Origin of the sequence: Rhizobium sp. UGM030330-04 (assembly GCF_003208455.1) — a bacterium.
GTDB classification, from domain to species: Bacteria; Pseudomonadota; Alphaproteobacteria; order Rhizobiales; family Rhizobiaceae; genus Agrobacterium; species Agrobacterium rhizogenes_A.
In genome coordinates this window covers 1-57,364 of record NZ_QKML01000002.1, presented here as the reverse complement: position 1 = coordinate 57,364, position 57,364 = coordinate 1, and the positions used below count along the sequence as shown (strand labels likewise).

Here is a 57,364-nt window from a genome sequence, read left to right as displayed (position 1 = left end):
GCCGGTTTTCCTGCACCCGTTCCGGTTCGTCATGTGAGCCGAGGCCGACATTCAGGCCTTGATAAAGCCCCTCCGACACGCCGCCCTGCCGGGTGAAAAAGCCGTGGCGGACGCGGTTTTCGCCGAAGGCGGCGAGCAGGGGGCTCTGGATGGGGAGCGGCAGCGTTGGGTTCTGCATGGTGCGGGAGTTCCTTGGAGAATATCGCTGTTGGCCTGTGTTGTGCCAGAATTGTCGTAAGCGAGATGTTTCCTGTTGCCGCGGCGTTGCGCGGCGCTTGTCTGATGCAGTTTGCCTGCTTCGCGTTGCGGCGATGTTGGCCCAGAGGTGATTGCGCTGTCAATCCACCGCGCGAAACGGCATGAGATGAAGCGCGGGACTTGAAACGGCGACGACCTTGAAAAGTTCCCCCATCTTGCCGGCGCCTTCACCGGCGAGACGGTTGACCGCTTCCGCAATCGCAAGCGTCTGATCGGGGGTTGCCTTGGCGGCGAGTGCGCTCGCCCTCTCCTTGAGGCCGAGGCCGTAAAGAAAGTCACCCTGTCTCAGGGCGCCGTTGACGTGAACACCGGTCGCTTCGGCCGTTCTGACGAGGCTTTCGAAATCGACATGGCTGGTCAGATCGGCTTCGCCGGGATTCGCGAGCGGCGGATCGAAAGCGTGGTTGCGCATGGCCTGCAGGGTGTCGCCAAAACCGGCGACGAGGTGACCGTAATCGATCGCAAGCGCCGTGCCGCCATGGGTCGACAGGCGCTGGCAGATCGCCGTCATCACGGCTTCGCGGGCAGGGGAAATCTCGAATATGGTGCCAGGCGGCTGCCGTTCAGGCTGCGGTGGCAACAGGACCGGGTCGATGCTGGCAAGCCCGGTCGAGAACACGAGTTCGTCTTCCGCATTAAGGCTCACCACCCTTTCGCGGAAACCCTGTGGCGTCTTGACGAATTGCCGGATCGGAATGGCGTCGAAAAGCTCATTGGCGACGAGAAGCAGGAAGCCTTCCGGCACATCGTCGAAACTTTCATGCCATGTCAGCCGGTCGGCATGGTCGGCCAGCGTTTCTCTCTGGATCGTGGAAAGGCGAGGGCTGGTTTCCACCAGATGCACCCGCATCGTCTCGTAAAGCGGCGGCGCGATGCGGCGGATGACACGCAGCATATCCGACATCATGGTGCCACGACCGGGGCCGATTTCCACCAGCCGGGTTTCAGCGGGTGCGCCGTGCCGCTGCCAGGCATGGACCACGAAGACACCGAGCATCTCGCCGAAAAGCTGGCTCACCTCAGGCGCGGTGATGAAGTCACCCGAACGGCCGAAGGGTTCGCGGCTTTTGTAATAACCATGCTCAGGGTCAGCGAGGCAAAGCGAGAAATAATCGGTGACGCTGAGCGGACCGTTGAGCCGGATAAGGGATTTGATGCGTCGCGCAAGCGGTGTCGTCATGGCAGGCCATACCGCTTAGGCGCTTTTTGCCGCGCCGCGCGCGCGCAGGACCGCCCACAGACCCAGAAGGAACATCGGTGTGGAAAGCACCATGCCCATGGTCAGCCAGTTGCCGGCGAGATAACCGATCTGCGCGTCCGGCTCGCGGAAGAATTCCACGAAGATGCGTGACAGCGCATAACCGCAAACGAAGATGCCGGTGATGAGGCCGGGTGTTTTCAGCGCCCTGAGGGCATAGATGGCGATGGCCAGAATGACGACGAGCACGAGGCCTTCGAGGCCTGCCTCATAAAGCTGGCTTGGATGCCGTGCGAAAGGGCCGCCGGTGGGGAATACGACCGCCCACGGAACGTCGGCGATACGCCCCCACAATTCACCGTTGATGAAATTGGCGATGCGGCCGAACAGCAGGCCGATGGGCGCGACGGCGGCGATGATGTCGAACATGCTCCAGACCGGGATGCCGTTCTTGCGGGCGAAGAGGATCATGGCGATGGTGGTGCCGATCAGTCCGCCATGGAACGACATGCCGCCGTTCCATATCTCGATTGCCCTGATGGGATTGGCGGCGACGGCGGCAAGGTCGTAAAACAGGATATAGCCGATGCGCCCGCCGAGCACGATGCCGCCGGCGGCCCAGAGGATGAAATCGTCAAGATGCTGGGCCGAGATCGGCGACGTATCGTTTGGCCACAGGCGATCGGTGCGGGCGAGACGGCGGGCATAAAACCAGCCGAGCATGATGCCGGCAACATAGGCAATGCCATACCAGTGGATCGCCAGAGGCCCTATGGAGAGCGCAACCGGGTCAATATTGGGAAATGGCATGATGGCGAGTTGGGTGGGAGCGGCTAACAATCCGTATATTCCGTCATCGTTGCTGGGCGACAACAGAATCATCCATTGCCTTATGGGGCCGGGCGATGATGCTCACCGGTCTCCCTGACGCCAAGGAAAATGGCGATTGCCGAGGCAGCGGTCAAGGTGATTTTTCGTGATGGGATGGCGATGGCGGGCGCCACAGTGAGAGGCCGCATTTTTCGATTTCGCTTGCAAGGCGGCTGTCGAGTGCCTACCTGAAAGGCATCAACAGCAGGGAACGGGATGCTCCCTGAACCGACGAAGGAACAGCGCCATGAGCACGACAGGCACCAATCGTTTTCTGGATGAATTCGCCAAGCTGATGACCGATGCGGCCGGCGCGGCGCAGGGCGTGCGCAAGGAAGCGGAGGCGGCCTTTCACGCGCAGGCCGACCGCTGGCTGAACAGCCTGGACGTGGTGCGGCGCGAAGAATTCGACGCGGTGCGCGAAATGGCCATTCAGGCGCGTGACGAAAACGACGCGCTGCGTGCCCGCATCGAGGCCCTGGAAGCAAAGCTCTCCGCCACCAAGGACTGATTTTTTCGCGCTTTTTCCTGATGGTCCCGGATCGCCTGCGATTCCGGGACTTTTTGTTTTCAGGCGGTGCAACCTGAAATTATCTCGGGTTGCCGCCGGCCGGTCTCCAGCGCGATTTTTTTGAGGCCTGTGGACACTTCCAAAAAACACAATTGCCAGAGTCGCTTATGTATCTCGCCTGAGGTGATGGGGGAGGAGATATCCACTGCTCAAAAAGCAAAAATGGCAGCCGAGGGGTGGCAGCGGGACTCGGCCATTATACACTGATTTTAAATGATGATTCGAAACGACCTGGTAAGCTCCAGACAGGGTGAATGCGTAATTCTGTCGGTGTCGGGCAATCGTCTCAAATATTGAATCCGGTTTGTGTGTGCGTTTTGTGCCCGGCGTTCAAAACAGAACATTCCATACCGGCTGAGAAGGTGCCGCATGAGTCTGATAGAATTTGAAATCGAGCGTCAGTCCAATCCCGTGGACATGATCGAGATTGTCGCTGCGTCGAACGACTGGTCTTTCGAGCGTTCCGGCGAAGACGAGATCGCCATGACGGTGGCTGGCCACTGGGCCGATTATCACGTTTCCTTTTCGTGGATGGAAGAGTTCGAGGCGCTGCATCTGGCCTGCGCCTTCGATATCAAGGTGCCTGACCAGCGGGTCAACGAGGTCATTCGCCTGCTCTCGCAGGTCAACGGCCAGGTGCTGATGGGGCATTTCGATCTTTGGCGGCAGGAGGATGTGGTGATCTTTCGGCAGTCCCTGCTTCTGGCGGGTGGCGCGGAGCCGAACAACCAGCAGGTGGAAGTGCTGCTTTCCAGCGCGCTGGAGGCCTGCGAGCAATATTATCAGGCATTCCAGTTCGTCGTCTGGTCGGGGCTGGATGCAAAAAGTGCAATCGAAGCGGTCATGTTCGAGACCGTCGGAGAAGCGTGAAGATGGTATACAAGGCTTCCGGCCCGCTCGTCCTCGTCGGTGCCGGCAATATGGGCGGCGCCCTGCTTTCGGGCTGGCTGAAAAAGGGCGTCGCGGGATCGCAGGTGATTGTTATCGACCCGCGCCCTTCCGACGCGATGCGCATGACGATTGCCGAAGCCGGTGCGGTCCATCATGAAAGCGTGCCGGATGGTATCAAGGCCGGCATTCTTTTCGTGGCGGTGAAGCCGCAGATGATGGAAGCCGTGTTGCCGTCCCTCAAGCCGCTCCTGGGAGCGGATACCGTCGTCGTCTCGATTGCGGCCGGCACCACCATCGCTACGTTCGTTTCCTGTTTCGGCGCGGTTGCCGCCGTGCGGGCCATGCCCAACACGCCGGCCATGGTAGGGCGCGGTGTGACGGGAGCCTATGCCAATGAACTGGTCACCCCGGAACTTAGAGCCGTGGTGGACGGGCTGCTGAAGGTCAGTGGTCCGGTCGAATGGGTGGAAACCGAAAACGATATCGATGCCGTGACCGCGGTTTCGGGCAGTGGCCCGGCCTATGTCTTTTATCTCGTGGAATGCATGGCGGAAGCGGGCCGCAAGGCTGGTCTGCCGGCGGATGTGGCCATGCGCCTGGCGCGCGAGACAGTGGCGGGGGCGGGCGAGCTGCTGCACCAGTCCTCCGATGAGGCGGCGCGGCTGCGCCAGAACGTGACCTCGCCGGGCGGCACGACGGCGGCGGCGCTTTCGGTGCTGATGGCTGACGACGGTATGCAGCCGCTGTTCGACAAGGCGGTTGCGGCGGCAAAAAAACGCGCCGAAGAGCTTGCCGGTTGAAGGGTGGGCAGGGTTGAAGCATTGCGGGTAAGCGGGAGCAGGGCATGAGCGGTGAAATTTCCTACGCCGATTTCGAGAAGGTCGATATTCGCGTTGGCACGATCGTCGAGGCGGAACCCTTTCCCGAAGCCCGCAAGCCGGCAATCAAGGTGAAGATCGATTTCGGGCCTGACATCGGCATCAAGAAATCTTCGGCACAGATTACGGTGCATTATACGCCGGAAAGCCTTGTCGGCCGGCAGGTGCTGGGTGTGGTGAATTTTCCGCCGCGCCAGATCGGCCCGTTCCGCTCGGAGGTCCTGACGCTGGGTTTTGCCGACAGCAACGGCGATATCGTGCTTGCCGCCGTCGAACGACCGGTGCCGAACGGCGAGAAAATGTGCTGATACAGCACCATGGCCGCTCGATCTCTCAGGTTGAGCACGAGACCCCGAACTCTTCACTACAGTTTTCTGCCCGGTGTTTTACGCCGGAATTTTGACGATTACCCTCAAACCGCCTAACGGGCTGTCATCCAGAGACACGTCGCCACCGTGGCCGCGGGCAATGTCGCGGACGATGGAGAGCCCGAGACCTGTGCCCGAGGCGTTGAGGTTGCGCGCCTCGTCCAGCCGGAAGAATGGTTTGAAGACATCCTCGCGGGAGGTTTCCGGAATACCCGGGCCGTCATCATCGAATGTCATGATGATGGAGCGCGGCGCCTTGCGGATATCGACATGCAGATTGCTGGCGTAACGCCTGGCATTCTCCGCCAGATTGGCGACGAGGCGTGAAAGGGCATTTGGTCGTGCGATGATCCTGTCGACATTATAGAGTTCGTAGCTGAATTTTTTGCCGTGAAGCTCGAAATCATGGCCGATCTTTTCCAGAAGTACCGGAAGCTCCAGCGTACCGACATCCTCCTCGACATCGGTGCGGGCAAAGGTCAGATAGGCCTCAAGCATCGACTGCATGTCCTCGACATCCTTGTCCAGTCCTTCGAGGTCCGGATTGTCGCCTGCCAGAGCCAGTTGCAGCTTGAAACGGGTGAGGATGGTGCGCAGGTCGTGGCTGACGCCGTTCAGCATGGCGGTGCGCTGTTCCATCTGCCGTTCAATGCGTTCGCGCATCAGGATGAAGGCAAGGCCCGCCCGCCGGACTTCATCGGCGCCACGTGGGGAATAGGCGCTGATCTTCTGACCCTTGCCGAAATTTTCAGCCGCCTTGGCAAGCGCTTCGATGGGCTTGATCTGTCCGCGCAGGAAGAGGATGGAAATGGCAATCAGCACCAGCGATGCGCCGACCATCCAGACAAGGAAGATATGCGTGTTGGAGGCATAGGCGGCGCTGCGGCGGGTAAAGACGCGCAGCGTCTTGTCTTCCAGCTGGATACGGATTTCGACCAGCGAACCGTTACCGTAGGTGTCGATCCAGAACGGTCTGCCGATCTGCTGCGTCAACTGGTCGGCCAGAATCCGGTCGAGGATTGAAAACAGCGGTTCCGGCCTGGGGGCGGGCAGGTCCGTTTTGGGCTCGATATAGACGCTGAGATCCAGCTTGTCGCGGGCAATGCGAATGACACGCTGGTAATCGTCTTCTTCGGGGTCGGTTTGCAGCAGTTCGATGATGGCGGCGATATCGCGGGTCACCGCGGCGGAAAGGCGTTCCGTCACCAGCTGCCAGTGGCGCTCCATGAAGACGGCGGCAACCACGGCCTGAAGCAGGATCATCGGCAAGATGATGATCAGCAGGGAGCGGGTATAAAGGCCGGTGGGCAGCCAGTGGCGCAGCCATCTGCCGGATGTGCGCCAGGCTCTCACTATGGCGCTTTTTCTGACCGTGCTGAGAAAATCGAGGCTCGCCATGCCGTCAGCCCGCCTTTCGTTTGGTGCCTGTCAGTCCACGCTCAGCCGGTAGCCGATGCCGCGCACGGTTTGCAGATAGACCGGATTGGCAGGGTCGTCCTCGATCTTGCGGCGAAGACGGTTGATCTGCACGTCGATGGTTCTTTCGCCCACTTCCGATTCCGCCTCGACCAGCTCGTGCCGCGGAATGGTGTCGCCGGCGCGGAGCGCAAACAGCAGCATGATCTCCTGTTCGCGGTCCGTCAGGCGGATCGTTTCGGGGCCGCGCCGCAATTCCTTCTTGGGAATGGAGAAGCTGTAGGGGCCGAACATGATCTGTTCGATCTTGGGCGTATCCGGCGAGGTGTTGCGCCGCAGGATATTGTTGATGCGCAGGACAAGTTCGCGCGGATCAAAGGGCTTGGCGAGATAGTCATCCGCGCCGGCCTCCAGACCTGCAATGCGGGAATCCGCTTCCGAGCGGGCGGTCAGAAGAATGACCGGCACGGATTTGTCCTCGTTCAGCGACCGTGTGAGAGAAAGTCCGTTTTCCCCCGGCATCATCACGTCGAGAATGAGGAGGTCGAACCGGATACCGACCATCTTGCGGCGCGCTTCGGCCGCATCGGCGGCAACGGAGATGCGATAACCCTTGTCGCCCAGGAAGCGCTGCAGAAGATCGCGGATGCGTGCATCGTCGTCGACGATCAGGAGATGTGCGGCGTCGTCATCCGCTGGGGGGCGCTTTGTCGTTGCTGTCGCCATGTCAGTCACCTTCGCCGGTTGCCGGGCTGCGCATCTGCGCCAGGAATTTGCGCACGCAGGCGCGGGCGTCGGGTCCTAGCCCTTCCAGCGCCCGGTCGATACGGCGCGATTGCGGCTCGCTCAGTGCGAGCGCCAGTTCGCGGCCCGTCAGTGTCGGATAGAGCCTGCGCTGGCGGCGGTCTTCTGGGCCGGCCATCTGGCGGATATAACCGTCGTCGATCAGCTGCTTGAGCACGCGGGCAAGGCTCTGTTTGGTGATTTGCAGCGTGTCGAGCAGATCCGCCACCGTCATTCCGGGCTGCCGGCTGACGAAATAGACCACCCGGTGATGCGCGCGGCCATATTCCAGCTTCGACAGGATAACGTCGGGATCGGAGACGAAATCGCGATAGGCGAAAAACAGCGCCTCGATCGTATCGAAGTCGATCTTGCCGTCGTCAACCTTCGGGAGTGCCGGTATCTGTCGGGCGGCGGCGGTTTTGAGCGATTGCGGTGGCACTGCGGTTCCTTCATATTCTGCGGCTGACATGCGTCGATGCGCCAATATTCTGTAAACATAGCCGAAAATGCGTCCGCTCGGGAGAATGCCGCCGATCATTTTCTGTTGCGGTGGATAATATGCTGCGGGGGCGGGTGCAACTGGAATCCTGAGCGGCATTTACCGGAAATAGAAAAGAGCGCGGGGAAGCCCGCGCTCTTTTCTCTTTTCATGCTGTCGGTCCCGGTCAGTCGGATGACCGCCGGATGTTTACTGATAGACGTAGACGATCCGGTGGGTTGACGGTTCGACCAGAACCGGCACGTCGTTCACCCTTGTATAACGATACTGATAATCGGGGATTTCCACGAGGCGGGTATCGCGCGGCAAAGTGCTGCCTACGGCAATATCGCCGTCATAGGTAATGGTTTCGGCCGGATGTTCATCCATATAGGTAATGACAGCGTCCGGCGGGGTGATGTCGACATCACCGACGCGGCCGAGGTTCTGGTCACCGGGATTTGGTTCCGCCTGCACGCTTGCCGTCTTTTCATAGGTCACGACCGGCACGCTGAGTTCCGTGCGGCGCTCTTCCAGAATGACCGGCGAACCTTCGTACATGACATTCAGATAATCGGCATGGGCCCAGCCGCGCATGCCGTTGACCTCGATGCGGCACCAGCTGCTGCCTTCCATGCAGCCATCCAGCACGGCATTGCTGCCCCGCGTTGCCAGACCCAGCTCGGGATAGTCTTCACCGGGGCCCGAGCGAACGGAAATGTCCGATGCGGTGGTGGCGACCATGGCGGCGTTTGCGTAACCGGCCATCAAGGCGAAGGCGCCGCCAGCCATGAGCATTTTAAGCGTCTTGTCCATGTGTCTCACTCCTTTCAAGACTGGAGCTACAACGCCACAGGCACGGGGGCGTTCCACATTTTTTCGGCGGCGATGCCCGTCCGCCATGGTGCTTTCCCAAATATCCAATTGAATTTTATCGTTATTTTTTGAGGTGGCCGCAGGGCTGAAAAGCGCGGATGGTCCTCCGCCATTGTGCGGAAACCGGCTGCAGGCTATAGGAGGCGGAATTTGTCAGACAGGGAGATACGGACATGGGAAAGTTGCAGGCGGGCATTATTCCGGTCACGCCGTTCGAGCAGAATTGCACCGTTCTCTTCGATCAGGATACCAAGGAAGGCGTCGTCGTTGATCCCGGCGGGGATGTCGATGTCATTCTCCAGGTGGTTGCCGAAAACGGCATAACGCTGAAAGAAATCTGGCTGACGCACGGGCATCTCGACCATGCCGGCGGCGCGGACGAACTGCGTGCGAAACTCTCCTTGCCGGTCATCGGGCCGCATGAGGATGACCGGCCTCTGCTGGAGAGGATCGAGGTGCAGGCGGAGAAATACGGCATCAGCGGCCTGAAGAATGTGGTGCCTGATACATGGTTGAAGGACGGCGACAAGGTTTCCTTTGGAGACCACGTCTTCGAGGTCTATCATTGCCCGGGCCATGCGCCCGGTCACGTCATATATTACAATCGTGACCAGAACTTCGCCCATGTCGGCGACGTTCTGTTTTCGGGATCGGTGGGGCGCACGGACCTGCCGGGCGGAAACCACGAGCAATTGATGGCGTCCATTCGCGACAAGCTCCTGCCGCTGGGTGACGATGTCGGTTTCATCTGCGGCCATGGCCCGGGTGGACGGCTGGGTGAGGAACGGCTCACCAACCCCTATCTCAAGGGGCTCTGAGTGTCGGCCCATTGAGGCCCGCAGGACGCACAAAAAAACCCGGCATTCCTGCCGGGCTTCAACTAGAAAAGAAAGCCGTTTTAGGGTCAGCCAGCAATCTGCAGATTGACTGCCTTCGGGCCCTTGCCGCGACGATCCGGTTCCGTGTCGAAGCTCACTTTCTGATTTTCTGAAAGTCCGGACAGGCCAGAAGCCTGTACAGCAGAGATGTGAACAAAGATATCAGCGCCACCATTGTCTGGCTTGATGAAGCCGAAGCCTTTGTCTGTATTGAAGAATTTTACGGTGCCAGTTTCGGCCATGCATCAGGTCCTTTTCGCTCTGCCCGCGTTCAGCTACAGGCAGCATTACAGTTTTGCCCCGCGAGGGCGTTGGCAGGCAGTTCTTGACTATTGAGAAAATGGACCTTCGCAGCAGGAAGTAATGGCGTTCTCATCCAACGTTTTTCGTCCCACCGCCCAGGGTTTATAGCGTCCCCGGTGCGCAAATTTATAGGCCTTCCCATGCTCGCAAATTGCCCGAACCGCGGTAGAGTGATGCGTTTATCGAAAATTGGCAAGCAAAAGTTTTCACGGGCTTTTTGTCAGATAAAAAACCTGCGGTAGAATTACGACGTGGGATCGCATATTTTTTCCGCATAAACGATAATTGATGAAATAATTGCCGGTTGCGGCGGGTGTTGCCGGCAAAATTTTGAACGCTAAACCGTGTTTTTCCGAAGATGGAGAAAAAACGGTTCTTTTCGCGTCACGCCGTTCCGGCCACGGTTTTTTGCCGCTTGCGGGTCAGTTCAGGCACGAGTTCCACAATCAATATGGCGACGAATATGATCAGGCAGCCGACATAGCCTGCGTTTGAAATGGTTTCCTGCAGAAAGATCGAGGCCAGCAATGCGCCGAAAAGCGCCTCCGAGGACAGGAATATCGCCGCCTGCGGCGCCGTGGTGTAGCGCTGGCCGATGACCTGCAGAACAAAGGCGAGGCCGGAGGAAACGAGGCCGACATAAAGGATTTCCGCCAGTGACGCCTCGATGGACGCCATGCTGATGGGTTCGAAGAAGACGCCGATCATGCAACTAAGAAGGGAGCAAACCGCAAACTGTGTGCAGGAAAGCGCGAGCGGCCGCCCGCTTTCGGAGACGAAACGCCCCGCCAGCGTGATCTGGATTGCCCAGAAGAAGGCGCAGATGATGCTGAGAATATCCCCCTGTGTCAGTGCTTCGAATGCGCCACCGGACAGGAGGAATATGCCACCCAGCATCATCAGGGCGCAGGGCCAGACGATCCAGTGCGGATGGCGACGATAAAGGACGACGGCGATGACAGGCACGAAGATGACGTAGAGCCCGGTCAGGAAGCTGGAATTGGTGACGGTGGTGGTCAAAAGCCCGACCTGCTGGGTGGTGGCGCCACCGAACAGGGCAAGCCCAACGAGGATGAAGCTGCCGATTTCCTTGCGGCGCGGCGGTGACTTTTTCGACCGGGTTTCGAGCATCGCGAAGGGCAGCACGGCGATTGCGGCGATGGCAAAACGCAGGCCGACGAACCAGAACGGGCCGATCGAGGCCATGGCGGAGGATTGCGCGACAAAGCCGCCGCCCCAGATTGCTGCGGCGAGAAGAAGCAGCATATTGGCCTGAATACGCGTCATGATAGGCACCAGCACAGCAGGGGCCGGAGGATCATTCGAGCACGGCCTTGGCAATTCGGGGATTTTTTGAAATGTCGATCCGACGTTTTCCCGGATGCTTTAGCAGCAAGCTGCTGGTGCCGCAAGTCGGCGAAAGACGGTGGCCGGCAGGCATCGGCTGTCGGGCAACGGCCTATTTGTAGCGGCGGGCCTCATCCTTGAGGCTTCGCCGGGTGAGCGTGAGGCCGCCTATGCCGAGACCGATGAAGGCCGCGGCCGAAAGGATGATGAGCAGCAGCATGTGGCCGCCCGCCCGCGATGTCGCTGCTTGCGGGATTGCGGCGGTGTGCAGCGTATCGACGGCCTGCGTTGCCGCGTTGGCGGATGTCGCGATACCAGCGGCCATGGTGACGATGACAAGAAAGGCAGCCACTGCCATCCAGAGGGAAAACAGCGTTCTCTGCGCCCTTAACCTTTCAACGGAAGTCCGGTCGTTGGTAAACATGGCGATCGCCTCTTGTCCCTGCTCCTGAAGGATAAAAGGCTTCGAAATGGACGGCTTGGCGACCGAATTCTGGCGTTCCGCGGTATTTATTGCGGCAATATTGTGGCAGTGGTTACTGCGGAGCCTGCTTCGCCGGGAATGGCCTCAAAGACCTCGTTTTCCGAAGGTCCGGGTCTGGCGCAGGGGGTGGGGGTCGGCGGGGCGCTCTTCCCGGAAAAATGGCGGTATCGTGCCTGGCCTGTCGGTTCGCGGTGGGGCGTTGAAATAGGCGCTGCCGAGTTCGGGAAAGCGCGCGTCGAAACTTGTGGGGGCGAGTTCGGGCTTGGCCAGAACGTAGCCCTGCATCAGCAGGACGCCGAGTTCTTCGCACAGATCGACCTGCCAGCCCGTCTCCAGCCCTTCGAATACCGGCTCTATTCCATCCTCGCGGAACTGGCGGACGATGACGCGCAGAAGGGCGGCACCTGCCGAATTCTGCATAAAATCGCGTACCCAGGCTGCTTCGAATTTCACATAATCCGGCTTGATGAGCTTTACCCGGTCGATGTCGGAATCACCGGCGCCATAATCGTCCAGCGCCACACGAAAGCCGATGTCGTGCATGTGGTAGGCGAAGTCGGCGACGATCTGCGTGTCGGATGCCTTTTTTTCCGAGATTTCGCAGACGATGCGCTCCGCCGTCATGCCGGCCTCGTGGGCGGCAAGCCGCATACGCTCCACTTCCTGCCGCATCTTGGCCGGTGTCTGGAACAGGCCCGGATGGAAGTTGACGAAGATGCGGGCGCGGGAACGGTTGAGCCTGCCGGTGTTGAGAATATGGATCGTGCGCAGGATGCTATCGATGTTTTCGATGTCTTCCGACGCCACCAGCGAGAAGAATTCACCGGGGGTCACCGGTTCGCCATTGCGATGGGGCCGCACCAGACCCTCGAAGGAATCGATATCGAGCGCGCCGCTTGCCGTTCGCCGGAAGATGGGTTGCAGGGCCGATTTCAGGTTGAAGGTTTGATAGGCCGTGGACCATGTGCCATCGACCTCGCGGACAAGACTGGAAAAGATGCTTTTGGGCGCCATTTTTCAACCAGCTATAGAGATACGACCCCTAGGCTCGCGAATGTAGCGTATCAAGCGTTACTTCCGGGTTAAGGAAGACTTAAATTCTCCGCTGCTGCACATAAGCCGGCTTTTGACCTTGAAAGAAGGCCTGTCTTTCGACATAGAAAGTGCCGCAGAAGACAAGTTTTCCAGCCTCTGCTGATGTCAACCCCAATAGGACCGATTAAAAATGGCCTTCCTTGCCGACATTCTCTCCCGCGTAAAGCCATCCGCCACCATCGCCGTTACCCAGAAAGCCCGTGAGCTGAAAGCGCAGGGCCGCGATGTGATCAGCCTTGGCGCCGGCGAGCCGGATTTCGATACGCCCGACAACATCAAGGAAGCGGCCATCGACGCGATCAAACGCGGCGAGACCAAATACACCCCCATTTCCGGCATTCCGGAACTGCGCAAGGCGATTGCCGACAAGTTCAAGCGTGAAAACGGCCTGGACTACAAGCCGGAACAGACGATCGTCGGCACCGGCGGCAAGCAGATCCTCTTCAACGCTTTCATGGCCACGCTGAACCCGGGTGATGAAGTCGTTATCCCGGCGCCTTACTGGGTCAGCTATCCGGAAATGGTGGCGATCTGCGGCGGCACGCCGGTTTTTGTCGACGCCACGCTGGAAGACAATTTCAAACTGAAGCCGGAAGCGCTGGAAAAGGCGATCACGCCGAAGACCAAGTGGTTCGTCTTCAACTCGCCGTCCAACCCCTCGGGTGCCGCCTATTCGCATGACGAGCTGAAGGCGCTGACGGACGTGCTGGTCAAGCACCCGCATGTCTGGGTGCTGACGGACGACATGTATGAGCACCTGACCTATGGCGATTTCAAATTCGTCACCCCGGTCGAAGTCGAGCCTGCGCTTTATGACCGCACGCTGACGATGAACGGCGTTTCCAAGGCCTATGCCATGACCGGCTGGCGTATCGGTTATGCTGCCGGCCCGCTGCCGCTGATCAAGGCCATGGACATGATTCAGGGCCAGCAGACGTCGGGTGCAAGCTCGATCGCGCAATGGGCCGCTGTCGAAGCCCTGAACGGCACGCAGGATTTCATTCCGACGAACAAGAAAATCTTCGAAGGCCGCCGCGACCTCGTCGTTTCCATGCTCAACCAGGCCAAGGGCATCAGCTGCCCGGCTCCGGAAGGTGCGTTCTACGTCTATCCGTCCTGCGCCGGCCTGATCGGCAAGACCGCGCCTTCGGGCAAGGTCATCGAAACGGATGCGGATTTCGTCTCCGAGCTTCTGGAAGCCGAAGGCGTTGCCGTCGTGCAGGGATCGGCTTTCGGCCTTGGCCCGAACTTCCGCATTTCCTACGCTACGTCGGAAGCGCTTCTGGAAGAAGCCTGCAAGCGCATTCAGCGTTTCTGCGCCGATTGCCGCTGATCGGCCTGCGATCTTGAACGAGGAAGCCCGGCAGCGATGCCGGGCTTTTTTCATTTCGGCTAAAGCCCCAGAAACAGCAGCATGATGAAGGTGGCGAAGAGAATGAAATGCGTCATTCCCTCGATTGCGTTGGTCTCACCGTCATTGAGGTTGATGGCTGCGGCAATGAGGGTGATGAAGACCATGACGGTCTGAACCGGCGTCATCGCCATGATGAAGGGCTGGCCGGTATAGAGCGCGATACCCTCCATGACAGGCACGGTCAGGATCACCGTCGAGAGCGATGCGCCCATGGCGATATTGACCACGGCCTGCATGCGGTTGCGCAAGGCGGACCGGAGCGCGGTGAGGATTTCCGGCGATGCCGAGATCGTCGCCACCACCACCGCCATCAGCGCCGGCGGTGCGCTCGTGCCCTCGAGGCTTCCGCTGAGGAAGGCCGACATGAATTCCGCCAGTACACCGATCAGCACCACACCGGCGATGATGAGGCCGATGGAGAGCGACACGCTGCCCTCGTCCTCCTCTTCCGCATGGCTGTCAGACGGCTGACCGGCCGGATGTGCCTTGCGGGGATAGGCGTAGCTGAAGAAATAGCTGTGCGGGCCGACCTGCATTTTGAGGAAAAGCGCATATAGCGCGATCATCGCGACGATGGTGAAGGCGGAATAGACGTGCCAGCTCTGTTGCGGAATGAATTCCGGCACGATCATCGATATGCCCATCGCCGTCAGGATCATCACGCCGTAGGTCTTGCCGGAATCGTCATTATAGGGCTGCTCGCCGTGGCGAAGGCCGCCGAGAAGCGCCGCAAGACCGAGAATGCCGTTGATGTCGATCATCACGGCGGAATAGATCGTATCGCGCACCAGCGTGGGCGAACTGGATTCACTCATGATGATGGCGAGGATCAGCACTTCCACGGCGACCGCCGAGAGCGTCAGGATCATGGTGCCATAGGGATCGCCGACCTTGGCGGCGAGAATCTCGGCATGATGGGCAACCCGCATCGAGACGAGAACGATAAGCCCGATGAGCACGACCGCGGCGACGAGTGCCGCCGTTTTTCCGGCTTCGAATATTGCATGCTCGGCCAAGTAGGCGACGATTGCCGCCGGTATCGCGAGCAGCAGCATCCGCTCCTGTTTCAGAATAGAACCCGCCATTGATTTCCCTTCCCCTGTCAGTCGCAGGCTGTGACGTATCGTCCTCCAGATCAAGCAGGATTTGCGCTTGAATGCTTTTGGTAGGATAGTGATGTCGCAGGACATGCTGCTCATGCCGCGGTGTCCCCGTCGGGTGCAATGCTTGAAGCGCGGTTGTGGTTGCCATGTCGCCTACCGAAACAGGAGGAACATGCATGACCAAAGTGGTGTATGAAATCGTCGAACATGACGGGGGCTTCGCTTACCGCATGAATGGCGCCTATTCCGAAACCTTCCCTTCCTATGCCGATGCCGTCGAAGCCGCACGCATCGTTGCCGCCGAACAGCAGGTGGGTGGCGATGACGAGGAAATCAGCTATCAGGACGAGCGCGGCCAATGGCACGAGGAATATAGCCAGGGCGGTGACCGGCCGGAAGCCGAGGTGGTGGACAAGACTTCGCAGCAGGCCGAACCGTTTTGACGGGAAGGTTGGAAATTCCCGGTGAAAACGGTATGGCCCTCCCTGTCCCGCCGGTTTGCTCTGCGCGATTGCGCGCGGCCGCGTGATCCAATGTCCGGACAGTCTCAGCGCCGCTGCGGCGGGGCGTTCGGGTCGGTTTCCTTGAGATGGGCTTTCAGGCCTTCGACCAGGGCGCTGAAAACGGCGCGACATCGCGGTGAGGTCTTGAGATTTTCATGCATCGCCACCCATGTGTGCAGCGGAATGTCGATTTTCGGAAGAACCTGCACCAGCCGCGGGTCCTTGCGCGCCAGGCCGATCTGACAGACGCCGATGCCGGCGCTGGCGCGGATCATGGCAAGCTGGGCGAGATTGCTGTCGGCGCGGATTTCGAAGCAGATGTCTTCAACATCAGGTATTTCCGGATCCAGGGCGCGCATCCGCTGGATGGCAGCCCTGATGAACGGCGTCTTGCGGTCGAAACCGACCATCCGGTGCCCGTTCAGTTCCTCCATGACCTTTGGGATGCCGGCTTTCGCCAGATAATCGCGTGTCGCATGAAAGCCCAGACGGAAATTGCCGATGTAGCGCATGACAATCGCATCCTGCTGCGGTTCGGTCATGCGGATGGCGATATCGGCTTCGCGCCGCAGCAGGTCTTCCAGCGTATCGGACAGCGAAAGCTCTATTTCGAGCCGCGGGTGCACGTCCTGCAGTGTCGCGATGATGGGCGGAAGCATTTCCACGCCAATGATATCAGACGCGCTGATGCGCACCGTGCCTTCGATCTTGCCGACCTCGCCGGAGGCCGCGCGCATGAGGGCGGCGGCCGTTGCCGCCAGATTTTCCGCATAGGGCCGGAGCGCAAGCGCTGCTTCCGTCGGCATCAGCCCGTGCGGTGAGCGGATGAACAGCGGAAAGCCGACGGCCTCTTCCAGCGCGCCGATATGGCGTCCCGCGGTCGGTTGGGTGATGCCCAGTTCACGCGCGGCGGCGGACAGCGAGCCGTCACGCAGAACGCTGAGGAAGGTGCGGTAAAAATCCCAACTGACATCCCGGCTTTTGATCATAAATTTTTGTATATCTGATCCACTCATTTCGACAATTTCGTATATCGCAGGACGGGACGATACTCCAGTCAGAAAAGGAGTTTCGGTGATGATATATGAAAACCACGCGAATACAGCAGAGAATGACAAACCTCTGGCCCTGATCGTCGGGGCAAACGGCGGCGTCGGCAGTCACGTGGCGAAGATGTTGCTGCAACGGGGCTGGCGGCTGAGGGCGCTGACACGCCATCCGGCATCGGCAGCCATGGCGGATGGCATGGAACGCGTGAAAGGCGATGCCATGAACCGGCAGGATGTGGCGGAGGCTGCAAAAGGCGCTTCGCTCATCGTCCATGCGGTCAATCCTCCCGGATATCGCGATTGGGACGGCCAGGTACTGCCGATGCTGGACAACACCATCGCCGCCGCCGAGGGCTGCGGAGCGCGGGTCGTCTTTCCCGGTAGCGTCTATAACTTCGGGGCCGACGCCTTTCCGCTTCTGACGGAGGATAGCTCGCAAAAGCCTTTTACCCGCAAGGGTGCCCTGCGCGTGGAAATGGAACGGCGGCTGAAAATGGCGTCGATGCGCGGTGTACCGGTCCTGATCGTCCGTGCCGGCGATTTCTTTGGGCCGGATGCGAAAAACAACTGGTTTTCACAGATGCTGGTGCGGCCGGGAAAGCCGGTCCGCAGTGTCCAGAATCCTGCGGCGCCCCATGCCGGGCATCAATGGGCATATCTGCCTGATGTGGCTGAAACGATCGGGCGGTTGCTTGATCGTTCGGGCGAACTTCCCGCTTTCGCCGTTTATCACATGGAAGGTTTCTGGGATTTCGACGGGCTGCAACTGGTCGGGGCGATCGAGCGGGCCGCCGGTCACCCGGTCAAGATGCGTCGGCTTTTCTGGCCGGGCATAAGGCTGGCCGCACCCTTCGTTCCGTTGTTCCGGGAAGTGCTGGAAATGCAATATCTCTGGCAGATGCCGATCCGTATGAGCAACCGCAAGCTTGTGGATTTTCTTGGGGCAGAGCCGAAAACCCCTGTTGATATTGCGGTATCGGCGACGCTGGCAAGCCTTGGCTGCCTTGAGCAGACACGGGAGCCGGCCGGTCTTCACCGTTCGGCCGATGCCGGGGGCAGGGTGTGATGGCGACGGTGGCGAATGGGCTATCTCCACGGCGTCGCGTGTTCGCTGTGATTTCGGCGGGCGTGCCGGTCCTGATTTTCGCGCAGGTGCTGCTGGCCGGGCTATCGATCTATTATGACGGGTCGCTGCTTCCGGTGCACAAGGGGCTCGGCATCTTTATCGCGGTTCCCGTCGCGTCGCTTGTGGTCCTCGCGCTGCGCCATGAAGAGGTGCGGCCGAACCTTGGCTGCGCGCTCGTGCTGCTCGCCCTCTATTGTCTGCAGGTGGCGTTGATGAGCATCGGTCGGGAAACGGGCAACGGCTTTCTGCAGGCGCTTCATGTTGCCAATGCTTTTGTCATGGGCGCGTTTTCCGATTACGCCGCGCGGCAGGCCCGCGCCTTATCCTGAAACGGAAAACACCGCACTGCGGAAAAGCAGCGCGGCGTCTGGTTTATCGACTATCAGCCAAGTGCCGGATAGTCGGTATAGCCCTCGGCGCCGCCGCCATAGAAGGTCGGCTGGTTCGGCTCGTTCAGCGGCGCGTCGTTTTTCAGGCGGCGCACCAGATCCGGATTGGCGATGAAGGCCTTGCCGAAGGCCACAGCGTCGACCTTGCCGCTTTCCACGGCTTCGATGGCGCTCCCACGGTCATAGCCATTATTGGCGATCCACAGGCCCTTGCCGCCGGCATTGCGATAAGCACCCTTGAAAGCCGCGTAATCGAAGGGCTTGTCGCCCTGCTTGAAATCACGCGGGCCACCCGTTGCCCCCTCCACAACGTGGATGAAGGCGAGATTGCGCTTGCCGAGCTGTTCGGCCACGTAATCATAAAGCGGCTGAGGATCGGCCTCGAAAATGTCGTTGGCAGGGGTGACCGGCGAAAGGCGGATGCCGGTGCGGCCTGCGCCGATCTCTTCCGCCACCGCATCGACAACTTCCAGCAGGAAACGGGCGCGGTTTTCGATCGAGCCGCCGTAATCGTCTGTGCGCTGGTTGGTGCTGGATTTCAGGAACTGCTCGATCAGATAACCGTTGGCGGCGTGGATTTCGACACCGTCGAAACCGGCCTCCAGCGCTGCGCGTGCGCCGCTGCGGTAGTCCTCGAGGATGAGGCCGATATCGTCGATGGTGAGCGCGCGGGGCTCGGAGGTTTCGGCAAAGGCGCCGGTGCCGTCATCATTGATGATATAGGTCTTCGACTTGGCGGGGATGGCGGAAGGGGCAACCGGCTGGCCGCCATGCGGTTGCAGCGAGGTGTGGGAAATGCGGCCCACGTGCCAGATCTGCGCGACGATCTTGCCGCCTGCCGAATGCACGCCGTCGGTGACCTTTTTCCAGCCCTCGATCGCTTCCCGCTTATAGAGGCCGGGAACATCGGCATAACCCTGACCCTGCTGGGAAATCGGCGTGCCTTCGGTAACGATCAATCCCGCTGTGGCGCGCTGTTCGTAATAGGTGGCGTTGAGATTGTTGGGAATTGCACCCGGCGAACGGTTGCGGGTGAGGGGGGCCATGACGATACGGTTGGCGAGTGCGATATCGCCGGCCTGTGCCGGTTCGAAAAGACTGGTCATGCGACTTCACTTTCTGGTCGGTTGGCGAAATTGCGCGGCAGGCGCGCTGTCTTTATGCGGGTGCCGGCCAGAATACCGCCTTGCGGTTTCCGGTCCGGCACCCCGGGGCTCAAAGCTTGGGAGGCTCAGAGATTGGCTTGCAGATAATTGCGGAAAGCGTCGATGGTTTCTTCGTTCCGTTCGAAAAACACCCATTGCCCGACTTTCTTCGACCTTATCAGCCCGGCCGCCTGCAACACCGCCAGATGCGACGAGACGGTGGATTGGGACAGGCCGCTGATCTGGAACTGATTGGCGCATACCCCCATGCTCAGCGGATGGTCCTGGCAGAAATGGCTTTCGGGGCTTTTCAGCCATTCAAGAAACTTCAGCCTTGCGGGGTGCGAAAGGGCTTTGAGGATTTCCTCCGGGTTCATCGGTGCTTCTTCAATATCTGGCATGAGCGATATTTATATCGATGATTGTCGATATACAAGTCACGTATCCGTGAGGCTGCTTCGGCGGTAGCGGTAAAAAAGAAGGCCGCTGGATATTTCCGCGGCCTGATAAGTTTGAAGGTCAAAACCTCCAGAGGGGAACAGCTGTCGCGTGCCTTGGGCGAGCGTGACAGCCAATTGAAATATGGGAGCGGCAATAATGCAAAACAAGGTTGCATCATGCGATATTTCGCCAAAATGGAGAAAATTCTTGCGGGTAAAAAAAGAGGGCCGCCGGAAGGATCCAGGGCCCTTTAAGTGTGAAGGTCAAAAACCTCCAGAGGGGAACAGCTGATGCGGTGGAACTGGGAGGAAAAGCCACCGTGTGCATCAGCTGAGAGCGATATGGTGCTTTTTTGTGCACGAAACAACTCTTTTTTGTGCAGGTCAGGCATGCAAACCGCGCAGGCCTCGATATTTCCGGTATATTTTATGTGCAATGCTGAAGAGGGGCGCCTGCGCGCCTCTCTTGCTTCTACCTTTGTAAGTCTTTGAATTTAAATGATTGTCTCTGAACGTCGATTATTTTTACGTCAGAAGTTCCAGTTGCGCGCCTTGGCAACGATGAAGTCGCGGAAGGCTTTCAGCTTTGCGGCGTTTTTCATCTCGTCCGGATAACAGAAGTAGGTATCGAATGACGGAATATCTGCGGCGAGCGACAGCTGGATGAGGCCGGGATCGCGGCCGACGATATAATCCGGCAAGCAGGCAATGCCGATTCCCAGCAGGCAGGCGCGCTTGATCGAGGTCTGGCTGTTGATCTGCAGATGCGGCGTGCGCGTATTGTCTGAGGAACGCCCGGCGTTTTCCAGCCAGTTGACATCCAGCAGATAGTTGGGCGCCGGTTCGCCGAAGGAGATGATGCGGTGATTGTCGAGATCTTCGACCGACTGCGGCTCACCATGGCGGTTGATATAGGACGGCGCGGCATAGACGTGCATGTGCACCGTGAACAGCTTGCGCTGGATGAGGTCCGACTGCTGCGGCTGGCGCAGGCGGATGGCGCAATCGGCGTGGCGCATGTTCACGTCCAGCTCCTCGTTGTCGAGGATGAGCTGGATCGACATTTCCGGATAGAGCTGCAGGAATTCCTGCACCTTGTCCGTCAGCCAGCCCTGGCCGAGACCGACCGTCGTTGTCACGCGCAGCTTGCCGCTCGGCTTCTCCGTCGTTTCGGTGAGCTGCATCTTGACGGTTTCGAGCTTCAGCAGCACGTCATGGGCGGTGCGATAAAGCAATTCGCCCTGTTCGGTCAGAATCAGGCCGCGGGCATGGCGATGGAACAGCTTGACGCCGACATCCTGCTCCAGCGCGCTGACCTGACGGCTGATGGCCGACTGGGACAAATGCAGCTTGTCGGCGGCATGGGTGAAAGACCCTGCTTCGGCGGCGGCATGAAAAATGCGCAGTTTATCCCAGTCCAATGGCATTGCCATGCCCACCCTGCCTTTCGGTTATTCGGCTGCTACCGCAAGCGGCTGCTGCGCGGTCAGATAACGTTCTGCTTCGAGGGCAGCCATGCAGCCCATGCCGGCGGCGGTGATCGCCTGGCGGTAAATGTCGTCGGTGACGTCGCCGGCCGCGAAGATGCCTTCCACGTCGGTTGCCGTGGAATCGGGAGCGGTCCACATATAGCCGTTGTCTTTCAGCTTCACCTTGCCCTTGAAGAGCTCGACCGCCGGCGCATGGCCGATGGCGACAAAGACGCCGTCGATGGGCATGTCGCTGATCGCGCCGGTCTTGGTGTCACGCAGCTTCACGCCCGAGACGGAAGGCGGCATCGGCGGCTTTGCGGGTGCGCCGGTGATTTCGGCGACTTCGGTGTTCCAGAGAATCTTGACGTTTTCCTTGGCAAACAGCCGTTCCTGCAGGATTTTTTCCGAACGGAAGCTGTCGCGGCGATGCACGACTGTCACCGATCTGGCGATATGGGCGAGATACAGCGCTTCTTCCACGGCGGAATTGCCGCCGCCGACCACGATCACATCCTTGTTGCGATAGAAGAACCCGTCGCAGGTGGCGCAGGCGGAAACGCCGAAGCCCTGGAAATGCTGCTCGCTTTCGATGCCGAGCCACTTGGCCTTGGCGCCGGTGGCGATGATCAGCGTGTCGGCTGTCCAGACCTGGCCAGAATCGGTCTTGACCACGAAAGGCCGGGTCGTGGTGTCAACTTCGGTGACGAGGTCGCTGACGATTTCCGCGCCCACATGGGTTGCCTGCTTCAGCATCTGGTCCATCAGCCACGGGCCCTGAATCGGATCGGCAAAGCCCGGATAGTTTTCGACATCGGTGGTGATCATCAGCTGGCCGCCCTGTTCCATGCCGGCAATCAGCACGGGTTTCAGCATTGCGCGGGCCGCGTAGATCGCCGCCGTATAGCCGGCGGGACCGGAGCCGATGATCAATACCTTCGTGTGGCGGGCAGACATGGAAACATTCCTTCTCAATAGCGGGGTCTCTTGGTCGGGGGCCTTCCAGCCGCAGGACGGCGGACGGGCCACAACCCCTTCGTTGGCAGGTATTTAAGGTTGTCTAGTGCCTTTATTCAAGGGCAGCCTTGCGTTACCAACAAGGCAGTTGTGGATGCGCGCGCAATTTTGTGACCCGCTGGCGGCATATTGTTGCGAATCCCGTGCCGAATAGTACAAGGAACTTCTACGGCTTAACGAGGAACTTCTCCGTGACCAGCGTCGAACTCGATGCCATCGATCTGAAAATCCTGCGCGAATTGCAGCGCGACGGGCGCATGACCAATGTGGAACTGGCCGAAAGGGTCGGTATTTCCGCTCCGCCCTGCCTCAGGCGCGTCCGCAAGCTGGAGGAGGCGGGTGTGATCGAGGGGTATCACGCCATGTTGAACGCGCCGAAGCTGGGTTTTGATCTCGTCGCCTTCTGCATGGTCGGCCTCAAGCGCCAGTCGGACAGCAACCTGAAGGCCTTTGCGGCGGCGACCGCCGGCTGGTCACTGGTGCGTCAGGCCTGGATGGTCTCGGGCGAAAGCGATTTCCTGCTGCATTGTGTGGCGAAAAACCTGACCGAATTTCAGGATTTCGTCATCGAGGTTCTGACGGCGGATGAGAATGTCGATACGGTGCGCACCATGCTCACCATCCGTCAGGTGAAACGCGTTGGTCTGGTGGAAATCTGAACGGCGGCAGCCTTGCGCGCCCTATCCGCGCCGTAGCGCGTCATAGACCGCACCGAGGCTTGTCGCCTCTTTTTCCAGCGGGAATAGGGTGCGCACGTGCGCAAGTCCGGCACGGGCATGGTTCAACGCCAGAGCCGGGTCGGCCAGATAGGTCTCTATCGCATCTTTCAGCGACGCATAGTCACCCGCTTCAACAACCGCACCGGTCTCACCCTTGACGATCATTTCCTCGTAAGCGCCGGCAGTGCTGGCGACGACGGCGGTTTCCGACGCCATGGCCTCAAGCGGCGTCAAACCGAAACCCTCATTGCGCGACGGCGCGACATAAAGCGTCAGCCGCCGGTACCAGGGCTTGATGTCATCGACTTCGCCCTGAAACACGATGCGGTCGGAAAGGCCGGCGGCGGCGACATCGGCCTTGAGCGCGTCACCAAAGGCCTTGTGTTCCGCCGTCACACGGCCGGAAACCACGGCCGTCCATTGCGGGTGGTGGGGCAGAAGTTCGATCATGGCGCGCACGAAGAGATCGGTGCCCTTCTGGTGGCGCACCCGCCCGAAGCAGCCGATCAGATATTGTCCCGGCAGTCCTGTGGCCGCGATCGTGTCTTCCGGGCCGGTTGCCGGGTGAAACAGGTCGGTATCGACGCCATGCATGACGACGCCATGGGGCACTTCCAGAAACGAGCCGGAGCGGGTGCTGGTCGCAACCACGGCATCCATCTTCGAAATCAGAAATCGGGTATAGGCGGAATGTCGCCTCTGTGCCGCCGAGGTGAACAGCAGCTTCACCTTCATGCGCAGCACATCGCGCATGAAAATGCCCGGCAACATTTCCAGATTGCGGCGGGCGTGCCAGATGCGCGGGCCGCCGAGCGGGCCGTTTTGCCACAGATGCCACAGATCGCGAAAGCGCACATGTGGCAGATGCGGCGGCAGGCCGGGGCCGATAACGGCTACCTTCTGTCCCAGCCGGTTCTGCACGGGGATGAGCTGAACGATGGTGGAGGTGACGCCGGAGAGCCTGCGCTTGAAGTTCGGTGCAAGCACCTGCACATCTTTCAGACTGACGTGGGACAAGATGGGCTTCCGTCTCTGCAGCTGGTTTGGCGGTTTGATACGTCAAAAAGCAATGCGCCCGCGAGGGGCGCATTGCGCGAGGCTCATCAGCCCCACTGTACCGCGAGGATTTCGTAGCCCTTGGCACCGCCCGGGGCGTTGACTTCGATGCTGTCACCGACTTCCTTGCCGATCAGGGCACGGGCGATGGGTGAGGAAATGGAAATGCGGCCAGCCTTCACATCGGCTTCCTGGTCGCCGACGATCTGATAGGTCTTTTCCTCGTCGCTGTCCTCGTCCACCAGCTTCACGGTGGCGCCGAACTTGATCTTCGAGCCCGACATCTTGGAAAGGTCGATGACTTCCGCGCGCGCGGTCAGGTCTTCGAGTTCGGTGATGCGGCCTTCATTGTGGCTCTGGGCTTCCTTGGCAGCATGGTACTCGGCGTTTTCCGAAAGGTCGCCATGGGCGCGCGCCTCGGCAATCGCCTCGATGATACGGGGGCGTTCCTCCTGCTGACGCCAGCGCAGCTCCTCCTGCAGCTTGACGAATCCACCCTGAGTCATCGGTACTTTTTCTACCATTTTTTTATCCTTCGCATTCCGGTCGCTTTACTTGCAGACACAAAAAGAAACAGGTTCCGGAGAGGAACTCCGGAACCATGCCAAAATCATAACTGAGCCGACTATATCAGAAGACGACAGCGAAATGCCAGCAAATTTGAGGAGGGCATATTCCCGCGTCTATTCATAGGCTTAAGCGATATGATTGACATTTTTCAATAGAACATATAGTGAACATTATTATGAAGAAGTCAATCAGGCAGCGACTGGCCATTCTCTCTGACGCGGCGAAATACGATGCGTCCTGTGCGTCGAGCGGCACGGTGAAACGCAACTCCGCGGCGTCAGGCGGGCTGGGCTCCACGGAGGGCTCGGGCATATGCCACGCCTATGCGCCGGATGGGCGCTGCATTTCGCTCCTGAAAATCCTGCTCACCAATTTCTGCATTTACGATTGCGCCTATTGCATCAACCGCTCCTCCAGCAATGTGGAGAGGGCACGGTTCACCGCCGAGGAGGTGGTATGGCTGACGCTGGAATTTTACCGGCGCAACTATATCGAGGGACTGTTTTTGTCCTCCGGCATCATCCGTTCCTCAGATCACACGATGGAAGAGATGGTGCGTGTGGCGCGGGAGTTGCGTGTCACGCATGGTTTTCGGGGCTATATCCACCTGAAATCCATTCCCGAAGCATCGCCGAAACTCATAGAGGAGGCGGGGCTTTACGCGGACCGGCTGTCGATCAATATCGAATTGCCCACCGATAGCGGCATCGGCCGTTTCGCGCCGGAAAAGCAGCCCGCCAATATTCGCCGCTCCATGGCCGATATACGCCTGAAGATCGAGGAGGCGGGGGAGCCGACGGTACGCACGCGCCGGACCAAGCGCTTCGCGCCCGCCGGGCAGAGCACGCAGATGATCGTCGGCGCGGACGGTGCTGATGACAGCACCATTCTCTCCACCAGCGCCCGGCTTTATGGCAGTTACGGTTTGCGGCGCGTCTATTATTCGGCCTTCAGCCCCATTCCGGATTCCTCAAAGAACCTGCCGCTGATCAAGCCGCCCCTGATGCGTGAGCACAGGCTTTATCAGGCCGACTGGCTTTATCGTTTTTACGGTTTCGACATTGGCGAGATAACCGCGACTGGCGGTGATGGCATGCTCGATCTCGATATCGATCCGAAGCTTGCCTGGGCGCTGAAACATCGCGAGCGTTTCCCGGTGGATGTCAACGTGGCGGATCGGGAGATGCTGCTGCGCGTGCCGGGTTTCGGTACGAAGACGGTCGCCTCCATCCTGTCGTCGCGACGCTTCCGCCGGTTGCGGCTGGAGGATATTGCCCGCTTCGGCGTGTCCCTCAAGAAGGTGAAAGCCTTTATCGTGGCGGAGGGCTGGACACCCGGCAAGCTGACCGAACGGCCGGATCTGCGGGCGATGTTTGCGCCGCAGCCCGAACAATTGTCACTGTTGTGACATATGGCCCGGTTCTCGAAGGGCGGGGTGATTTCGGCGAGTGGCGCGATGCCGCGCGCGCGGCGCTTGCCGCCAGCATACCGCCCGAGGCAATTGACTGGCGGTTGCGCGATGACGGGGCCGGACTTCTGGATTGTACCGGCGAGCCCTTGCCGGTGGCGGCTGCGGATGCGGATGCTGCCCGGGTTTCTGTTCCCGCCTCTTTCGTGGCACTGGCGCAGGCTGTGATCTGCCACGGTGATCGGGGTCGTTTCGCGCTGCTTTACCGGCTGTTGTGGCGGCTGGGACAGGATCGCGCCCTGCTGCAGTTCAAGTCCGATGCGGATGTTTCGCAGGCGCGACTGCTCGAAAAATCCGTTCGCCGCGATTGTCACAAGATGACGGCCTTCGTTCGTTTCAAGGAATTGCCGTTGCCGCAGGGACAGGGCGGGCGACGGCGCTTTGTCGCCTGGTTCGAGCCGGATCATTTCATCGTCGAGCGTGCGGCGCCGTTTTTCCAGCGGCGCTTCACCGACATGGACTGGTTGATCGCGACGCCGAAAGGCTCGGCGCGATGGGACGGAAGCGTGCTGCAGACGTCGCGGGAGGCGGCAGTCAAACCCGATCTGACGGATGCAACAGATGATCTCTGGCGGACCTATTATGCCAATATTTTCAATCCGGCTCGCCTGAAAATCAAGGCGATGACGGCGGAGATGCCGAAGAAATACTGGAAGAACCTGCCTGAAGCGGAACTCATTCCCGGCCTTGTTCTCGGCGCGGAAGCACGGGTGCTCGACATGGCGGCCAGGCAGGCAAGCCAGCCGCAGCCGTTTCACCATCGTTTGCAGGCCGTGGCGGCCGCGGCGCGGGAAGTGTCTCCGCCAGCGCCGGCCGACGGGCTTTCCTCATTGAAGCGGCAGGCTGACCAATGTACGCGATGCCCCCTGCATTGCAGGGCGACGCAGACGGTTTTCGGCGAGGGGCCGGAAAATGCGGATGTCATGATCGTCGGCGAACAGCCCGGTGACCACGAGGATCTTGCCGGGCAACCTCTCGTCGGCCCCGCAGGCCGGCTGTTTGACCGGACGCTTGGTGAGATCGGGGTGGAACGCAGACAGCTTTACGTCACCAATGCCGTCAAGCATTTCAAATATGAGACACGCGGCAAGCGGCGCATCCACCAGCGGCCGGATGCGGGCGAAGTGCAGCAATGCCGCTGGTGGCTCAATCAGGAAATCGCACTGGTTCAACCGAAGCTCATCGTCGCCATGGGTGCGACCGCGCTCTATGCGCTGACCGGCGGCAAGGAGAAGCTCACCGAGCTTCGTGGCCGTCCTCTTCCCATGCAGGATGGGCGGACGCTTTTTGTCACGGTGCATCCATCCTATCTGCTGCGCCTGCCGGATGCGCTGGCGAAGGAGCGGGAAATTCTCCGATTCAAAAAAGATATGGAGTTTATAAGATTATTCGAATAAGTTACATTTCGAATTCATACATTATAATTTATTGATATTTTAAATTTTGATGATTTAATTTACAATTTGTTGATTTTTTATTTTTATTGAAATTTTATACTTAAGATTATAATTGATGCGGTTAGATTTATTTATTGCGTGGGCCTATTATGCTGGGTGAACTCGATCTCGCGACAGTCATATTGATGCAGAAATGCTCTTATGTCGTGGGTCTCATGAGTTTTGTTTATCTGAAGATGACCAATCGCGGTTTGCGGGGGCCGCTCCCCCTGGCGGGCGGCTTTGCGGCCATGACGATAGGCTCCACGCTTGCCGGTTACGGTGAATGGGGAATCGTATCGCCGGTCTTGTGGCAACTCGGCAGCGTCGTCTTCGGCATTGCGGGCTATTCGCTGATCTGGCTCGGTCTGAAGGTTCTGAGCGACGGCCGCTCCACGGGGCGGGGCACCATTGTCCCCCTCTGTCTCGTCGCGTTGATGGCGGTCATTGCCGCATTTCAGGTTGCGGACAACAATGCCTATCGCGCCGCCCTGTTCAATGGCTGCGCGGCGCTCGCCTATCTTGCGGGCGCGGGCGTGCTTCTCGCCAGATGGCGCAGGGAGCCGTTATTGTCCCGTCTGGCGCTGGCCGCGATTACCGGTATTTCCGGCCTGATCTCGCTGTCGGTGCTGAAAAGCATGCTTTTCCCCGATTATACCACCATCAATCTGGTCAACGCATTTTTCTTTATCATCATGCTCAACTTCGCCATTGCGCTGTTCGTGATGATGCTGGTGGCCGAGCGCTCCGAGCGGAAACTGCTGGTTCTCGCCAACACCGATCCGCTGACAGGGGTGAAAAACCGGCGGTTCTTTTTCCAGGCCATGCCGGCGGTGCCTGATCCTGCCGATGCGGCCATGTTGCTCGATATCGATCACTTCAAATCGATCAATGACCGTTTCGGGCACGCTGTCGGCGACAGCGTTCTTCAGGAAGTCGCAAAGCGCATTGGCGGCAGTATCCGTGGTGGCGATGTGCTGGCGCGTTATGGCGGCGAGGAATTCATCATCTACCTGCCGGGTGCGGGTGTGCAGAAAGCCTCCATGATCGGCGAACGTATCCGCAATGCCGTGGCGCTGGACGAAGTCGATTGCGGTGGCCTGCGCGTTGGCGTGACGATCAGTATCGGCGTTGCGACCAGCGGCGAGATGCGTTGCGATCTCCTGACCTTGGCCGACATGGCGGATCGCGCCCTCTACCGTGCCAAGAGCGAGGGCCGCAATTGTGTGCGCGAGGCGCTGGCGGCTTGAGGTCAGCCGCTGGTTCCTGCGATCTTCGGTAAGCCCGCACCGCATTGTTCTTCAGGCCATGGGCAGGTTTTCGGGTCTAGTCCTGCCGCGCGTTTACCTCATCCGCTGCGGCGCGGTGGTGCAGGGCTTCTTTCAGCAGAATCTCGATCTGGGCATTGATGCTGCGCAGTTCTCCATTCGCGGTGTGACGGATCACGTTCAATATTGCGGGTTCGATACGCAGCGGAAAAGCCACCCGCTCCGGTCCCGGTGGACGTCCAGCCATGGCTTCAACTCCGCAAGATGGTGGTGTTGGCCACCGGAGTTGCATCGACGGGAGCATGAATACCGATGATCGGGATGGCGCACGCCGGCGCGATGTAACCGCCATTGGCTGAGGATGGTTTTTCGGTGGTGGACAGGGACATCACGGGCCTCATGTGGGAATGACGTCTTCCCGATATCGGAAACGGATTGCAGCGGGATTACGCAATGCAAAACGCCGCGGGCATGGCGGGCCGCGGCGTTTCGTTTTCATTCAGCAGATGATGACGCGGATTTTCCGCAGCGCGCTTACTGGAAGTAGCTTTGCAGCGGCTTCACTTCCAGATTACCGGCCTTCAGCGCCTTGATGGCAAGCGCTGCCGCTTCCGCGCCGGCCATCGTCGTGTAGTAAGGCACCTTCTGCATCAGCGTCGCGCGGCGCAGCGACTTGCTGTCCGAAATCGCCTTGTTGCTGTCGGTGGTGTTGATGACGAGCTGGACCTGACGGTTGCGGATGGCGTCTTCGATATGCGGACGGCCTTCCTGCACCTTGTTGATCTTCTCGGCGTTGATGCCCTTTTCAGCGAGGAAACGCTGGGTGCCGCCGGTGGCCAGCACCTTGAAGCCGCTTTCCACGAGAATGCGGATGGCGGGCAGAACGCCTTCCTTGTCCTCATCACGCACCGAGACGAAGACTGCGCCGGAGCGGGGCAGGTCGACACCGGCGCCGAGCTGGCTCTTGGCGAAGGCCAGCGCGAAATCCGTATCGAGGCCGATGACTTCACCGGTCGAGCGCATTTCCGGTCCGAGCAGGATGTCGACGCCGGGGAAGCGGGCGAAGGGGAAGACGGCTTCCTTGACGGCGATGTGCTTCAGGTTGCGCGGATCGGGCTTTTCGCCATAGGCGGCAATCGCTGTATTGAGCTTTTCACCGGCCATGACGCGGGCGGCGATCTTGGCAATCGGCGCGCCAATGGTCTTGGCGACGAAAGGCACGGTGCGCGAAGCGCGCGGGTTGACTTCGAGAACGTAGATCGTGCCGTCCTTGATGGCATATTGCACGTTCATCAGGCCGCCGACATTCAGCGCTTTTGCAAGTGCCGTCGTCTGACGCTCCAGCTCGTCAAGGGTTTCCTTGCTCAATGAACGGGACGGCAGCGAGCAGGCCGAGTCGCCCGAGTGGATGCCGGCTTCTTCGATATGCTCCATGATGCCTGACACGAAGACGTTTTCACCATCGCACAGCGCATCGACGTCGACTTCGACGGCGTTGGTCAGGTAGCTGTCGAAAAGCAGCGGGTTCTTGCCGAGCAGGGTGTTGATCTGGCCGGTCTTGTCGTTCGGGTAACGCTGCTTGATGTCCTCGGGCACGAGGCCCGGAACGGTGTCGAGCAGATAGGTCTGCAGCTGGCCTTCCGAATGGATGATCTGCATGGCGCGGCCGCCCAGAACATAGGACGGGCGCACGACCAGCGGGAAGCCGATTTCGGAGGCCACGAGGCGGGCCTGCTCGACCGAATAGGCGATGCCGTTGTTCGGCTGGGCAAGATCAAGCTTCATCAAGAGCTTCTGGAAGCGGTCACGGTCTTCGGCAAGGTCGATCATGTCAGGCGCGGTGCCGAGGATCGGGATACCATTCTTTTCCAGCGCTTCGGCGAGCTTCAGCGGGGTCTGGCCGCCGAACTGCACGATGACGCCGACCAGCTCGCCCTTTTCCTGCTCCGCGCGCATGATCTCGATCACGTCTTCGGCCGTCAGCGGCTCGAAATAGAGGCGGTCGGAGGTGTCGTAGTCGGTGGAAACCGTTTCCGGGTTGCAGTTGATCATGATTGCTTCGAAGCCGGCGTCCTTCAGCGCAAAGGCGGCGTGGCAGCAGCAATAATCGAACTCGATGCCCTGGCCGATACGGTTCGGGCCACCGCCGAGGATGACGACCTTCTTGCGGTCGGAAACCTGCGCTTCCGAACGGGCTGCGCCAACGAAGGGAATTTCATAGGTCGAATACATATAGGCGGTCGGCGAGGCGAATTCGGCAGCGCAGGTGTCGATGCGCTTGAAGACCGGGCGAACATTGAGGCTGTTGCGCAGCTCGGCCACTTCTTTCGGGCGCTTGGACGTCAGGCTGGCGAGGCGGGCGTCGGAGAAGCCCATGGCTTTGAGCATGCGCAGGTTTTCGGCATCCTGCGGCAGGCCGTGCTCGCGGATGCGGGCTTCCATGTCGACGATGGCCTTGAACTGGGCGATGAACCACGGGTCGATCTTCGAGTTTTCGTGGACTTCTTCTTCGGTCATGCCCATGCGCAGCGCCTGGGCGACCATGCGCAGGCGATCGGGCGTCGGCGTGCCGATGGCGGCGCGAATGGCGTTCTTGGAACCTTCGCCTTCCTCGTAACCGGGGATTTCGATTTCATCGAGACCGGTAAGGCCGGTTTCCATGCCGCGCAGCGCCTTCTGCAGCGATTCCGCGAAGGTGCGGCCAATCGCCATGACTTCGCCGACCGACTTCATGGCGGTGGTGAGGATCGGGGACGCGCCGGGGAACTTTTCGAAGGCGAAACGCGGGATCTTGGTGACGACGTAGTCAATCGACGGTTCGAAGGAGGCAGGCGTCGCACCGCCGGTGATGTCGTTCTCAAGCTCATCCAGCGTGTAGCCGATGGCGAGCTTGGCGGCGATCTTGGCGATGGGGAAGCCGGTCGCCTTCGATGCCAGCGCGGAGGAGCGCGAGACGCGCGGGTTCATTTCGATGACGACGAGGCGGCCGTCCTTCGGGTTGACGGCGAACTGCACGTTCGAGCCGCCGGTTTCCACGCCGATCTCGCGCAGCACCGCAATCGAGGCGTTGCGCATGATCTGGTATTCCTTGTCGGTCAAGGTCAGCGCCGGCGCGACGGTGATCGAGTCACCCGTGTGGACACCCATCGGATCGATGTTTTCGATGGAGCAGATGATGATGCAATTGTCCGCCTTGTCGCGGACGACTTCCATCTCATATTCCTTCCAGCCGAGAACCGATTCTTCGACCAGAACTTCCGTCGTCGGCGAGGCGTCGAGACCACCCGACACGATATCGAAGAATTCCGAGCGGTTATAGGCAATGCCGCCGCCGGTGCCGCCGAGCGTAAACGACGGGCGGATAATGGCGGGCAGGCCGACATGGTCGATGGCCTGGGCGGCAATCGCCATTGCATGGGCCATGTAACGCTGTTTGCGGTCGGTTTCGCCGAGGTTCCACTGGTTTTCGAGATCGTCCAGCGCCTTGTCGAGTTCAGGACCGGAAAGCTTGCCCTTCAGTTCGGTGCGGGCGGCCTCGTGCTTCTTGCGGTCGGCGTCCTTGATTTCTGTGGCGTTGGCGAGCATCGAGCGCGGGGTTTCAAGGCCGATGCGGGCCATGGCTTCGCGGAAGAGGGCGCGGTCCTCGGCCATGTCGATGGCTTCCGGCTTGGCGCCGATCATTTCGACATTGTAGCGGTCGAGAACGCCCATGCGCTTGAGAGAGAGCGCGGTGTTGAGCGCGGTCTGGCCGCCCATGGTCGGCAGCAGCGCATCCGGGCGTTCCTTGGCGATGATCTTCGCCACGACCTCAGGGGTGATCGGCTCGACGTAAGTGGCGTCGGCGAGGCCCGGATCGGTCATGATGGTCGCCGGGTTGGAGTTGACCAGAATGACCCGGTAACCCTCTTCCTTCAGCGCCTTGCAGGCCTGCGTGCCGGAATAGTCGAATTCACATGCCTGACCGATGACGATCGGTCCCGCGCCGATGATGAGGATGGACTTGATATCTTGGCGCTTCGGCATGGGCTCTCTCGTTCCGCTTTTTGGTTGCGCAAAACACCGGCCAGGGTGGAAGATCACCGGCCGGGGAGCGCAATTCAAATGTTTTCAGGCTAGAAGCGGCTTATAGGCAAATGTTTTTGAGAACGGAACCCCATAAATTCCGGAATCGACAGAAACTCTTAACGGGCAGGGGCAAGGGCCGCAAAACGGGCCTGTACCGCTGCATTATAGGAGCGGCTGACGGGGATTTCCGTGCCGTCTCTTGTAATGACATGCAGACGACCGGCCTGTTTGCGCAGCGAGACGGCGTCGGCATCGGCAATCCAGTGCGACCGGTGCACCTGCAAGCCTTCCGTCTGGCCGACTTCCTTCAGCGCATCGGAAAAACGCAGCAGAACGAGCTGATGCCCGCGCGTGGTGACGATTTCAGTATAGTGGTCCTGCACTGACAGCCGCAGCAATTCTCCGCGCTTTTGCGGTGGTAGCCGCTCCAGCAGCGGCACGGTGCTTTTCACTTCGCGTGCGGTGTTTTTGCCTATGTCCGTTGCGGCGATTGGCGCTGTTTCAAGCGATTGGCTGGCGGTGAGATAGCTCAGCAGGCAAAAGATGGCGCAAAGAGGCAGGGACGACAGGCTGCTCTGCACAAAGGGTCCGAAACCCATTTCCGCGCCTGAAAAGACCCGGTTGGTGATAGTCAGCAGCAATCCGATCGGCAGGGCTGCCGCCAGCGAGCCGATCATCATGCGCGCCAGCATATTCCTGATGCTATCGGCGAAGATGCGGTTGGCGATGATGGAAAAAGATATGGCAAAGGTCCAGGCGCCAGCCTGTATGATTGTCCAGTAAAGCAGCCGGTCGGCGAAACTCATGGTTTCGCTTGTTCCGAAAGGCCCGGTCACGATGAAGATCGCCAGCACGGCAAGAAATGTCAGCCACAGCCTGCGCGATTGCAGGATGGCGTGCATTTCACGAAGCGTGGATTGCAGATACGGGTGATCCACGAAATTTTCCTGCTGATGGCGCCAATCGGTTTTTCCTGAGCGCATGTTTTGCCGAAATTGCCGGTGATTTCAACAGAGCAGAAACAGCACCCATGTCACTCCAGCCATTGTTAGACGCACCGCTTGCCGTGCAATTCCATGTCGCCACCGTTGTGCCCGCAGCCATTCTCGGTGCCTTCATTTTCCTGCGCCCCAAGGGCACCGCCATCCACCGGCTGCTGGGCAAGATCTGGGTGGCGCTGATGGTCACGACATCAGTTTCGACCTTCTTCATCCATGAATTGAAGGTGTTTTACGGTTTCAGCCCGATCCACCTGCTCTCCATCTTCACCCTCTATGGCTGTCTGCAATCGGTCTATTTTGCGCGGCGCGGCGATATCGCACGTCATATGCGGATCATGCAGAGCGTTTATCTCGGTGGTATCGTGATTGCAGGCGGCTTCACCTTTGTTCCGGGACGCATCATGCATGAAGTTGCTTTCGGAGACGGCAAGGCTGGTTTTGCGGCCCTTTCCGCCGGCGCCCTCGTGTTTGCCTTCCTGTTTCTGGCCGTGCTGAAACAAAGACGCAGAGCCGCATGACAGACTCCGTTTACCACCTCTGCTTCCTTCCGGAACAAGATGTATTATAGTGCCGTTATAAGGCAGCTTGTTAAGGCGATATCCGCCGGGAGAATAGCATGGAATGGAGAGGGCGCCGCCAGTCGGACAATATCGAGGACCGGCGCGGCATGTCGGCGGGATCGGGGCCGTCGGGCAACGATCCTTTTTCCCGTGGTGGAATGCGTGTGCCGATCGGGCGGCGCGGCGGCGGTATCGGCATTGGCGGCATTCTTGTCATCCTGCTGATAAGCTGGGTGCTCGGTATCAATCCGCTGACGCTGCTTTCGGGCGGCGATATTTCACTGGATGGCGGCGGTACGACGCAGCAATCCGGCGGCCAGCAGGCGGGCACGCGTCCGCAGGGCCAGTCGTCGGACGAGACGACGGCTTTCGTGCGCACCGTGCTGGCAGAGACGGAAGATACGTGGAGCGGCATTTTCCAGTCCGCCGGTCAGACCTATCAGAAGCCGACGCTGGTTCTGTTCTCCGGTCAGGTGTCTTCCGCCTGCGGTTATGCTTCCGCCGCCAGCGGCCCGTTTTATTGCCCGGGTGATCGCAAGGTCTATCTCGATACCAGCTTCTTCAAGGAATTGGACCAGCGCTTCGGCGCGGACGGCGATTTCGCGCAGGCTTACGTGATTGCGCATGAGGTCGGCCACCACATCCAGAACCTGACCGGCGTTCTGCCGGAGTTCAACCGCCGCCGCCAGTCGATGAGCCAGGTGGATGCGAACAAAATGTCCGTGCGTGTCGAGCTTCAGGCGGATTGTTATGCCGGCATCTGGGGCAAGTTTACCGAACAGAAGGGCATTCTCGAAACCGGCGACCTCGAGGAAGCGCTGAACGCCGCCCACCAGATCGGCGACGATACGCTGCAGAAGCAGACACAGGGTTATGTGGTGCCTGACAGCTTCAACCACGGCACCTCGGCGCAGCGCATGGAATGGTTCAAGCGCGGTTTCCAGAGCGGCCGTGTCGAGGATTGCGATACCTTCTCGGCGAATATCTGAGAACCGGACAGGAGAGGGGGCTTTTCAGCCCCCTTTTTCATTAGCGCATCAAAAGCGCCACGGCATACATGCCGAGGGCGAAAACCGTGTGGGCAACAAGGTTGAGAAAGCGGACCTTGTTCGGGTTGGGCGTCTTCGACGCCGCCCAGCCAATGCCGAGCCCCGGCTGCAACAGGAACCAGCCCGCGCCGACCGTTATGATGCCGACGATCCACGGCTCAATGAAGGAGGGATTGGCAAACCACGCGGCCGGGACCACCAGCGCGAGAATGACGCCATAAACAATGCCGACGGCGTAATGCGAAATCCAGCCGAGCGCCAGTTCATGCTCATAGGGCTCCGCCGTAGCAATGCTGTCGTGGAATATCCGGCCTTTCGGCACATGCCAGAACCAGCGGCCGACCGGCGCCCAGTTTGGCGCGGACTGGCCGAAGAACCGGTGCAGCACGATTGCCCATATATCCATAAACACGGTGCCGCCAATGCCCATGGCAATGCCGCGCCAAATCAGTTCCAGCATGAATCCCTCCGCATGATCATGATCGATCAAGCTCTAGCGGATCGTGGGAGTGGCGGGAACCGACTATTATGAGGGTGGACAAAAAAATGGCCGGATCGCTCCAGCCATGAGGGTGAGAAAGGCGCAAGACCTCGCCTCCGTCATGCTCGGGCTTGTCCCGAGCATCTGCGACGTATCTTTTAAACGAGACGTGGTTGGATCCTCGGGACAAGCCCGAGGATGACGTCGAGAGTGGGTGACTGTCGGCCGCGATCTGGTTGCAGTAGCGATCCGGCCAATATTGTTCTCTCCCTAAGCAGCCCGCCCATATTCCGCCTGTCGCCGGGTGGCCGTGGCGAGCTGGAACTGCGCGAGCAGCTCGTTGAGCGCCGCCGCTTCCGAGGCGAGCCCGTGGCTTGCGGCCGTCTGTTCCTCGACCATGGCGGCATTCTGCTGCGTGCCCTGATCGATGGTGTTGATGGCGGTGTTGATTTCCTGAAGCCCGGTCGACTGTTCGCGCGACGAGGTCACGATGGCGTCGATGTGGCGATTGATCTCCTGCACTTCGCGGACGATGGTTTCCAGCGCCTTGCCGGCATTGCCGACGAGATCGACACCGGATTGCACCTGCGATGTCGAGGCGTTGATCAGTGTCTTGATCTCCTTGGCCGCATTGGCGGAACGCTGGGCAAGCTCGCGCACTTCCTGTGCGACGACGGCAAAACCCTTGCCGGCTTCACCGGCACGCGCAGCTTCCACGCCGGCATTCAGTGCCAGAAGGTTGGTCTGGAAGGCGATCTCGTCGATCACGCCGATGATGTTGCCGATCTCGGACGATGATTTTTCGATGCCCTCCATGGCGCGAACCGCATCTTCGACGATGATGCCGGACTGTTCGGCATTGCTGCGGGCGCGGTCGACCAGACGACCGACTTCTTCCGCGCGGCGGGCGGAATCCTTGACCGTCGTGGTGATCTCCTCAAGCGCCGCTGCGGTCTCTTCCACGGAGGCCGCTTGCTGCTCGGTGCGTCGCGCCAGATCGTCCGCCGACTGGCGGATTTCGCCGGCGCCGGCGTCGATGGCGCGGGCGTTCTGGCCGACGGTGCTGAGCGCTGCGTTCAGCTTGGCGACGGAATTGTTGAAGTCGTCGCGCAGGCGGTCAATGCGGGTTACGAAGGGCGTATCGATGCGGTAATTGAGATCGCCTTCCGAAAGATGCGCCAGTCCCCGGGCAAGCGAATCGACCGCGAACTGGATGTCCGCCGCGTCTTTTGCCGCCAGTTTTTCGCGTTCGTTGCGCTCCTGTTCGGAGAGCGTGCGGTTTTCTTCGGCATCGCCCTCAAGGCGCAGGCGTTCCATGGCATTCGACCGGAACACGGCAACCGCCGCGGCCATCGAGCCGATCTGGTCGGTGCGTTCCTGACCAGGAATGGCGACATCGAGATTGCCGGCTGCAAGGCCTTCCATGGCCGACGTCATCTGCGTGACGGGGCGGACGATGAAGCGCGAGAGCACGGTTGCCAGCAGGGCGATCATGATTGCGGCTGCAAGAACAGTGGCAATGGTTGCCGCCAGCCGGAACTGGCCGATCGCGCTGTAGGCGACATCGGAATCGACAACGAATCCGAGATACCAGTCGACCGAAGGCAGGCCGGCAACCGGGATGAAGCTGGTGATCTTGCCTTTGCCGTCGATTTGGGTCTGCGAGATTGCCGAGGAAATCGCCGGTGTATCGACCTTGAAGAGATCGGTCAGCGGCTTGTCGACGAATTTCGGATCGGGATGGATGAGAATCTTGCCGTCCTTGCTGACGAGGAAGGCATAGCCGTCCTGGCCGGCATCCACCGACTTGATCATCGTCACCAGCGAATCCAGCGAGAAGTCGCTTCCCGTTACGCCGGCCAGCTTGCCGTCGACAGAAACCGGAATGGCTGCGGTGATGATGAGGCCGCCGGTCGATGCATCGTTGTAAGGTTCGGTCAGAACCGTCTTGCCGGCCTTGACCGCGTCCAGATACCAGGGACGCTTGCGCGGGTCATAATCTTCCGGCAGCGATGTTTTCGGGAATGTGGTGAAGACGCCGTTTTCGGCATTGCCGAAATAGGTGGACATGAACTGTGCGGTCAGCACATCGTTCTGCAGGAACTGCACCTTCGCATCGTCATCGGAAAGCTTGGCGAGCGTTTTTGCCACCGTGTCGGTCAGCATGATGCGACCGTTCAGCCAGTTGGCGATGCTCTGTGCCGCCTGCTTGCCGGACGAATCGATGTTCTCCGCCACCGCTTCCGTCGTGACCCGGTGCTGAAGGCTGTCGATATAGAAGGAAAAGCCGGCAAAGGCGGCAACGACCAGTGATGACGCGGCAAACAGAATGCGCGTCATGAGGTTTGATTTTTTTTGCAAGCTACACGTCCTTGAAACCAGATATGCCCGGTTGGGTTATCTTGGAAGATGGTGGGAAAGACATGCCTCAAAGGCGGGAATATTCTGCGTCATGCAGCTTATGATTTAAAAGAACTAAGCGATGTTCTAATTAATAAGGTGAAATGGTAAAATTCGGCTAAATTTGTTCAATTCCACGCCGTTTCGCCCGATCCGGAAATGTTTTGCCTGCCTGCGCAAATTTTGATCATTCATGCGCAAAGGTTGCGTGCAGGAAGGGAATATTTTATTCATCACCGGGCTGCCGTTGCGCAATTCGCGGGCAACGGCCAAGGTTCAGGTGAATTACAATGTCTTCGTCGGTTGTTGCAGGAACCGTTCCGTCCGGATCGGGGTCGTGGTTTTCGCATTTCAAGGCTACGCTTGCGCTGGGAATTCCGCTTATCGGCGCGCAGCTCGCGCAGCTTGGCATCCATACCACGGATATGGTCATCGTCGGTCAGCTGGGCGCGGAAAAGCTGGCGGCCATGGTGCTGGCCGGACAGTTCTTCTTTGTCGTTTTCATTTTCGGTTCCGGATTTTCCGTGGCTGTGGTGCCGATGGTGGCGCAGGCCTACGGGCAGGGGGATGCGACGTCGGCCCGCCGCTCACTGCGCATGGGCATGTGGGTGGCGATCGCCTATTGGGTGCTCGCCCTGCCGATCTTCTTCAACGCCGAGCGCATTCTCATTTCTCTCGGGCAGAACCCCAATGTGGCGGCGCTGACAGGCCATTATCTCGCCATTGCCAAGTTCGGCCTTTTGCCGGCGTTGCTGTTTTATGTCCTGCGCGGGCTTGTCAGCGCCATCGGGCGCGCCGGCATCATTCTTTATGTCACCATCATCATGCTTGTCATGAACGGTGTGCTTGCCTATGCGCTGGTGTTCGGCCATTTCGGATTGCCGGCAATGGGCATGAATGGCGCTGCCGTCGTTGCCGTCATCGTCAATGCCTTCAGCTTCATCTTCATCGTCGCTTATGTGCAGACGCGGGAGGAAACGAAGAAATATGAGCTGTTCGTGCGTTTCTGGCGGCCCGACTGGCATGCGCTCTTTGAAGTGCTGCGCCTTGGCCTGCCGATCAGCATCACCATTCTCGCCGAAGTGACGCTGTTTGCCGCCGCCTCGATCCTGATGGGGCAGATCGGCACCGTGCAGCTTGCGGCGCATGGCATTGCCCTGCAGCTTGCTTCCATCGCCTTCATGATCCCGCTCGGCCTGTCGCAGGCAGCGACGGTGCGCGTGGGCATCGCACGCGGTCAGGGTGATTTCAAAAACCTCATTCGCGCTTCGATCATGATCTACGCCATCGCCTGTGGCATTGCCCTTTGCGGCGGCATCCTGTTTGCGGTCGTTCCGGACTTTCTGGCGAAATGGTTCCTCGATCCAAAATTGCCGGAAGCGGCGGAAGTGCTCGCCTATGCCAGCAGCCTCGTGGTGATCGCCGGCGTCTTCCAGCTGGTGGATGGTATTCAGGCTGTGACGGCAGGGCTGCTGCGCGGACTGAAGGATGCGCGCATTCCAGCAATGCTGGCGCTGATTTCCTATTGGCCGATCGGCCTGGCGCTTGCCTGGACCATGGCCTTTCCGCTCGGCTTTGGCGGGCGCGGCGTCTGGTTCGGTTTCGTGATCGGCCTTTCGACGGCCGCGGTTCTGCTGACCGCGCGCTTCGTCCTTCTGGTGAAGCGCGAAATGCAAACGGCCCGCTGAAAGGCGGGCCGCATAATCTTTCCTGATTTTACGAGATATCAGCGCTCGGCGAGCGCTGTCTCACCTTGTCTTTCGCGCAGCAGGTTAACGAAGCGGCGGAAGAGATAGTGGCTGTCCTGTGGGCCGGGCGATGCTTCCGGATGGTGCTGGACGGAGAAGACCGGCTTGCCGACGATGCGCAGGCCGCAATTGGTGCCATCGAACAGCGAGATATGGGTTTCTTCGACGCCCTCGGGCAGCGATTTGGTATCGACGGCAAAACCATGGTTCATGGAGACGATTTCCACCTTTCCGGTCGTGAAGTCCTTGACCGGATGGTTGGCGCCGTGGTGGCCCTGATGCATCTTTTCGGTCTTTGCGCCAACGGCGAGACCGAGCATCTGGTGGCCGAGGCAGATGCCGAAGATCGGCAGCTCGCTCTTGATGAGGTTCTGGATGACCGGTACGGCATATTCGCCGGTCGCGGCCGGGTCTCCCGGGCCGTTGGACAGGAACACGCCATCCGGCTTCAGCGCCAGGATATCTTCGGCCGACGTCTGGGCCGGAACCACCGTCACCTTGCAATCCAGACCCGCGAAGAGGCGCAGGATGTTGCGCTTGACGCCGAAATCGACGCAGACGACGTGGTACTTGGCATCGGCTTCGCCGAGCGTGCCGTAACCCTTGTTCCAGACCCACGGCGTTTCAGCCCAGGTGGAGGACTGGCCGGAGGTGGCTTCGATGGCGAGGTCGAGGCCGACGAGGCCGCTCCAGGCCTTGGCTTCCGCCTTCAGCGCCTCGATGTCGAAGACGCCGTTCGGATCATGGGCGATCACCGCGTTCGGTGCGCCGTTTTCGCGGATCCATGCCGTCAGCGCGCGGGTGTCGATGCCGCAGAGACCGACGACGCCGCGGGCCTTCAGCCAGGCATCCAGATGCTTGGCGGCGCGGAAGTTCGAGGGATCGGTGATATCGGCCTTGAAGATGACGCCGACGGCGCCGCGGCGGGCGGCGGGTGTCAGGTCTTCGATGTCTTCCTCATTGGTGCCGACATTGCCGATATGCGGGAAGGTGAAGGTGACGATCTGGCCGAGATAGGATGGGTCGGTGAGAATTTCCTCGTAACCCGTCAGTGCCGTGTTGAAACAGACTTCGGCCTGAACCTTGCCGGTTGCGCCAATGCCCGTTCCTTCAATGACCGTGCCATCGGCAAGAACAAGCATTGCGGTCGGTTTGCGGGTAGTCCAGGGCGCTGTCTCGGTCATCTCGTTCCGTTTCTGCCGCTTCGCACCCCGCCTCTTGAAAGGCAGGGGGTAAGGGGCCATTTTTGTCGCAGGCTTCGTGACATAAAGGGGCGCGCGATAAAGCTCGCGTTCCGACCCTTCGTTAAAATCTCGTGCAGGTGCCGGAAAATAACGAAAGCAGCCCAAGCGGTCAACCGCACGGCCAAGATTTACGCGGAATTAAACCACCGTATTTTCAAGGTCTTATGCATTTGATTTGCTTGAATGTGTCTGCTCGTTTATGTCGTTTCGCAAAATGAGGTGGAAAGTTTCCGTATCAGGACGCTGCGGAAAGCGCTTTCCCAAGGAGAAGAAAAATGATGCGCGACACGTTCGCAAACGCTTTGAAGGACGCATTGAAGGCTCGTGATGCACGCCGCACCTCGACCGTGCGTCTCATCCAGACAGCCATCAAGGATCGCGATATCGCCAATCGCGGCGTGGGCAAGGACCCCGTCAGCGATGAGGATATCATGCAGATCCTGACGAAGATGGTAAAGCAGCGGGAAGAATCCGCCAGCATCTATGAAGGTGCCGGCCGTCCCGAGCTTGCCGCGCAGGAGCGCGAGGAAATCGTCATCATCAAGGAATTCATGCCGGAAGAAATCCCGGCCGAGAAGGTGCGCGAACTCTGCCAGGCCGTCATCACTGAAACCGGCGCCTCCGGCCTGCGTGACATGGGCAAGTGCATGAACACGCTGAAGGAGCGTTATCCCGGCCAGATCGATTTCGCCAAGGCCTCCGGCGTCGTCAAGGATTTGCTGAAGTAGGTTCGAGCATCCTTAAAAAAGTAAAGGCAGGGCAGATGTGGGCTGCCCTGCCTTTTTTCTGCCGACGATAACGCATTCCGGCGGATCAAAATGCGATCCTTCACAGGCTTTTTTCGGGGGACGTGCCTGCGGGCGTCGGCAGATTATACGGAGGTCAATTGCTGCCTTCGTTTATGTTTTTACATCGCCGCTGCGGCCGGCTCAAATTACAAAAACATAATTTTCGGTGATGCTGCGGTGCCATAAATTTGCCCGAAGCGGGCGCAATGGCGATGTGATTTCGCCGTCGTGGCCTGTGAATATCGGGTATTCCTGTTCTTTAAGTTTTGTGCTGGCCTCTTTCCGCGCTTATATGAAAGACTGGCCTCGAATAGGTAACCCATGCGCTTTTCCAATTCTTTCCTTGATGAGATACGCGACCGCGTGCACATCTCCGATGTGATCGGTCGACGTGTGTCCTGGGACAAGAAGAAGACCAACACGTCGCGCGGGGATTATTGGGCCTGCTGCCCGTTCCATGGCGAAAAAAGCCCGAGCTTCCACTGCGAGGACCGCAAGGGGCGGTATCATTGTTTCGGTTGCGGTGTTTCCGGCGATCACTTCCGCTTTCTGACCGAGCTTGAGGGCCTGAGTTTTCCGGAAGCCGTGCAGCAGATCGCCGATATGGCCGGCATTTCCATGCCCCAGCCGGATCCGCAGGCGGAGAAGCGCGAGCGGGAGAGGACTTCGCTTCAGGACGTCATGGAAATGGCGACGCTGTTCTTTCAGGATCAGTTGCAGACGGCGCTCGGTGCGCGGGCGCGGGCTTACCTGCGCGATCGCGGGCTGACCGGGCGCACCATCGAGACCTTCCGGCTGGGTTATGCGCCTGACAGCCGCAACGCGCTGAAGGAACATTTGGCGAGCAAGGGTGTGTCCAAGGAGCAGATGGAAGCCTGCGGGCTGGTGGTGCATGAAAACGTGCCCGTCTCCTACGACCGCTTCCGCGACCGCATCATGTTCCCGATCCTGTCTTCGCGGGAAAAGGTGATCGCTTTCGGCGGCCGCGCCATGGCGGCGGATGCAGTGGCGAAATATCTGAACTCCAACGAAACAGAGCTCTTTCACAAGGGCAATGTTCTCTACAATTTCGCCCGCGCCCGGCGCGCCTCGCAGGCGGCCGGCGGTTCGGTCATCGCCGTCGAAGGTTATATGGATGTCATCGCGCTCTATCAGGCGGGTGTGGAAAATGCCGTTGCACCGCTCGGCACGGCGCTGACGGAAAGCCAGCTCGATCTCCTCTGGAAAATGTCGCCGCAGCCGATCCTCTGCTTTGATGGCGACGGTGCCGGCATTCGCGCCGCCAACCGTGCCGCCGATCTTGCCTTGCCGCATATCAAGCCGGATCGCTCCGTCAGCTTCGCGCTCCTGCCCGATGGCAAGGACCCGGACGATCTCGTGCGGCTGGAGGGGCGTGCGCCTTTTGACCGGGTGCTTTCCGAAGCCAAGCCGCTTGCGGCGATGATCTGGAGCCGCGAGACATCGGGCGTCACTTTCGATACGCCGGAAAAACGCGCGCAGCTTGAAAGCCGGCTGCGGCAGATCGTTGCCGTGATCGGTGACGAGGGGGTGCGCCGTTTTTACCAGCAGGATATGCGTGACAGGCTGAACGGCTTTTTCCAGCCGCGTTTTCAGCAGGGTGGGGGCCAGAACGGCAATTTCCGCCGCAGCGGCGCGCAGCCGGCGGGACGCGGCTTCCAGCGCAATGCGCCGGGGCGGGGCGGGGCCATGGCGGCGCCGGCCAGCAGCATTTCCGACCGGCTGGCGCAATCGGGACTTGTCAGGGGTTATCAGACCAAGCCTTCGCTCCGGGAAAGCGTTCTCGCCATCACTATCGTCAACCACCCCGAATTGCTGCTTGAGGAATATGACGAGATCGCCGCCATCGATTACGAGAACCGTGATCTGCAGCGTCTGTGGTCGACGGTGCTGACCTATGCGGCGGAAAGTGCAGCGGAGATTTCGCGGGCAGGCCTCATCGAGCGGCTGTCGCAACAGGGATTCGAGGCACTTTTGAAGGCCATGGACCAGCAGGTGCGCAATGCCCGTTTGTGGACCGCGACGGAGCAGGCGGCGATGGAGGATGCGCGTGAGGGTTACGTGCAGGCTCTTTCGTTGCACAAGAGAACGAAATCCCTGCTCTGGCAGAAACGCGAACTGGAGCGGGAAATCGCCGAGGCGACGGATGACGAACGCGGCACGCTTCTGGTGCGGGCATTGGCCGAAGTGCAGCTGGAAATCGGCCGGATGGAAAATCAGGAGGCAATCATCGACGGTTTCGGGGTCATGTCCGGCCGGGTGAAGGGGCCGGCCTTTGGTCATGGCTGAGGATGGTCGGCAGAATTGAAAGGTGTCTGGGGTTGCCTTTTGCGGCAGGCGTCCTAAATAGGGGATAGTCTGGTGATAACCCGCAAATTGCGGCTCTTTTTAAGAATTTCCTTGGCTGTCTCGCCCTCAAAGGCTTGACGGGAGGGGAAATAGCGGGAATCACCATTTCAGGAAAAGTAAGGTGGAATGAGCCTTGGCGGATAGAAATTGCATGAGCAAGCATTTCCGGGTGCACTGTCTTTGCATTCTGCCTGAGGCTGCCGTGGTTAATCGGCAATTAAAGATCACTCCGTTAGGTGTCTGACAGTGATTCGCGGCAAACCGCTGGATGCTCAAGGGGCGGACGGCGATGCGGCGGAACAGGTGTTAGCGTCAGGGAAAGCGACGAGATAAATGGCAACCAAAGTCAAAGAAAACGAAGAAGCAGAAAACGAACGCGACGGTGCGACGGACGGCCCGCTTCTCGACCTTTCGGATGACGCGGTCAAGAAAATGATCAAGGCCGCCAAGAAGCGCGGCTATGTGACGATGGACGAGCTGAATTCCGTCCTGCCGTCCGAAGAGGTGACCTCCGAGCAGATCGAAGACACGATGGCGATGCTGTCCGATATGGGCATCAACGTGATCGAGGACGAGGACGCCGAGGAAGCAGCGGCAAGCGACGACGACAGCGATTCCGACGGTGACGATTCCGAGGGCGGCGAACTTGCCCCTTCCGGCGGCACCGCGCTTGCGACCGCCAAGAAGAAAGAACCGACCGACCGTACCGACGACCCGGTGCGCATGTATCTGCGCGAAATGGGTTCCGTCGAGCTTCTGTCGCGCGAGGGCGAAATCGCCATTGCCAAGCGCATCGAGGCCGGCCGCGAAACGATGATTTCGGGCCTGTGCGAAAGCCCGCTGACGTTCCAGGCGCTGATCATCTGGCGCGACGAACTGAACGAAGGCACGACGCTGCTGCGCGAGATCATCGATCTCGAAACCACCTATTCCGGTCCGGAAGCCAAGGCTGCGCCGCAGTTCCAGAGCCCGGAAAAGATCGAGGCCGACCGCAAGGCCGCCGAAGAAAAGGAAAAGACCCGCAAGCTGCGCGTGCCGACCGGCGACGACGATGTGACCGATGTGGGTGGTGACGGCCTGCCGCCGGAAGAGGAAGAAGAGGACGACGACGAGTCCAATCTTTCGCTTGCCGCGATGGAAGCCGAACTGCGCCCGCAGGTCATGGAAACGCTCGACACCATTGCCGACACCTACAAGAAGCTGCGCAAGCTTCAGGACCAGCAGGTGGAAGCGCGCCTGGCCTGCACGGGCACCCTCTCTTCCGGTCAGGAGCGTCGCTACAAGGAATTGAAGGATCAGCTGATCACGGCCGTCAAGTCGCTGTCGCTGAACCAGAACCGTATCGACAGCCTTGTCGAGCAGCTCTACGACATTTCCAAGCGCCTGATGCAGAATGAAGGCCGCTTGCTGCGTCTTGCCGAATCCTATGGCGTCAAGCGCGACAGCTTCCTTGAGCAGTACCACGGTGCGGAACTCGATCCGAACTGGATGAAGTCGATTGCCAATCTGGCCGCCCGCGGCTGGAAGGAATTCGCCCGCGAAGAAAGCAACACGATCCGGGAAATCCGTCAGGAAATCCAGAACCTCTCCACGGAAACCGGCATTTCCATCGCCGAATTCCGCCGCATCGTTTCCATGGTGCAGAAGGGCGAGCGCGAAGCGCGTATCGCCAAGAAGGAGATGGTCGAGGCCAACCTGCGTCTGGTGATCTCGATTGCGAAGAAATACACCAACCGTGGTCTGCAGTTCCTCGATCTCATTCAGGAAGGCAATATCGGCCTGATGAAGGCGGTGGATAAGTTCGAATATCGCCGTGGTTACAAGTTCTCGACCTATGCGACATGGTGGATCAGGCAGGCGATCACCCGTTCGATCGCCGACCAGGCCCGCACGATCCGTATTCCGGTGCATATGATCGAAACGATCAACAAGATCGTCCGCACCTCGCGCCAGATGCTGCACGAGATTGGCCGCGAGCCGACCCCGGAAGAGCTGGCCGAGAAGCTCGCTATGCCGCTGGAAAAGGTGCGCAAGGTTCTGAAGATCGCCAAGGAGCCGATCTCGCTCGAAACCCCCGTGGGTGACGAAGAGGATTCGCATCTCGGTGACTTCATCGAGGACAAGAACGCGCTGCTGCCGATCGACGCCGCCATTCAGGCGAACCTGCGCGAGACGACGACCCGCGTTCTGGCGTCGCTGACGCCGCGTGAAGAGCGCGTTCTGCGCATGCGTTTCGGCATTGGCATGAACACGGACCATACGCTGGAAGAAGTCGGCCAGCAGTTCTCGGTCACGCGCGAACGTATTCGTCAGATCGAAGCGAAGGCGCTGCGCAAGCTGAAGCATCCCAGCCGCTCGAGAAAACTCCGCAGTTTCCTCGACAGCTAAGCTTCCGCTTCCTTTAAAATTGAACCCGGTCAGTTCGCTCTGGCCGGGTTTTTTGTTTCCCGCACTGGCGAACTCTGCGACAAGCCTTATGTGTGAAAACAAAGCATTCCGCTTTTTCGGGAAATGCTCAGGTTCGATGAGATGCAACAGGTTTCGGCAAACGGATGGCGGTGGAAGGGATGGGCTGTGCCCGTCTCCGTGCTGTTGCATCTTGCCGTCGTTGCGCTTTTCTTGTTCGAGCTGCCCGCGACGATAGCCGAACCGCAGGAACCGGAAAGCATCAGCGTCGATCTGGTGCCGCCGCCCGAAGAGAAAAAGGCGGAAGAAGCAAAGCCGCCCGCTGCGGAGGAAGCGAAAAAGGAAGAACCGCAACCTTCGCCACCACCACCCACCCCGCCGGTGGAGGAAGCCAAACCGACACCGCAGCCGCAGGCGACGCTGCCGGCCATTGCCATGCGGCCGGAAGAGGCCCAGGCGGATGCAGTGGACAAGGCGGGGAAGACGGAGGAGGCGGAAAAGACCGAACCTTCCGAGGAACCGGCAAGCCCGCCTGAAGAGACGGTTGAGGACAAGCCCGCCCCTTCCGCCGCCAACAGTGATCTTCAGGCTTCCGCCGAGCAGGGGGAAATCGCGGTTTCACCGGCCAAGGAGGAGGCTGAACCGGAACAGGCGCCCGTGCCGCAGGCAAAACCTGCCGAGGAAAAGCCTACCGAAGTGGCGGAAGAGAAACCCGTCAAACTTCCGGCGGCCAAACACCTGTTGTCTTCGTCCATGCTCTCTCCGGCTCAGAGGCGCCAGATGTTCGGCGACCTGCCGCCCCGCCGCCGCATCGTGCAGCTTTGCAGCACGGAAGCTCTGGCCCAAATTCAGGGTGCGGGCTTTGCCGCCAGGGGCATGATTCCCTATTCGGATACGGGAGGCAGGATTTCCGGGAACTCGATTGACGCTTCCGGCGGTGCGTTCAATACGGGTGACGGTTGGCATGACGTCTCGTTCCAGTGCGAAGTTGACCTGGAAAACTACGCCGTGACGGAATTCCGCTTCAAGATCGGGAACGTCGTCAGTCCGGGAGAGGCCAAAAAGCGGGGCTTTACGAGGTTTCAGTAAGGGCGGGGCTTCTCAATTTGCGGCAGGCCGCCGGTGAAGGCTGCCTGCATCGCGCTTGATCCGAGAAGATGGGTGGTGCGAGGGAGTATTAAACCCTGCCGCAATTCCTGAACTCCTGCTGCCTATACCCGCTCGGCATCACCCACCAAAATCCCAATCCCGGCCATCAGCGCATCTTCATCATAGGGCTTCCTGATCACCGGCACGTCGCCGAATTCATTTGGCACCATGCTGCCATCCGCATAACCGGTGGCGAAGAGGAAGGGGATGCCGCGGCGGTGGAGTTCACGGGCGACGGGGATCGAGGTGTCGGAGCCGAGATTGATATCGAGAATGGCGACGTCAGGCACATAGGTCTTCAATTTTTCAATGGCCATTGCCGACGAGGTTGCCGTTTCGATTGCCTTGATGCCGTTGTCTTCCAGCATGTTCTCGACATCCATGGCGATCAGCATCTGGTCTTCGACGAGTAATACTTTCAACGGCTCCTCCCGGTTATAGCGTCTGGGCTGCGGCGCGGTTTCATCTTCGGTTTGCGTGTCGGCGACTGCTGTGGCTGAGGAAACGTGGCGGGAGGGCAGAAGAATTTCCGCCTCCAGCCCGTCAGGCAAATAGCGTATCGTGCTGCGTCCGCCGAGATCGTATGGGATGCTGCGGCTGATGAGCGCGGTGCCGAAGCCCGCGCGCGATGGCGGGGGCAGTTTGGTGGGCAGAATTTCGCGCCACTCAATCTCGCAATCGCGGTTCTCGTTGATGGTCCAGCGCACATGCAATTGCCCGCCATTTTGCGAAAGCGCGCCGTATTTGGCGGCGTTCGTCGCCAGTTCATGCAGAACAAGAGCCATGACGGAGAAAGCGCGCGAATCGAGCGTCACCTGCGGGCCGGTCAGTTTCACAACCGTTTCCGGCGAGCGATGCGGCGACAGCTCGGCATCCAGAAGATCGCGAAGCGCACCGCCGCCTTCACCGCGAATGATCTGGTCATGGGCAAAGGACAATGCCTGAATACGGCCTTTCAGTGCGGTGACATATTCCTGCAGGGTCTTGCCCTCCTGCGAGGGATTGCCGACCAGCGATTTGATGATGGCCAGAACATTCTTGACGCGGTGGTTGAGTTCCTCGTTCAGCATGCGCTGGCGCACTTCCGCGCGTTCCCTTTCACCCGCCATCAGCTCGCTGTGATGGAAAGCGACCTCCACGAGCGCGATTCTGGCCGCTTCGGCAATTTCCCGGTCGGCTTCCGACCAGGGCTGCGCCTGCTGGCGGACGGTTTCCTTCCAGATCGCAAAGCTCTTTCGCGGGGTGAGGCGGTCGCCCAGCGGACCGACCTCATAGGATTTTTCCGGATTGCCGGCCCAGTTCAGATTCTGCACGATCTCCCGGCGGAAAAACAGCAAATAGTCGTTCTTGACCTGGGAGAGGGGAATGGCGAGCATTCCGGCTGCGGTGCCAGCATAAATTTCCGCTTCCGGTATCGCCTGCGAAAGGGCATGGGTGGCCCAGACCTTTCCTTCCGAAGCCGAGGCGACGAAACGCGCCAGCCTTGGAATGGCGTCATGCGGCGGCGTTGCCCCATGGCCGTGCCAATTGTCTCCGACCCAGAGCCCGACGCCATCGCAGGGCATGAGATCGGAGAAGTCCTGGAAGCTGTCGATCAGCAATTCTTCGATGTTGGCGTGATGGGCGGCAAGCCGCAGAAAGCGGTCGAGTGCGGCATGGGCCTGGTTGACGGTGTCGAGCCGGCGTTTCTGCTTGAGAACCTGCAAATGCATGGAGAAAAACTCTCCGAACATTTCGGCGGCGATCCTGACCGGCATGGTCAGGATGCGCGGTGAATAGTGGTGACAGGCGATCAGCCCCCACAGGGCGCCATCGACAATCACTGAAATCGACATCGAAGCGGCAACCCCCATGTTGCGAAGATATTCGCAATGGATGGGCGAGACGCTGCGCAGATGCGCGAAGGACAGATCGAGGGGTTCTCCGGAAGCGTCGAGGGCGGGCAGCACGGGAACACGCGCGCCGCTGGCATCGGAGATGATGCGCAGCGTATTCCTGAGATAAAGCGCGCGGGCCTGCTGGGGAATGTCGCTGGCCGGGAAATATTGCCCGAGAAAACTCTCCAGCTCCGGCTGCTTTGCTTCCGACACGACCTTGCCTGCACCGTCATCCTCGAAACGGTAGATCATCACCCGGTCGTATCCCAAGGTCGCCTTTATCAGCCGGGTCGTCCTTGAAATCAGGCTTTCGACGCTGTCCGCCTCGCGGATGCGGTCCACCATCTTGCGCGCGGTACCCAGCGGTTGCGTTTCGCTTCGCGACGGCTCGAATTCGATGATCGTGGTGGATTTGTAGCGGTGGAGCGAAATATCGACTTTGCGGCCATCGCTCGTTTCCATGCCCGGCAGCATGGCCGGACGTGTGGTTCGCCCGGTCACGGTCAGCGCATTGCGAAGCTCGTGGACCAGATCCTTGCCGAGCACATCCTCGGCAGTCCTGCCGTTGATATCGCCCTCCATGCCCAACAGGTCGCGGCAGTTTTGCGAATGCCTGAGAACCATGCGCATGGCATTATCGCAGGCGATGAGACAGCCGTGCGGTTGAATATAACCTGGAATGTGAATGGGTTCGCGATCGCAATTGGTCAGGTCGACGTTGTCGTCAATGGATGCCATGAATTAGTCTTTCGCACCCTGTGCCTGTCTTGCGCTGAAAATATTCTCTTTGTGAGGGAATGGGAAAACCTGAATAATTCATTCTGAGATTGCCAATCCTTCCCCGTTTTTTGCAACCGGGACGCCGGTTTTCCGTTTCAATATTACGGGCCGTCGTCACGTTATTGTCTTGTCTCTATCGCCATCGGATAGAATTTGACACGGTGTAACGATTGTTGCGCCGATTTTGTTCCGGATTATCTGAAAGAAAAACTGTGCCACAGAAAAAGATAACCATCGCCACCCACGGGCAGGGGCTTTACGAATTCACATCCGAAGCCACGGGCTTCGTGAGGCAGGCGGGCGTGGAGGAAGGTCTGTTGACTGTCTTCGTCCGTCACACATCCTGTTCCCTGCTTATCCAGGAAAATGCCGATCCGGATGTGCGGCGCGATCTCATGACGTTTTTCTCCCGCCTCGTGCCGCCCTCCGACGACGTCGCGATGCGCTGGGTCACCCACACGCTGGAAGGCCCCGACGATATGCCCGCCCATATCAAGTCGGCGCTGACGACGGTTTCGATCGGCGTGCCGATCGGCCAAGGCAGGCTTGCGCTTGGCACGTGGCAGGGGCTTTATCTTTTCGAACATCGCGACCGGCCGCATCGCCGTGAAATCGTGCTGCATATTTCGGCCTGATCTTTCGTCAGGCAGGGAGTGTTTTCCCGTTAATATCCATGAACCTCGGCTGAACATGTGGTTCGGTCGGTGTTCAGGCGGGCGGGGATAGGGTCTCGTCAATCGCCGGGGACATTCCCTGCCGGCGAAGAAACAAACGGAGTGAGTTCATGTTCAACACCTTCGCAAAAGCCGGTCTGGCCGCCCTCATCGCTCTCGGCGGAATTTCCGCCACCGCTGTCACTGCCTCCGCCGGTTCGGATGTTCAGTTCAGGGTTCAGGTTCAGGATGGATACGGCCATGACAGGGGCCGCGGCTGGGGACGCCCGGATCGCCCGCGTTTTGGCTGCTCGCCGCGATTTGCGGAAGAAAAGGCAAGCCGTATGGGTCTTCGCCGTGCCCGCGTGGTTGATGTGTCGCCGCGCCGCGTCGTGGTCGCCGGTTTTGACCGTCGCGGTCGCGACCGCATCGTCTTCGCCAATGAGCGCGGCTGCCCTGTAATCCGCCGCTAAAGCGGACAATATTCGGTCCGGTGACATCCCCGTCCGCCGGATGGATAAAAATGCCCCTCGCTTGTCCCGCAAAGGCAGGCGAGGGGCATTTCATTTTGCATGGATGCCGATGGCGGAAAACCCCGGATGAGGTGAAGGCGGCACCGAGGTGCCGCCCCCGCCGGTCTTACTGATCGAGCGCGAAGGTGACGTTGACCACGACGCTGTAGCTGTTCTCACCCGAAGCGATCGGAACGCTGTCGGCTTCCTTCATCATCGAGGCGCGCATCATGCCCTGCGGCACCGGCATCGGGCGCTGCATGTTTTCGCTGATCTGGATGACGCGGCCGAGTTTTACGCCGGCTGCTTCCGTAAGCGTCTTCGCCTTGGCAAGAGCATCGGCGACAGCCTGCTTGCGGGCTTCGGTCACCGTGGCTTCCGGCTTGTCATTGGTGAAGGTGATATCGCCACCCTGATTGATGCCGAGCTTGACGGAGGTGTCGAGGATGGTGCCGAGCTTCTTCAGGTCGCGCACCCGCACGGTCAGGCCGTTGGAAACCTGATAGCCGGTGATCTCGGGGGCGACATAGACACCGTCCTTGGGTTCATAATGCTTGTAGAGCGGCTGCACCGAGAAGTTGCTGGTCTGCAGATCGCGGTCTTCGATGGCCGCCTCCTTCAGCGCTTTGAGAACATCGGCGAGTGCCTTGGAGTTTTCCGTAAGCGCCGCAGCCGCCGTCTCCGCCTGTTTGACGACGCTGAACGACAGGATCGCCATGTCAGGGGCGATGGCCGCCTGGCCTTCACCGGAAACACTGATGGTGGCTTCGCGCGGGGTAGCCTCCTGCGCAGACACCTGGGCGGCAAGCGGCATCATGGCTGCTGCGGTCATTGCGGTGAGTGCGAAGAGGCGGGCCGTTTTTGTCTTCATGGTGTTTCCTCGTTGATTGTGTCCCTTTGGAGGGTATTGCCTTAGATTGTGTAGCTAATACGGCGGCGGCGCCTTGCGAAAGCATCAATGGCTTGTCGGGCTCAAAAAATTACGTTAGAGCGTGACCCACCGGATTCGAACCATTGCGAAGCCGGTGTTTCGGATCACCTGTTCCGATAAGGGCCTGTAGCTCAATGGTTAGAGCCGGCGGCTCATAACCGCTTGGTTGGGAGTTCGAGTCTCTCCAGGCCCACCATTTTTGTTGTAGCCCGCCATCAACGTCTGAACTCGCCGCCATCGACGGCTGAACTCTTTGGGCAAAAAAGACCGCCCCGGCCAGGCCAGAGGCGGTTGAAGTTGCGAACGGCGCTGTCCCTTTTTTAGAGAAAATCCGCCACATCACACACTTGTGATCTGATCGAAAAAATGCGCAGTGATGCCTCCTCAAGTGCTTGAAAGATCATTCGAAATGTGCCTGCCCGCGTAGCGTTGTTGCCCGGGCGCGAGTACTTCTCTCTCTCTCTCTCTCTCTCGACGTCTTCAATAGTTTTTGCCGAGCGTGAGGGCGTAATTCCGGAAATCCAAGACGCCATAGCCGAGCACGAGTTCTTCGATTTCTCCCGCTGTGCTTCAGCATGGAATAAGGACCCTGTTAACGGGGTGATCGGCGTCCAAACGGGGGGCTGGCGCAATCTCGATGACATCAGGGCGCTCCGACAATACGTGCCTCGAGCAGATCCAGCTTCCCGCGCCCGTACATTTGCCGCTTGATGAGTTTAAGCTTGGTGACCTGTCCCTCAGTCTGGCCATTCGACCACATTGAAGTGATTGCGTTCTGGACCGCTGCGCGGTCACGGATGACACCATTGGCGAATGACGCGACCAGACTTCTTGCCGCGCGGTCGATCCAAACCTCCAGATCATATGCAGACTTGCTGCGCAGCATTTTGTGGAAGCTCTCAACGATATTCCTGGCCTCGACAAGGTCTGGCAATCGCTCCTCGATCGCAGCAACCGTCATCGTTTGAGCCTTGGTCAAGTTGCTGCGTTCAAGCGTTATCAGGCGGACGATGGTGCGCACGGCTGGCGCACGGCCGAGTCCGTTCTCGGCCTTTTCGGCACGCCTTCGCCGCGTTGCCCATTCGGTGACAACACGGAGACCACCGCCGAAGCCAGCCAGCCGAAGCTGCCGCCAAAGTTCAGCGCCGTTTCGCAATCCGGCGTCCCATTGCGCTTCAAGCCAAGGCAGATGCGGTTCCAGGGAAGTTTGCCGGACCCGAAAGATGTCGGTCCGCTGACCGCGGACGACACTGCGAACCAGCTTTCGGCTGTGCCCGGTTCTGCGCACGATCTCCTCGATGGATACGCCTTCTTTGACGAGATCACGGATGACGGCGTTTGCCTCTTCACGCCGCAGGTATCCCTCATATTGCAGGCGCTCGGCGGCAGTCAGAAGCTTTGGATTTACAGTTACTGTGCCGATCGCAACGCGGACCTGCCGCATCGACTTGCGAACGGCGTCAAGAAAGGCGTGGCTGGCGTTTTCCAAGAGATGCCAGCGGTCGGCGACCTGTTCGGCATGTGGTAGGGCTTGCGCAGCGGCCTGCGCATACCTGGCGCCGCGGTCTCGTGCGACGATTTCGATCTGCGGCTATTCGACCAGCCAAGCCTTGGCGGTCGAGGGTTCTCGGTCGGGCAACAAGGCGATCGTCTTTCGCCGTTCGAGGTCGCAAATGATCGTGCCATATCGATGATTGCGCCGCCATGCCCAATCATCGATGCCGATAACGCTCGGCGGCGTTGGCGGAGGCCGATCATATCGGCGAACGGTTCGCAGCAGCGTATCATTGCTCACCGGCAATCCTAGACGATCCGCAAAGCGCGCCGCCGGGCGACCACCCAGTGCAAGAGCAAGATGCCGAACGAGGCAGTCCAGACGGGCTGTTCGGCGAGCCATGGGACGGATCACACCGTCACCGAAGCGCTCGGCGAAAATCTTTCGGCGGCAGTGGGCGGCACTACAAACGAAGCGTCGAACGGTCAGGTGCAATTCGATCCTCCGGCCCGCGCACGGCAGATCGGCAATCATCCGAGAGTAGCGACTATGAACACGACGGGAGGCGGTTCCGCAGTGGGGGCATGTGCAATCTTGGGATCGACCGTAGGCGGCGACGATGATTGCGTCGCCGGCATCACGCACCCCATCAACGTTTAATTCGCTAGGGATAAGATCAGAGAGACGGAACTGGGCTCGCATGGCGCTGATTCTCCAACGGAAACAAGGCCAATTGAATCCAGAACATCAGCGACATTGAGTCAGACCCCCGTTACGACGCCGATTGACAGCGCGAGTTGGCCATGAAGCTCGGCTTGGGGCAGGATCGTATTCGCGAGGAGCAGCTTGTGGAATTACTGGAAGAGCGTTTGCGGATGACAGGAAGCCTGTTGCGCCCGGTGTGAACGCCGGGGCATGATCCTCAACTGGCTGCATCCATCCCGCAACGTTTACTTTCGGACGCGGCGGTCTGATCCCATGGACGATGACGAACCGGAGAAGAAAATGAGGAGCGCAGAGCGAGCAAGTCCGCTTCGGTATCTTGAGATATTGACCATTGGCAGCTTCTGCGCTGTATTTTTGAGTTTCGGGGTGGCCACGGCGATGCCGGCGGACATGACGGCGGAGCGTCTTCTCACCATCTGTGAAGCGCCCACCGTGCAGGCCGCGATGATCAAGGGTGACGAACTTGGCTGGCCGCGGCTGACCGATGTGGAAACGCAGGAATGGCGTCGTAGTTTCGTCGCCTACAATGGCGGTTCGGTGGACGTTGTGGGCTGGCGGCAAGAGAAGGCCAGCGGAGCCGAGTTATTGTCATTCTGGGTTACCACTGGTCCAAACGGGCACAAGGCCTGTGCCTATAGAACGCCAAGACCTGCCGGTTTCCTGGATGCCTTGTCGGAGAAGCTTGGTGCACCGGATAATCTCGACAAGAATGACGCGATAGAAAGTACAACGGCCTGGTGGAGACGGCGCGCGGTCGATTATTCCTTCGTTCAGATTGGCTCTTCCGCCGTCATTAATATCAGCTCAAATCGATGAGAGAATAGTGATGCCTGGAGTCATGCCGTTCCCGTACAGGAAACAGGCGTGAGAGTTGTGGCGCGTTTAGAGCTTCATCTGCAGTGTTTTTGCCTGGTCTGATGTGTTCAATCGCGTGTCTGACGCTTGTTCAGGAAGTCTTCGATCTCCTTCGCTTGTTGCTCGCGGGCCTGCTGTTGTTCGGGGGACAATTTCCTGGTCGTATCCTCTTCCAAGGTATCAGAAACTCCGTCTGGCTCCTGTGCTTCAGCCTTGAAGTTGAATCGTACGTCACCGTCGATCGCAAGGGCAGCGATCTTTGCTTCGCATCTCAGGATCGCGCGAACCCCCGCATTGGCAAATGCTTCATTGAGCGCCCCTTCTCCTTTCGACACGATTTTCGGCGTGCCTTTCAGCCTACCGTCTTCGAAGTGTGCTTCGATAACAGCAGGGGCCGTCGCCCCGGCAGGGACCATAAAACAGCTGATGACAGCCTCCTGTAGTCTGCCCTTGTCGCGATCGGAGGGTTCTGCTGCCAGTGTTTGTGGGATAAGGAGTGTAAGAGAATACAACGCGGTGAGTATGCTACGCGAGCTGAGTATTTCGATTTTGTATCGATATCGTTTGCTGTTCGCGGTGCGCATAATTGATCACTCCTGTTCGTCATCTGCTCCTCACCACTCTGCTGGCAAAAAAACGAGCATGTTAAACCCTCATCAACATTGAACGTCTGTGGGTCCAGTAGTTTGTTTATGTGCTCGGAGCTGAACCAGCACGCGATCTTCTCATCATGAATTGCCGTTACGGTTTCCGGGACGCTTCTGTTGATCATGTCGATGATTTCGATCCCTGTCTTGCCCCGCCTGTTGAAATGCATGAGCTTTTTCCGCGCGGGGCTTTCTGCGTCGGAAACTGCGATGGATACCCTGTCCCTGGCATAGCTTTTAACCCGGACCCGCAGTCGCTTCGGGCGAGCCGCATCAAATTGGTCGTTAATGGCTTTGATGCGCGCCTCGATATCAGCATCGCCCATGTGCACCTTGGGCAAAACATCGTCCGCCGGCGCAAGCTCGTCGCCAAATTGCGCGCGCGCAACCTCGGCAGCGTGATGGGCATAGGCGAGATGGGTTACCGGCAGCGCCGTCAACGATTTGTGGCGTCGTGTGATCGCCATTGACTTTGCCGCTTCCTCGCCAAATCTGGCGATGGAGAAGTTCTCCTTCTTCTGGCCTTCACGGGTCGTCAGCGTTGCTTGCCAGACATCACCTTCGGCCGTCTCTACACGTCTGACACCGGAGATGCCGCTTCGGTTGTTCTTGCGCAGAAGCACGGCCTGCTCGTGGTTGGTGGCGGGCGCAATGGCAAGCAGGATGGCGTCGCGATAGGCACGCGCCTGACGGTAGGCGGCATCGCCCGAACCGTAGACACTGTCCTTGAACAGCCTGACGATCCTGTGGCCGCGCCGCCT

52 protein-coding genes, 1 tRNA gene and 1 pseudogene (1 of these 54 cut by a window edge) are annotated in these 57,364 nt (G+C 59.5%); 24 read left to right on the top strand and 30 right to left on the bottom strand.

Going from position 1 to position 57,364, the window contains the following annotated elements; translation table 11 throughout:
* The 3 genes from pgeF to lgt form a co-directional block, all read right to left on the bottom strand.
* Positions 1-178, bottom strand: the beginning of a protein-coding gene (pgeF, locus tag N434_RS03240) for a peptidoglycan editing factor PgeF (protein WP_065113854.1). It extends 617 nt beyond the left edge of the window; the window shows 178 of its 795 coding nt (coding positions 1-178); its start codon is at positions 176-178; its stop codon lies off the left edge, out of view.
* A 159-nt stretch (positions 179-337) separates the two neighbouring features.
* Positions 338-1,438, bottom strand: a complete 1,101-nt coding sequence (locus N434_RS03235) for a class I SAM-dependent methyltransferase (RefSeq protein WP_110756043.1) — start codon at positions 1,436-1,438, stop codon at positions 338-340.
* A gap of 15 nt (positions 1,439-1,453) precedes the next feature.
* Positions 1,454-2,266: a prolipoprotein diacylglyceryl transferase gene (gene lgt, locus N434_RS03230; protein ID WP_161991746.1), complete on the bottom strand. Its 813-nt coding sequence runs from the start codon at positions 2,264-2,266 to the stop codon at positions 1,454-1,456.
* A 307-nt stretch (positions 2,267-2,573) separates the two neighbouring features.
* Between lgt and N434_RS03225 the strand changes: the two genes are divergently transcribed.
* The 4 genes from N434_RS03225 (at position 2,574) to N434_RS03210 (ending at position 4,974) form a co-directional block, all read left to right on the top strand.
* Entirely contained in the window at positions 2,574-2,837 is a 264-nt protein-coding gene (locus N434_RS03225; protein ID WP_065113851.1) for an accessory factor UbiK family protein, read from the top strand.
* A 429-nt stretch (positions 2,838-3,266) separates the two neighbouring features.
* On the top strand, positions 3,267-3,767 hold the full coding sequence (locus N434_RS03220) for a type III secretion system chaperone family protein (RefSeq protein ID WP_003522870.1): 501 nt from the start codon (positions 3,267-3,269) through the stop codon (positions 3,765-3,767).
* Between the two features lie 2 nt (positions 3,768-3,769).
* A complete protein-coding gene (gene proC, locus N434_RS03215) occupies positions 3,770-4,588 on the top strand; it encodes a pyrroline-5-carboxylate reductase (protein WP_110756041.1) in 819 nt (272 codons plus the stop codon).
* A gap of 44 nt (positions 4,589-4,632) precedes the next feature.
* Positions 4,633-4,974 carry a tRNA-binding protein gene (locus N434_RS03210; protein WP_065113848.1) on the top strand — a complete coding sequence of 114 codons (342 nt, stop codon included), beginning with the start codon at positions 4,633-4,635 and terminating at the stop codon, positions 4,972-4,974.
* A gap of 78 nt (positions 4,975-5,052) precedes the next feature.
* On the opposite strand, the gene N434_RS03205 is transcribed toward N434_RS03210, so the two are convergent.
* From N434_RS03205 to N434_RS03185, 4 genes are all read right to left on the bottom strand, one after another.
* The gene (locus tag N434_RS03205) at positions 5,053-6,432 is read right to left on the bottom strand and encodes an ATP-binding protein (RefSeq protein ID WP_110756040.1); all 1,380 of its coding nucleotides are present in this window, start codon (positions 6,430-6,432) and stop codon (positions 5,053-5,055) included.
* A gap of 30 nt (positions 6,433-6,462) precedes the next feature.
* A complete protein-coding gene (locus tag N434_RS03200) occupies positions 6,463-7,176 on the bottom strand; it encodes a response regulator (protein WP_065113846.1) in 714 nt (237 codons plus the stop codon).
* Position 7,177: 1 nt separating this feature from the next.
* Entirely contained in the window at positions 7,178-7,705 is a 528-nt protein-coding gene (locus N434_RS03195; RefSeq protein WP_065116022.1) for a MarR family winged helix-turn-helix transcriptional regulator, read from the bottom strand.
* A gap of 219 nt (positions 7,706-7,924) precedes the next feature.
* A complete protein-coding gene (locus tag N434_RS03185; RefSeq protein ID WP_110756039.1) occupies positions 7,925-8,530 on the bottom strand; it encodes a DUF1236 domain-containing protein in 606 nt (201 codons plus the stop codon).
* Between the two features lie 233 nt (positions 8,531-8,763).
* Here N434_RS03185 and N434_RS03180 point away from each other — a divergent pair, with 233 nt between their 5' ends.
* Positions 8,764-9,408: an MBL fold metallo-hydrolase gene (locus tag N434_RS03180; RefSeq protein ID WP_110756038.1), complete on the top strand. Its 645-nt coding sequence runs from the start codon at positions 8,764-8,766 to the stop codon at positions 9,406-9,408.
* Positions 9,409-9,494: 86 nt separating this feature from the next.
* On the opposite strand, the gene N434_RS03175 is transcribed toward N434_RS03180, so the two are convergent.
* The 4 genes from N434_RS03175 to N434_RS03160 all read right to left on the bottom strand — a co-directional run bounded on the left by N434_RS03175 (position 9,495) and on the right by N434_RS03160 (position 12,616).
* Entirely contained in the window at positions 9,495-9,710 is a 216-nt protein-coding gene (locus N434_RS03175) for a cold-shock protein (RefSeq protein WP_003494703.1), read from the bottom strand.
* 445 nt (positions 9,711-10,155) lie between these two features.
* Positions 10,156-11,058, bottom strand: a complete 903-nt coding sequence (locus N434_RS03170; RefSeq protein WP_110756036.1) for a DMT family transporter — start codon at positions 11,056-11,058, stop codon at positions 10,156-10,158.
* 172 nt (positions 11,059-11,230) lie between these two features.
* On the bottom strand, positions 11,231-11,542 hold the full coding sequence (locus tag N434_RS03165) for a hypothetical protein (protein WP_110756035.1): 312 nt from the start codon (positions 11,540-11,542) through the stop codon (positions 11,231-11,233).
* Positions 11,543-11,686: 144 nt separating this feature from the next.
* A complete protein-coding gene (locus tag N434_RS03160; RefSeq protein ID WP_110756033.1) occupies positions 11,687-12,616 on the bottom strand; it encodes an EAL domain-containing protein in 930 nt (309 codons plus the stop codon).
* A gap of 211 nt (positions 12,617-12,827) precedes the next feature.
* Between N434_RS03160 and N434_RS03155 the strand changes: the two genes are divergently transcribed.
* Complete coding sequence (locus N434_RS03155; protein WP_110756031.1) at positions 12,828-14,030, top strand: pyridoxal phosphate-dependent aminotransferase; 1,203 nt, start codon at positions 12,828-12,830, stop codon at positions 14,028-14,030.
* A 59-nt stretch (positions 14,031-14,089) separates the two neighbouring features.
* Here the strand turns inward: N434_RS03155 and N434_RS03150 are convergent, their stop codons facing one another.
* Positions 14,090-15,196 carry a calcium:cation antiporter gene (locus N434_RS03150; protein ID WP_110756030.1) on the bottom strand — a complete coding sequence of 369 codons (1,107 nt, stop codon included), beginning with the start codon at positions 15,194-15,196 and terminating at the stop codon, positions 14,090-14,092.
* Between the two features lie 194 nt (positions 15,197-15,390).
* Here N434_RS03150 and N434_RS03140 point away from each other — a divergent pair, with 194 nt between their 5' ends.
* Complete coding sequence (locus N434_RS03140; protein WP_065113839.1) at positions 15,391-15,657, top strand: DUF2188 domain-containing protein; 267 nt, start codon at positions 15,391-15,393, stop codon at positions 15,655-15,657.
* Between the two features lie 104 nt (positions 15,658-15,761).
* Here N434_RS03140 and N434_RS03135 read toward each other — a convergent pair whose 3' ends face one another.
* Positions 15,762-16,706, bottom strand: a complete 945-nt coding sequence (locus tag N434_RS03135; RefSeq protein ID WP_065113838.1) for a LysR family transcriptional regulator — start codon at positions 16,704-16,706, stop codon at positions 15,762-15,764.
* Positions 16,707-16,794: 88 nt separating this feature from the next.
* Here N434_RS03135 and N434_RS03130 point away from each other — a divergent pair, with 88 nt between their 5' ends.
* Both N434_RS03130 and N434_RS03125 read left to right on the top strand, forming a co-directional pair.
* Positions 16,795-17,832: an NAD(P)H-binding protein gene (locus N434_RS03130; RefSeq protein ID WP_110756028.1), complete on the top strand. Its 1,038-nt coding sequence runs from the start codon at positions 16,795-16,797 to the stop codon at positions 17,830-17,832.
* On the top strand, positions 17,832-18,221 hold the full coding sequence (locus N434_RS03125) for a DUF6220 domain-containing protein (protein ID WP_110756027.1): 390 nt from the start codon (positions 17,832-17,834) through the stop codon (positions 18,219-18,221). Before N434_RS03130 ends, N434_RS03125 begins: the two co-directional genes overlap by 1 nt.
* A gap of 53 nt (positions 18,222-18,274) precedes the next feature.
* Here N434_RS03125 and N434_RS03120 read toward each other — a convergent pair whose 3' ends face one another.
* The 4 genes from N434_RS03120 to trxB all read right to left on the bottom strand — a co-directional run bounded on the left by N434_RS03120 (position 18,275) and on the right by trxB (position 22,292).
* Positions 18,275-19,387 (bottom strand): alkene reductase, encoded by a 1,113-nt coding sequence (locus N434_RS03120; protein ID WP_110756025.1) that lies wholly within the window; start codon positions 19,385-19,387, stop codon positions 18,275-18,277.
* A gap of 125 nt (positions 19,388-19,512) precedes the next feature.
* Entirely contained in the window at positions 19,513-19,803 is a 291-nt protein-coding gene (locus tag N434_RS03115) for an ArsR/SmtB family transcription factor (protein WP_003513408.1), read from the bottom strand.
* Positions 19,804-20,396: 593 nt separating this feature from the next.
* Complete coding sequence (locus tag N434_RS03105; protein ID WP_034498849.1) at positions 20,397-21,293, bottom strand: LysR family transcriptional regulator VtlR; 897 nt, start codon at positions 21,291-21,293, stop codon at positions 20,397-20,399.
* A gap of 24 nt (positions 21,294-21,317) precedes the next feature.
* Positions 21,318-22,292, bottom strand: a complete 975-nt coding sequence (trxB, locus tag N434_RS03100) for a thioredoxin-disulfide reductase (RefSeq protein ID WP_065113834.1) — start codon at positions 22,290-22,292, stop codon at positions 21,318-21,320.
* A gap of 251 nt (positions 22,293-22,543) precedes the next feature.
* On the opposite strand from trxB, the gene N434_RS03095 reads away from it, so the two are divergent.
* Positions 22,544-23,011 (top strand): Lrp/AsnC family transcriptional regulator, encoded by a 468-nt coding sequence (locus tag N434_RS03095; RefSeq protein ID WP_020811379.1) that lies wholly within the window; start codon positions 22,544-22,546, stop codon positions 23,009-23,011.
* Positions 23,012-23,032: 21 nt separating this feature from the next.
* Here the strand turns inward: N434_RS03095 and N434_RS03090 are convergent, their stop codons facing one another.
* Positions 23,033-24,088 (bottom strand): glycosyltransferase family 4 protein, encoded by a 1,056-nt coding sequence (locus N434_RS03090; RefSeq protein WP_110756020.1) that lies wholly within the window; start codon positions 24,086-24,088, stop codon positions 23,033-23,035.
* Between the two features lie 86 nt (positions 24,089-24,174).
* Positions 24,175-24,651, bottom strand: a complete 477-nt coding sequence (gene greA / locus N434_RS03085) for a transcription elongation factor GreA (RefSeq protein WP_003522847.1) — start codon at positions 24,649-24,651, stop codon at positions 24,175-24,177.
* A 221-nt stretch (positions 24,652-24,872) separates the two neighbouring features.
* On the opposite strand from greA, the gene N434_RS03080 reads away from it, so the two are divergent.
* The 3 genes from N434_RS03080 (at position 24,873) to N434_RS03070 (ending at position 28,851) form a co-directional block, all read left to right on the top strand.
* Positions 24,873-26,105, top strand: a complete 1,233-nt coding sequence (locus tag N434_RS03080; protein ID WP_110756018.1) for a putative DNA modification/repair radical SAM protein — start codon at positions 24,873-24,875, stop codon at positions 26,103-26,105.
* Entirely contained in the window at positions 26,102-27,562 is a 1,461-nt protein-coding gene (locus N434_RS03075) for a UdgX family uracil-DNA binding protein (protein ID WP_110756016.1), read from the top strand. The genes N434_RS03080 and N434_RS03075 overlap by 4 nt, the downstream gene beginning before the upstream one ends.
* Before the next feature lie 149 nt (positions 27,563-27,711).
* Complete coding sequence (locus N434_RS03070) at positions 27,712-28,851, top strand: GGDEF domain-containing protein (RefSeq protein ID WP_065116020.1); 1,140 nt, start codon at positions 27,712-27,714, stop codon at positions 28,849-28,851.
* Positions 28,852-28,927: 76 nt separating this feature from the next.
* Here the strand turns inward: N434_RS03070 and N434_RS03065 are convergent, their stop codons facing one another.
* From N434_RS03065 to N434_RS03055, 3 genes are all read right to left on the bottom strand, one after another.
* Positions 28,928-29,116, bottom strand: a complete 189-nt coding sequence (locus N434_RS03065) for a type II toxin-antitoxin system antitoxin (RefSeq protein WP_065113829.1) — start codon at positions 29,114-29,116, stop codon at positions 28,928-28,930.
* 287 nt (positions 29,117-29,403) lie between these two features.
* Positions 29,404-32,892: a carbamoyl-phosphate synthase large subunit gene (gene carB / locus N434_RS03060; protein ID WP_110756014.1), complete on the bottom strand. Its 3,489-nt coding sequence runs from the start codon at positions 32,890-32,892 to the stop codon at positions 29,404-29,406.
* A 158-nt stretch (positions 32,893-33,050) separates the two neighbouring features.
* Positions 33,051-33,872 (bottom strand): LytTR family DNA-binding domain-containing protein, encoded by an 822-nt coding sequence (locus N434_RS03055; protein ID WP_286172088.1) that lies wholly within the window; start codon positions 33,870-33,872, stop codon positions 33,051-33,053.
* Positions 33,873-33,964: 92 nt separating this feature from the next.
* Between N434_RS03055 and N434_RS03050 the strand changes: the two genes are divergently transcribed.
* Positions 33,965-34,453, top strand: coding sequence for a DUF2306 domain-containing protein (locus N434_RS03050; protein WP_110756012.1), 489 nt, complete (start codon positions 33,965-33,967; stop codon positions 34,451-34,453).
* 98 nt (positions 34,454-34,551) lie between these two features.
* The gene (ypfJ, locus tag N434_RS03045) at positions 34,552-35,484 is read left to right on the top strand and encodes a KPN_02809 family neutral zinc metallopeptidase (RefSeq protein WP_110756010.1); all 933 of its coding nucleotides are present in this window, start codon (positions 34,552-34,554) and stop codon (positions 35,482-35,484) included.
* A 40-nt stretch (positions 35,485-35,524) separates the two neighbouring features.
* On the opposite strand, the gene N434_RS03040 is transcribed toward ypfJ, so the two are convergent.
* Positions 35,525-36,004 (bottom strand): DUF2938 domain-containing protein, encoded by a 480-nt coding sequence (locus tag N434_RS03040; protein WP_110756440.1) that lies wholly within the window; start codon positions 36,002-36,004, stop codon positions 35,525-35,527.
* A gap of 291 nt (positions 36,005-36,295) precedes the next feature.
* Positions 36,296-38,386, bottom strand: coding sequence for a methyl-accepting chemotaxis protein McpU (mcpU, locus tag N434_RS03035; RefSeq protein WP_065113823.1), 2,091 nt, complete (start codon positions 38,384-38,386; stop codon positions 36,296-36,298).
* A gap of 329 nt (positions 38,387-38,715) precedes the next feature.
* Between mcpU and N434_RS03025 the strand changes: the two genes are divergently transcribed.
* Positions 38,716-40,113, top strand: coding sequence for an MATE family efflux transporter (locus tag N434_RS03025; protein ID WP_065113822.1), 1,398 nt, complete (start codon positions 38,716-38,718; stop codon positions 40,111-40,113).
* 38 nt (positions 40,114-40,151) lie between these two features.
* Here N434_RS03025 and carA read toward each other — a convergent pair whose 3' ends face one another.
* Positions 40,152-41,357: a glutamine-hydrolyzing carbamoyl-phosphate synthase small subunit gene (gene carA, locus N434_RS03020; protein ID WP_110756439.1), complete on the bottom strand. Its 1,206-nt coding sequence runs from the start codon at positions 41,355-41,357 to the stop codon at positions 40,152-40,154.
* 335 nt (positions 41,358-41,692) lie between these two features.
* On the opposite strand from carA, the gene N434_RS03015 reads away from it, so the two are divergent.
* The 4 genes from N434_RS03015 (at position 41,693) to N434_RS03000 (ending at position 48,067) form a co-directional block, all read left to right on the top strand.
* Positions 41,693-42,145 (top strand): GatB/YqeY domain-containing protein, encoded by a 453-nt coding sequence (locus tag N434_RS03015; RefSeq protein ID WP_110756009.1) that lies wholly within the window; start codon positions 41,693-41,695, stop codon positions 42,143-42,145.
* Positions 42,146-42,526: 381 nt separating this feature from the next.
* Complete coding sequence (gene dnaG / locus N434_RS03010) at positions 42,527-44,512, top strand: DNA primase (RefSeq protein ID WP_110756007.1); 1,986 nt, start codon at positions 42,527-42,529, stop codon at positions 44,510-44,512.
* A gap of 393 nt (positions 44,513-44,905) precedes the next feature.
* Complete coding sequence (rpoD, locus tag N434_RS03005) at positions 44,906-46,960, top strand: RNA polymerase sigma factor RpoD (protein WP_110756005.1); 2,055 nt, start codon at positions 44,906-44,908, stop codon at positions 46,958-46,960.
* Between the two features lie 186 nt (positions 46,961-47,146).
* Positions 47,147-48,067 carry a DUF930 domain-containing protein gene (locus tag N434_RS03000; protein WP_181423857.1) on the top strand — a complete coding sequence of 307 codons (921 nt, stop codon included), beginning with the start codon at positions 47,147-47,149 and terminating at the stop codon, positions 48,065-48,067.
* A gap of 122 nt (positions 48,068-48,189) precedes the next feature.
* Here the strand turns inward: N434_RS03000 and N434_RS02995 are convergent, their stop codons facing one another.
* Positions 48,190-50,742: an HWE histidine kinase domain-containing protein gene (locus N434_RS02995; RefSeq protein ID WP_110756003.1), complete on the bottom strand. Its 2,553-nt coding sequence runs from the start codon at positions 50,740-50,742 to the stop codon at positions 48,190-48,192.
* Positions 50,743-50,996: 254 nt separating this feature from the next.
* Here N434_RS02995 and N434_RS02990 point away from each other — a divergent pair, with 254 nt between their 5' ends.
* Complete coding sequence (locus tag N434_RS02990) at positions 50,997-51,419, top strand: secondary thiamine-phosphate synthase enzyme YjbQ (protein ID WP_110756001.1); 423 nt, start codon at positions 50,997-50,999, stop codon at positions 51,417-51,419.
* 149 nt (positions 51,420-51,568) lie between these two features.
* The gene (locus tag N434_RS02985) at positions 51,569-51,910 is read left to right on the top strand and encodes a hypothetical protein (protein ID WP_065113815.1); all 342 of its coding nucleotides are present in this window, start codon (positions 51,569-51,571) and stop codon (positions 51,908-51,910) included.
* A gap of 166 nt (positions 51,911-52,076) precedes the next feature.
* On the opposite strand, the gene N434_RS02980 is transcribed toward N434_RS02985, so the two are convergent.
* Positions 52,077-52,820 carry an SIMPL domain-containing protein gene (locus N434_RS02980; RefSeq protein WP_065113814.1) on the bottom strand — a complete coding sequence of 248 codons (744 nt, stop codon included), beginning with the start codon at positions 52,818-52,820 and terminating at the stop codon, positions 52,077-52,079.
* A 180-nt stretch (positions 52,821-53,000) separates the two neighbouring features.
* On the opposite strand from N434_RS02980, the gene N434_RS02975 reads away from it, so the two are divergent.
* A tRNA-Ile gene (locus N434_RS02975) sits at positions 53,001-53,076 on the top strand.
* A gap of 447 nt (positions 53,077-53,523) precedes the next feature.
* Here the strand turns inward: N434_RS02975 and N434_RS02970 are convergent.
* Positions 53,524-55,077 (bottom strand): annotated as a pseudogene (locus N434_RS02970) (ISL3 family transposase).
* 276 nt (positions 55,078-55,353) lie between these two features.
* On the opposite strand from N434_RS02970, the gene N434_RS02965 reads away from it, so the two are divergent.
* Positions 55,354-55,917: a hypothetical protein gene (locus tag N434_RS02965; RefSeq protein ID WP_181423856.1), complete on the top strand. Its 564-nt coding sequence runs from the start codon at positions 55,354-55,356 to the stop codon at positions 55,915-55,917.
* 107 nt (positions 55,918-56,024) lie between these two features.
* On the opposite strand, the gene N434_RS02960 is transcribed toward N434_RS02965, so the two are convergent.
* Together N434_RS02960 and N434_RS26065 are read right to left on the bottom strand one after the other, a co-directional pair.
* A complete protein-coding gene (locus tag N434_RS02960) occupies positions 56,025-56,291 on the bottom strand; it encodes a hypothetical protein (protein ID WP_110755999.1) in 267 nt (88 codons plus the stop codon).
* A 17-nt stretch (positions 56,292-56,308) separates the two neighbouring features.
* Positions 56,309-57,364 (bottom strand): hypothetical protein (locus N434_RS26065; RefSeq protein WP_286172085.1); only part of this gene is annotated, 1,056 nt, incomplete at its 5' end.

Coding starts and splice junctions, on each gene's coding strand:
- N434_RS03235 (WP_110756043.1), bottom strand. CDS start 1,438: ATGACGACACCGCTTGCGCGACGCATCAAATCCCTTATCCGGCTCAAC.
- lgt (WP_161991746.1), bottom strand. CDS start 2,266: ATGCCATTTCCCAATATTGACCCGGTTGCGCTCTCCATAGGGCCTCTG.
- N434_RS03225 (WP_065113851.1), top strand. CDS start 2,574: ATGAGCACGACAGGCACCAATCGTTTTCTGGATGAATTCGCCAAGCTG.
- N434_RS03220 (WP_003522870.1), top strand. CDS start 3,267: ATGAGTCTGATAGAATTTGAAATCGAGCGTCAGTCCAATCCCGTGGAC.
- proC (WP_110756041.1), top strand. CDS start 3,770: ATGGTATACAAGGCTTCCGGCCCGCTCGTCCTCGTCGGTGCCGGCAAT.
- N434_RS03210 (WP_065113848.1), top strand. CDS start 4,633: ATGAGCGGTGAAATTTCCTACGCCGATTTCGAGAAGGTCGATATTCGC.
- N434_RS03205 (WP_110756040.1), bottom strand. CDS start 6,432: ATGGCGAGCCTCGATTTTCTCAGCACGGTCAGAAAAAGCGCCATAGTG.
- N434_RS03200 (WP_065113846.1), bottom strand. CDS start 7,176: ATGGCGACAGCAACGACAAAGCGCCCCCCAGCGGATGACGACGCCGCA.
- N434_RS03195 (WP_065116022.1), bottom strand. CDS start 7,705: ATGTCAGCCGCAGAATATGAAGGAACCGCAGTGCCACCGCAATCGCTC.
- N434_RS03185 (WP_110756039.1), bottom strand. CDS start 8,530: ATGGACAAGACGCTTAAAATGCTCATGGCTGGCGGCGCCTTCGCCTTG.
- N434_RS03180 (WP_110756038.1), top strand. CDS start 8,764: ATGGGAAAGTTGCAGGCGGGCATTATTCCGGTCACGCCGTTCGAGCAG.
- N434_RS03175 (WP_003494703.1), bottom strand. CDS start 9,710: ATGGCCGAAACTGGCACCGTAAAATTCTTCAATACAGACAAAGGCTTC.
- N434_RS03170 (WP_110756036.1), bottom strand. CDS start 11,058: ATGACGCGTATTCAGGCCAATATGCTGCTTCTTCTCGCCGCAGCAATC.
- N434_RS03165 (WP_110756035.1), bottom strand. CDS start 11,542: ATGTTTACCAACGACCGGACTTCCGTTGAAAGGTTAAGGGCGCAGAGA.
- N434_RS03160 (WP_110756033.1), bottom strand. CDS start 12,616: ATGGCGCCCAAAAGCATCTTTTCCAGTCTTGTCCGCGAGGTCGATGGC.
- N434_RS03155 (WP_110756031.1), top strand. CDS start 12,828: ATGGCCTTCCTTGCCGACATTCTCTCCCGCGTAAAGCCATCCGCCACC.
- N434_RS03150 (WP_110756030.1), bottom strand. CDS start 15,196: ATGGCGGGTTCTATTCTGAAACAGGAGCGGATGCTGCTGCTCGCGATA.
- N434_RS03140 (WP_065113839.1), top strand. CDS start 15,391: ATGACCAAAGTGGTGTATGAAATCGTCGAACATGACGGGGGCTTCGCT.
- N434_RS03135 (WP_065113838.1), bottom strand. CDS start 16,706: ATGATCAAAAGCCGGGATGTCAGTTGGGATTTTTACCGCACCTTCCTC.
- N434_RS03130 (WP_110756028.1), top strand. CDS start 16,795: ATGATATATGAAAACCACGCGAATACAGCAGAGAATGACAAACCTCTG.
- N434_RS03125 (WP_110756027.1), top strand. CDS start 17,832: ATGGCGACGGTGGCGAATGGGCTATCTCCACGGCGTCGCGTGTTCGCT.
- N434_RS03120 (WP_110756025.1), bottom strand. CDS start 19,387: ATGACCAGTCTTTTCGAACCGGCACAGGCCGGCGATATCGCACTCGCC.
- N434_RS03115 (WP_003513408.1), bottom strand. CDS start 19,803: ATGAACCCGGAGGAAATCCTCAAAGCCCTTTCGCACCCCGCAAGGCTG.
- N434_RS03105 (WP_034498849.1), bottom strand. CDS start 21,293: ATGCCATTGGACTGGGATAAACTGCGCATTTTTCATGCCGCCGCCGAA.
- trxB (WP_065113834.1), bottom strand. CDS start 22,292: ATGTCTGCCCGCCACACGAAGGTATTGATCATCGGCTCCGGTCCCGCC.
- greA (WP_003522847.1), bottom strand. CDS start 24,651: ATGGTAGAAAAAGTACCGATGACTCAGGGTGGATTCGTCAAGCTGCAG.
- N434_RS03080 (WP_110756018.1), top strand. CDS start 24,873: ATGAAGAAGTCAATCAGGCAGCGACTGGCCATTCTCTCTGACGCGGCG.
- N434_RS03070 (WP_065116020.1), top strand. CDS start 27,712: ATGCTGGGTGAACTCGATCTCGCGACAGTCATATTGATGCAGAAATGC.
- N434_RS03065 (WP_065113829.1), bottom strand. CDS start 29,116: ATGGCTGGACGTCCACCGGGACCGGAGCGGGTGGCTTTTCCGCTGCGT.
- carB (WP_110756014.1), bottom strand. CDS start 32,892: ATGCCGAAGCGCCAAGATATCAAGTCCATCCTCATCATCGGCGCGGGA.
- N434_RS03050 (WP_110756012.1), top strand. CDS start 33,965: ATGTCACTCCAGCCATTGTTAGACGCACCGCTTGCCGTGCAATTCCAT.
- ypfJ (WP_110756010.1), top strand. CDS start 34,552: ATGGAATGGAGAGGGCGCCGCCAGTCGGACAATATCGAGGACCGGCGC.
- N434_RS03040 (WP_110756440.1), bottom strand. CDS start 36,004: ATGCTGGAACTGATTTGGCGCGGCATTGCCATGGGCATTGGCGGCACC.
- N434_RS03025 (WP_065113822.1), top strand. CDS start 38,716: ATGTCTTCGTCGGTTGTTGCAGGAACCGTTCCGTCCGGATCGGGGTCG.
- carA (WP_110756439.1), bottom strand. CDS start 41,357: ATGACCGAGACAGCGCCCTGGACTACCCGCAAACCGACCGCAATGCTT.
- N434_RS03015 (WP_110756009.1), top strand. CDS start 41,693: ATGATGCGCGACACGTTCGCAAACGCTTTGAAGGACGCATTGAAGGCT.
- dnaG (WP_110756007.1), top strand. CDS start 42,527: ATGCGCTTTTCCAATTCTTTCCTTGATGAGATACGCGACCGCGTGCAC.
- rpoD (WP_110756005.1), top strand. CDS start 44,906: ATGGCAACCAAAGTCAAAGAAAACGAAGAAGCAGAAAACGAACGCGAC.
- N434_RS02995 (WP_110756003.1), bottom strand. CDS start 50,742: ATGGCATCCATTGACGACAACGTCGACCTGACCAATTGCGATCGCGAA.
- N434_RS02985 (WP_065113815.1), top strand. CDS start 51,569: ATGTTCAACACCTTCGCAAAAGCCGGTCTGGCCGCCCTCATCGCTCTC.
- N434_RS02980 (WP_065113814.1), bottom strand. CDS start 52,820: ATGAAGACAAAAACGGCCCGCCTCTTCGCACTCACCGCAATGACCGCA.
- N434_RS02965 (WP_181423856.1), top strand. CDS start 55,354: ATGGACGATGACGAACCGGAGAAGAAAATGAGGAGCGCAGAGCGAGCA.